At 74.6% G+C, this 57,671-nt stretch carries 44 protein-coding genes (2 of these 44 cut by a window edge); 27 read left to right on the plus strand and 17 right to left on the minus strand.

Features of this window, described 5'->3' with window-relative positions; all coding sequences use genetic code 11:
* The 3 genes in view from AB2U05_RS29990 to AB2U05_RS30000 are tightly spaced (at most 53 nt apart) and all read left to right on the plus strand, a layout consistent with a single transcriptional unit that may run on beyond the window.
* Positions 1-52 carry the final stretch of a type I polyketide synthase gene (locus AB2U05_RS29990; RefSeq protein ID WP_369184802.1) on the plus strand. Its footprint begins 5,639 nt before the window's first position, so only the last 52 of its 5,691 coding nucleotides appear in the window; its start codon lies beyond the left edge, outside the window; it ends in the stop codon at positions 50-52.
* A gap of 53 nt (positions 53-105) precedes the next feature.
* A complete protein-coding gene (locus AB2U05_RS29995; protein WP_045705394.1) occupies positions 106-645 on the plus strand; it encodes a nuclear transport factor 2 family protein in 540 nt (179 codons plus the stop codon).
* The gene (locus AB2U05_RS30000) at positions 642-1,817 is read left to right on the plus strand and encodes a cytochrome P450 (RefSeq protein ID WP_052706923.1); all 1,176 of its coding nucleotides are present in this window, start codon (positions 642-644) and stop codon (positions 1,815-1,817) included. The genes AB2U05_RS29995 and AB2U05_RS30000 overlap by 4 nt, the downstream gene beginning before the upstream one ends.
* 65 nt (positions 1,818-1,882) lie before the next feature.
* On the opposite strand, the gene AB2U05_RS30005 is transcribed toward AB2U05_RS30000, so the two are convergent.
* Entirely contained in the window at positions 1,883-8,671 is a 6,789-nt protein-coding gene (locus tag AB2U05_RS30005; RefSeq protein ID WP_369184803.1) for an RHS repeat-associated core domain-containing protein, read from the minus strand.
* Between the two features lie 546 nt (positions 8,672-9,217).
* Between AB2U05_RS30005 and AB2U05_RS30010 the strand changes: the two genes are divergently transcribed.
* Positions 9,218-11,032, plus strand: a complete 1,815-nt coding sequence (locus AB2U05_RS30010; RefSeq protein ID WP_369184804.1) for an alkaline phosphatase family protein — start codon at positions 9,218-9,220, stop codon at positions 11,030-11,032.
* A gap of 61 nt (positions 11,033-11,093) precedes the next feature.
* Here AB2U05_RS30010 and AB2U05_RS30015 read toward each other — a convergent pair whose 3' ends face one another.
* From AB2U05_RS30015 to AB2U05_RS30025, 3 genes are read right to left on the minus strand one after another with little or no spacing between them, the layout of a single operon-like run.
* Positions 11,094-12,821, minus strand: a complete 1,728-nt coding sequence (locus tag AB2U05_RS30015) for an urease subunit alpha (protein ID WP_369184805.1) — start codon at positions 12,819-12,821, stop codon at positions 11,094-11,096.
* Positions 12,818-13,531: an urease subunit gamma gene (locus AB2U05_RS30020; protein ID WP_369184806.1), complete on the minus strand. Its 714-nt coding sequence runs from the start codon at positions 13,529-13,531 to the stop codon at positions 12,818-12,820. The genes AB2U05_RS30015 and AB2U05_RS30020 overlap by 4 nt, the downstream gene beginning before the upstream one ends.
* A gap of 59 nt (positions 13,532-13,590) precedes the next feature.
* Entirely contained in the window at positions 13,591-14,772 is a 1,182-nt protein-coding gene (locus tag AB2U05_RS30025) for an agmatine/peptidylarginine deiminase (RefSeq protein ID WP_369184807.1), read from the minus strand.
* Between the two features lie 130 nt (positions 14,773-14,902).
* On the opposite strand from AB2U05_RS30025, the gene tatA reads away from it, so the two are divergent.
* Positions 14,903-15,124, plus strand: coding sequence for a Sec-independent protein translocase subunit TatA (gene tatA, locus AB2U05_RS30030; protein ID WP_045702714.1), 222 nt, complete (start codon positions 14,903-14,905; stop codon positions 15,122-15,124).
* Between the two features lie 67 nt (positions 15,125-15,191).
* Here the strand turns inward: tatA and AB2U05_RS30035 are convergent, their stop codons facing one another.
* A complete protein-coding gene (locus AB2U05_RS30035; RefSeq protein WP_369184808.1) occupies positions 15,192-16,943 on the minus strand; it encodes a protein kinase in 1,752 nt (583 codons plus the stop codon).
* Positions 16,944-17,082: 139 nt separating this feature from the next.
* The gene (locus AB2U05_RS30040; protein WP_045702713.1) at positions 17,083-17,682 is read right to left on the minus strand and encodes a TetR/AcrR family transcriptional regulator; all 600 of its coding nucleotides are present in this window, start codon (positions 17,680-17,682) and stop codon (positions 17,083-17,085) included.
* A gap of 157 nt (positions 17,683-17,839) precedes the next feature.
* On the opposite strand from AB2U05_RS30040, the gene AB2U05_RS30045 reads away from it, so the two are divergent.
* The 9 genes from AB2U05_RS30045 (at position 17,840) to AB2U05_RS30085 (ending at position 27,603) form a co-directional block, all read left to right on the plus strand.
* Positions 17,840-19,015 (plus strand): agmatine deiminase family protein, encoded by a 1,176-nt coding sequence (locus AB2U05_RS30045; protein ID WP_369184809.1) that lies wholly within the window; start codon positions 17,840-17,842, stop codon positions 19,013-19,015.
* A gap of 96 nt (positions 19,016-19,111) precedes the next feature.
* Positions 19,112-20,116, plus strand: coding sequence for an agmatine/peptidylarginine deiminase (locus tag AB2U05_RS30050; RefSeq protein ID WP_369184810.1), 1,005 nt, complete (start codon positions 19,112-19,114; stop codon positions 20,114-20,116).
* A 51-nt stretch (positions 20,117-20,167) separates the two neighbouring features.
* On the plus strand, positions 20,168-21,817 hold the full coding sequence (locus AB2U05_RS30055; protein ID WP_369184811.1) for an ABC transporter substrate-binding protein: 1,650 nt from the start codon (positions 20,168-20,170) through the stop codon (positions 21,815-21,817).
* Complete coding sequence (locus tag AB2U05_RS30060) at positions 21,814-22,773, plus strand: ABC transporter permease (RefSeq protein WP_369184812.1); 960 nt, start codon at positions 21,814-21,816, stop codon at positions 22,771-22,773. The genes AB2U05_RS30055 and AB2U05_RS30060 overlap by 4 nt, the downstream gene beginning before the upstream one ends.
* Complete coding sequence (locus AB2U05_RS30065) at positions 22,770-23,642, plus strand: ABC transporter permease (RefSeq protein WP_045710055.1); 873 nt, start codon at positions 22,770-22,772, stop codon at positions 23,640-23,642. The genes AB2U05_RS30060 and AB2U05_RS30065 overlap by 4 nt, the downstream gene beginning before the upstream one ends.
* Positions 23,639-24,616, plus strand: coding sequence for an ABC transporter ATP-binding protein (locus AB2U05_RS30070; RefSeq protein ID WP_369184813.1), 978 nt, complete (start codon positions 23,639-23,641; stop codon positions 24,614-24,616). Before AB2U05_RS30065 ends, AB2U05_RS30070 begins: the two co-directional genes overlap by 4 nt.
* Positions 24,609-25,436 carry an ABC transporter ATP-binding protein gene (locus tag AB2U05_RS30075; protein WP_045710053.1) on the plus strand — a complete coding sequence of 276 codons (828 nt, stop codon included), beginning with the start codon at positions 24,609-24,611 and terminating at the stop codon, positions 25,434-25,436. Before AB2U05_RS30070 ends, AB2U05_RS30075 begins: the two co-directional genes overlap by 8 nt.
* 101 nt (positions 25,437-25,537) lie before the next feature.
* A complete protein-coding gene (locus AB2U05_RS30080; protein ID WP_369184814.1) occupies positions 25,538-26,728 on the plus strand; it encodes an agmatine deiminase family protein in 1,191 nt (396 codons plus the stop codon).
* A complete protein-coding gene (locus tag AB2U05_RS30085; protein WP_369184815.1) occupies positions 26,725-27,603 on the plus strand; it encodes a DUF4436 family protein in 879 nt (292 codons plus the stop codon). The genes AB2U05_RS30080 and AB2U05_RS30085 overlap by 4 nt, the downstream gene beginning before the upstream one ends.
* A 69-nt stretch (positions 27,604-27,672) precedes the next feature.
* Here AB2U05_RS30085 and AB2U05_RS30090 read toward each other — a convergent pair whose 3' ends face one another.
* The 4 genes from AB2U05_RS30090 to AB2U05_RS30105 all read right to left on the minus strand — a co-directional run bounded on the left by AB2U05_RS30090 (position 27,673) and on the right by AB2U05_RS30105 (position 34,099).
* Positions 27,673-28,839, minus strand: coding sequence for an agmatine/peptidylarginine deiminase (locus AB2U05_RS30090; RefSeq protein WP_369184816.1), 1,167 nt, complete (start codon positions 28,837-28,839; stop codon positions 27,673-27,675).
* A gap of 35 nt (positions 28,840-28,874) precedes the next feature.
* Positions 28,875-29,906 carry an agmatine/peptidylarginine deiminase gene (locus AB2U05_RS30095; protein ID WP_369184817.1) on the minus strand — a complete coding sequence of 344 codons (1,032 nt, stop codon included), beginning with the start codon at positions 29,904-29,906 and terminating at the stop codon, positions 28,875-28,877.
* Positions 29,907-30,039: 133 nt separating this feature from the next.
* On the minus strand, positions 30,040-30,618 hold the full coding sequence (locus AB2U05_RS30100) for a TetR/AcrR family transcriptional regulator (protein WP_244179000.1): 579 nt from the start codon (positions 30,616-30,618) through the stop codon (positions 30,040-30,042).
* 193 nt (positions 30,619-30,811) lie between these two features.
* A complete protein-coding gene (locus tag AB2U05_RS30105; RefSeq protein WP_369184818.1) occupies positions 30,812-34,099 on the minus strand; it encodes an SdrD B-like domain-containing protein in 3,288 nt (1,095 codons plus the stop codon).
* Positions 34,100-34,305: 206 nt separating this feature from the next.
* On the opposite strand from AB2U05_RS30105, the gene AB2U05_RS30110 reads away from it, so the two are divergent.
* Both AB2U05_RS30110 and AB2U05_RS30115 read left to right on the plus strand, forming a co-directional pair.
* Complete coding sequence (locus AB2U05_RS30110; protein ID WP_369184819.1) at positions 34,306-35,514, plus strand: 4-hydroxybenzoate 3-monooxygenase; 1,209 nt, start codon at positions 34,306-34,308, stop codon at positions 35,512-35,514.
* Between the two features lie 58 nt (positions 35,515-35,572).
* On the plus strand, positions 35,573-37,303 hold the full coding sequence (locus AB2U05_RS30115; RefSeq protein ID WP_369184820.1) for a methyltransferase: 1,731 nt from the start codon (positions 35,573-35,575) through the stop codon (positions 37,301-37,303).
* A 28-nt stretch (positions 37,304-37,331) separates the two neighbouring features.
* Here the strand turns inward: AB2U05_RS30115 and AB2U05_RS30120 are convergent, their stop codons facing one another.
* Positions 37,332-38,927 (minus strand): alpha/beta hydrolase, encoded by a 1,596-nt coding sequence (locus tag AB2U05_RS30120; protein WP_369184821.1) that lies wholly within the window; start codon positions 38,925-38,927, stop codon positions 37,332-37,334.
* Between the two features lie 153 nt (positions 38,928-39,080).
* Here AB2U05_RS30120 and AB2U05_RS30125 point away from each other — a divergent pair, with 153 nt between their 5' ends.
* Entirely contained in the window at positions 39,081-39,617 is a 537-nt protein-coding gene (locus AB2U05_RS30125) for a hypothetical protein (protein ID WP_369184822.1), read from the plus strand.
* 40 nt (positions 39,618-39,657) lie between these two features.
* Here the strand turns inward: AB2U05_RS30125 and AB2U05_RS30130 are convergent, their stop codons facing one another.
* A complete protein-coding gene (locus AB2U05_RS30130; RefSeq protein WP_369184823.1) occupies positions 39,658-40,839 on the minus strand; it encodes an agmatine/peptidylarginine deiminase in 1,182 nt (393 codons plus the stop codon).
* Between the two features lie 153 nt (positions 40,840-40,992).
* Between AB2U05_RS30130 and AB2U05_RS30135 the strand changes: the two genes are divergently transcribed.
* The 3 genes from AB2U05_RS30135 (at position 40,993) to AB2U05_RS30145 (ending at position 42,965) form a co-directional block, all read left to right on the plus strand.
* The gene (locus AB2U05_RS30135) at positions 40,993-41,631 is read left to right on the plus strand and encodes a TetR/AcrR family transcriptional regulator (RefSeq protein WP_369184824.1); all 639 of its coding nucleotides are present in this window, start codon (positions 40,993-40,995) and stop codon (positions 41,629-41,631) included.
* A 125-nt stretch (positions 41,632-41,756) separates the two neighbouring features.
* Positions 41,757-42,542, plus strand: coding sequence for a trans-aconitate 2-methyltransferase (locus AB2U05_RS30140; RefSeq protein WP_045702679.1), 786 nt, complete (start codon positions 41,757-41,759; stop codon positions 42,540-42,542).
* Between the two features lie 66 nt (positions 42,543-42,608).
* The gene (locus AB2U05_RS30145) at positions 42,609-42,965 is read left to right on the plus strand and encodes a hypothetical protein (protein ID WP_369184825.1); all 357 of its coding nucleotides are present in this window, start codon (positions 42,609-42,611) and stop codon (positions 42,963-42,965) included.
* A 21-nt stretch (positions 42,966-42,986) separates the two neighbouring features.
* Here AB2U05_RS30145 and AB2U05_RS30150 read toward each other — a convergent pair whose 3' ends face one another.
* The 5 genes from AB2U05_RS30150 to AB2U05_RS30170 form a co-directional block, all read right to left on the minus strand.
* A complete protein-coding gene (locus AB2U05_RS30150) occupies positions 42,987-44,648 on the minus strand; it encodes an ABC transporter ATP-binding protein (RefSeq protein WP_045702676.1) in 1,662 nt (553 codons plus the stop codon).
* Entirely contained in the window at positions 44,645-45,634 is a 990-nt protein-coding gene (locus AB2U05_RS30155; RefSeq protein WP_045702674.1) for an ABC transporter permease, read from the minus strand. Before AB2U05_RS30155 ends, AB2U05_RS30150 begins: the two co-directional genes overlap by 4 nt.
* Entirely contained in the window at positions 45,631-46,635 is a 1,005-nt protein-coding gene (locus AB2U05_RS30160; RefSeq protein WP_369184826.1) for an ABC transporter permease, read from the minus strand. Before AB2U05_RS30160 ends, AB2U05_RS30155 begins: the two co-directional genes overlap by 4 nt.
* 32 nt (positions 46,636-46,667) lie before the next feature.
* Positions 46,668-48,386, minus strand: a complete 1,719-nt coding sequence (locus AB2U05_RS30165) for an ABC transporter substrate-binding protein (RefSeq protein ID WP_369184827.1) — start codon at positions 48,384-48,386, stop codon at positions 46,668-46,670.
* Between the two features lie 153 nt (positions 48,387-48,539).
* Positions 48,540-48,632, minus strand: coding sequence for an Ms4533A family Cys-rich leader peptide (locus tag AB2U05_RS30170; RefSeq protein WP_341846036.1), 93 nt, complete (start codon positions 48,630-48,632; stop codon positions 48,540-48,542).
* An 899-nt stretch (positions 48,633-49,531) separates the two neighbouring features.
* Here AB2U05_RS30170 and AB2U05_RS30175 point away from each other — a divergent pair.
* The 7 genes from AB2U05_RS30175 to AB2U05_RS30205 all read left to right on the plus strand — a co-directional run.
* Complete coding sequence (locus tag AB2U05_RS30175; protein WP_369184828.1) at positions 49,532-50,962, plus strand: LuxR C-terminal-related transcriptional regulator; 1,431 nt, start codon at positions 49,532-49,534, stop codon at positions 50,960-50,962.
* 158 nt (positions 50,963-51,120) lie between these two features.
* On the plus strand, positions 51,121-51,333 hold the full coding sequence (locus AB2U05_RS30180) for an MbtH family protein (RefSeq protein WP_045704960.1): 213 nt from the start codon (positions 51,121-51,123) through the stop codon (positions 51,331-51,333).
* A gap of 25 nt (positions 51,334-51,358) precedes the next feature.
* The gene (gene ddaH / locus AB2U05_RS30185; RefSeq protein ID WP_045704959.1) at positions 51,359-52,201 is read left to right on the plus strand and encodes a dimethylargininase; all 843 of its coding nucleotides are present in this window, start codon (positions 51,359-51,361) and stop codon (positions 52,199-52,201) included.
* Positions 52,198-53,208 (plus strand): TauD/TfdA family dioxygenase, encoded by a 1,011-nt coding sequence (locus tag AB2U05_RS30190; protein ID WP_369184829.1) that lies wholly within the window; start codon positions 52,198-52,200, stop codon positions 53,206-53,208. Before ddaH ends, AB2U05_RS30190 begins: the two co-directional genes overlap by 4 nt.
* Positions 53,201-55,003, plus strand: a complete 1,803-nt coding sequence (locus tag AB2U05_RS30195) for an amino acid adenylation domain-containing protein (RefSeq protein WP_369184830.1) — start codon at positions 53,201-53,203, stop codon at positions 55,001-55,003. The genes AB2U05_RS30190 and AB2U05_RS30195 overlap by 8 nt, the downstream gene beginning before the upstream one ends.
* Entirely contained in the window at positions 55,000-55,815 is an 816-nt protein-coding gene (locus tag AB2U05_RS30200; RefSeq protein ID WP_369184831.1) for a thioesterase II family protein, read from the plus strand. The genes AB2U05_RS30195 and AB2U05_RS30200 overlap by 4 nt, the downstream gene beginning before the upstream one ends.
* A 109-nt stretch (positions 55,816-55,924) precedes the next feature.
* Positions 55,925-57,671 carry the 5' portion of an amino acid adenylation domain-containing protein gene (locus tag AB2U05_RS30205; RefSeq protein WP_369184832.1) on the plus strand. The gene runs 1,481 nt beyond the window's last position, so the window shows 1,747 of its 3,228 coding nt (coding positions 1-1,747); its start codon is at positions 55,925-55,927; its stop codon lies beyond the right edge, outside the window.

Consider the following 57,671-nt stretch of genomic DNA (forward strand, 5'->3'; position numbering starts at 1 on the left):
CGGCGCCGCGGTGCGCGACTGGATCGCCGGGCTGTCCCCGTCCGCCCCCTGACCACGACCCCGCCCCGACCCGCACCGGCCCCCTGACCGTACGAAGGGATCCCCATGACCCAGCCCAGCACCACGACCGCGCCGGCGCTGCCCGTGCCCGGCTCGACCGGCCACCTCGACGCGGCCTTCCTCGCCGACCGGGCCGCCATCCAGGACGTCGTCGCCGCCTACAGCCTGTACTACGACTCCGGCGACTTCGACGCGCTCGGCGAGCTCTTCACCGAGGACGCCACCTTCACCTTCACCCCGGCCCCCGAGGGCTTCCCGCCCTCCGTCGCCACCCGCGAGCGGATCGTCTTCGCGATGGCCGCGCTGTACCGGCACCACACCGAGACCCGCGGCGCCCACCAGCGCCACCTCACCGCCAACACCGTGGTCACCCGCCTGGACGCCACCACCGCCGAGGCCCGCTCGCTGCTCTCCCTCACCTTCGCCCTCGACGACGGCGGCTTCGAGCTCGGCCGCAGCGGCTCGTACGTCGACCGGCTGGAGAAGGACGGCGACCGCTGGCGGATCGCGAGCCGGCACGTGTGGCTGCGCGACCTCCCCCCGGTCGGCGCCGCCGCCCCGGACGGGCAGGAGGGGTCGGCGTGATCCCCGTCCTGGACCTCGTCCAGATCTCCGCCCTGCCGGACGCCGAGCGCGAACTCGGCGAGCTGGCCCGCCGTTACCCGGTCGTCCGCACCCGGCAGGCGGACGGCACCGAGGCGTGGACCGTCCTCGGCGCCGAGGCCGCCCGGCGGCTGCTCGGCGACCCGCGGCTCTCCAACGACCTCCACCGGTACGCGCCGCAGGCCGCGCAGACCCCGGACGGGCCGGTCGTGCTCTTCGAGCAGGACAACCCGGACCACGCCCGCTACCGGCGGCTGGTCAGCGCCGCCTTCGCCTCCCGCACGGTGCGCTCGCTGGAACCCCGACTCGCCGAGCTCGCCCGCGGCCTGCTGGACGCCCTGCCGCCGGCGGGGGAGGCCGACTTCGTGGCCGCCTTCGCCTACCCCTTCCCGCTGGAGGTGATCTGCGAACTGCTCGGCGTGCCGCCCGGGGACCGCGAGGTGTTCCACGCCCGGGTGCAGAACATGGACTCGCCCTCGCTGCCGGTCCGCCAGGCCGCGATGGACGCGTTCGCCGCCTACTGCACCAAGCTGGTCGAGGCCAAGCGCCGGCAGCCGACCGAGGACCTGCTGAGCGAACTCGTCGCCGCGCGGCTGGACGACGGACACGCCCTCAGCCTGGAGGAACTCGTCGGGTTCTGCTCCGTCCTGCTGTTCGCCGGGCACGTCACCACCGGCCACGTCATCGCCAGCGCACTGCTCGAACTCCTCAACCACCCCGAGGAGTTGGCGGCCGTCCGGGCGGACCCGGCACTGGTCGCGGGCGCCACCGAGGAGGCGCTGCGCTACCACGGCTCCGTCCTGTCCACCACCAACCGGGTGGCCGTCGACGACCTCGAGATCGAGGGCGTCCTGGTCCGCAGGGGCGAGCTGGTCCGCTTCCTGCCCTCCGCCGCCAACCGGGACCCGGCCGTCCGTGCCGACCCGCACGCCTTCGACCCGCCGCGCGCGACCGCCGCCCACCTCGCCTTCGGCCACGGCCCGCACTTCTGCCTCGGCCACCAGCTGGCCCGGCAGGAGATCAGGATCGCCCTGACCGAACTCCTGGCCCGCTACCCCGTCCTCGAACTCGCCGTCCCGGCCGCGAAGTTGACCTGGCACCCCTCGGACGTGCTGCGCGGGCTCACCGCGCTGCCGCTGCGCTTCGCGAGCTGACCGGCACCGCCGAACGCGGAGGGGCCCGGAAGGCGCGAACGCCTTCCGGGCCCCTCGTGCGGTCCTTAGCCGCAGACCTTGTCGGACGGGAAGAGGATGGTGCGGTAGCCCCACTCGAAGTGGGCCTTGATGGCCCGCCCCGGGATCCGGTCGTGGTCACCCTCGGGGATGGCCTGCGGGTTCCAGCCGCGGGGCACCAGCTTGGTCGCCGAGTTCCAGTCCCACTGGTCGTCCACCCGGAAGTGGATGTCCACGATGCGGTACCCGTTCTTCGCCTGCTGGACGTTGGTGACCTTGGCGTAGACGTTGAACGAGCCGAGGATCGACTTGGATTCGTAGTTGGTGCCGACGTTGCCGTTGGTCAGCACCCCGGTGACGTCGTCGGCGATCCCGAGCAGGACCCCGACCTTGTTCAGCGGGAACGAGGAGTCCGGGAGCTTTCCGGTGTCCTCGTAACTGTTGCGGACCTCCTCGCCGATCGCCTGCGGCCCCTTCGCCTGGTAGTTGTCGAGGACCTTGGTGATCGTGTCCTTGACCTCCTGCTGCTTGGTGAGGTCCATCAGGAGCGGGTCGCCCGCACCGAAGTTCACCACGTCCTTGTGGTCGAAGGTGTCGGTGAGCCAGGCCCGGAGGATGTCGTGCGCCCGGTCGTCGTTGTGCGGGTAGGTCGTCACGCTGTAGACCCCGCAGCTGACCTCCGCGCAGAACTGGACGGCTTCGCCGAGCTCGTTGGAGAGGTCGCAGATCTTCTTCCCCGCCGGGCACGGATCGCCGCCCGTCTGCGCGGGCGCGGGCCGCGACTTGAAGGAGGGGAGGTCGGTGCTGGAGTTCGTGGCCGGCGGCCGGTAGTAGTTGTGCGGGCGGGACTTGCGGATGGTGTCGGTCCAGACGCCGTGGTCCGAGGTCCAGGTCTCCTGGACGGTCTGGCCCTCCGGGGTCCGGCAGGCGCCGAAGCCGCCGCAGACGCCGTCAGGGCGCAGGCCACTGGGGTCGGAGAGGTTGACGGGGTCGTTGTCGCTGTAGGCGTAGCCGTTCCACTGCTGCGGGTCGGCCTCGTCCATGAGCGGGTCGGGGCTGATGAACCGTCCGGTGGCCGGGTCGTACTGGCGGGCGCCGAGGCTGGTGAGCCCGGTGGCGTCGTCCTTGCTGCCGCCGACGAAGCCCTTCGTCCCGGCCCACTGGCCGGCCGCGGGCTGGGTGCCGCGCGGGTTGCCGAAGGGGTCGGTGGCCCGGCGGGTGACGGTCATCGCCGCGTCGGTGCCGATCTGCAGGCCGTTGGTGCCGTGCGGGTCGGCCGCCTGGATCTGGACGGTGCTGCCGCCGTCGGCGGTGGTGCTGCGGGTGAAGGTCAGCCCGCCGGGGGCGCCGAGGGAGCGGACGTTGCTGACGGTGCCCGTGCTGTCGACGGTGATCTCGTCGGTGGCCAGGGTGAGCGTGGTCTTTCCGGGGTTGCGGCGGATCAGCTGGTTGCCGTCCGCGTCGTAGAGGTAGCTGGTGGCGCCGTTCTGGCCGGGCTTGGTGAGGGTGTCGAGCTTGTCCTCGCCGTTCCAGGTCAGCTTGGTGGTGCCACCGGGGTCGGTGATCGCGGTGGTGTTGCCCTTGGCGTCGTACTGGTAGCTGACGGCCTTGGTGCCGGCCGGGCCGGCGGTGGTGGAGGTCAGCAGTGCGTGAGCGCCGCCGTTGCCCGTGCCGGTGTTGGTGGACTTGGCGGCTCCGAAGGTCTGGGTGACTGTGGTGTCGCCCAGGCTGTTGCCGGTGATGTCGTGCTGGACGAGGCCGGTGCGGTTGCCCGTGGCGTCGTAGCTGTAGGTGTTCCAGTACGGCGCCGGGCCGCCGACCGTGCGCCCGCCGGGGGCGACCGTCGCGGGGCCGGTGGCGTTGGTGCAGCCGCCGGTGCCGGGGACGGTGGTGGAGCTGCCGGTGCCGTGCTTGACGCCGGAGGAGTCCGTCCAGTCGGCGGTGGTGCTGGTGCCGCCGGTGTCCGTCCAGGCGCCGGTGAGACGGTTCAGGTAGTCGTAGGTGAAGCACTGGGTGTCGGTCGCCGCCGCGTCCTGGATGTCGGTGGCGGAGGTGAGTTGGCCGGCCTGGGTGTAGGTGTAGCTGGTCTGGTCGGCGGAGACGGTGCCGTTCTGCCGGTCGACGAAGTTGTTGATCACGCGTCCGGTGGCCCAGTCGTACTGCTGGGTGGCCACGACCTGGGTGCCGTACGGGCCGACGGTCGTGCGGATCGGGCGGGCGAGGGCGTCGTAGGCGACCTGCGCGACGACGGCCTTCTTCAGGCTGCTCTCCGAGGTGAGCAGGCCGGTGACGGTGCGGCCGTAGCTGACCGATTCGGCGGGCAGGCCGCCGGCGGCCGGGATGTCCATGCCCGTGGGGACGCCGAGGACCCCGCTGTACGTGAGGTTGGTGGTGTAGGTGCCGGCCAGCGCGCCCTCGCCTGACGGGATGGTCAGCGAGCTGCCGAGCGGCCGGTAGGCGGTGTCGTAGCCGGTGATGGCCTTGGTGTACGCCGAGCCCTTCACCGCCCCGCCCACGTAGCGGGTGCTGGACGTGAGCAGGCCCTTGGCGAGCGTGTCGTAGGTCCAGGAGACCAGCTGGTTGGCGGGTGCGGCGCTGCCGCTGTACGCGCCGGTCTTCCGGTTCAGCACGTCGTACGTGTAGGAGAGCGTCTGGTTCTTGGCGTCGGTGGTGTGGTCGAGGTGCCCCTGGGTGTCGTAGAACAGCTTGGTGGTGCCGGTGTCCGGGTCGGAGGTGGAGGTCTGGCGGCCGCGCAGGTCGTAGCCGTAGGACCAGGTGTTGCCGCTGCTGTCGGTGCGGGAGGCGGTCAGGCCACCGGGCGTGTAGGCGTAGCCGGTGACGTCGGCGTCGGCCGGGTTGCCGGTCGGCGTGGGCGTCTTGTACCGCCAGGTGGCGGTGGTACGGCCGCGGGCGTCGGTGACCGTCGAGATCGCCGTGCCGCCGTTGGGCGGGGTGGTGTCGACGCGGTCGGCGCCGGGGTAGGCGGTGCTGGTGGCCCACTGGAGGTTGCCGTTGGAGCGGAACTCGGCGCGCAGCAGGCGCCCGTTGCCGTCGTAGGTGTTCCAGGTCTGGCCGGGGACCTGGCCGTCCGCCACGGGGACGAAGATCGCCTCGGTGGGGAAGGAGGTCTGCTCGTAGTAGGGGGAGGAGCTCTTGATCACCCAGCCGTGGGTGTCGTAGACGGTGTCGGTGATCAGGCGGCCGTCGGGTTTGGCGGCGCTGGTGCTCTGGGTCTGGCGGGGGCGGCCGAGGCCGTCGAAGATCTGGATGCTCGCGGAGAAGGTGGTGGCGCCGTCGTTGAGCGTCTCCGTCTTGATGGTGGACGGTGCCGTGGCGCCGTACAGGCCGTAGGTGAAGCGCTTGCTCGGCAGGTCGGTGGTGGGCCGGTCGGGCGCCCAGACGGCGGTGAGGCGGCCGAGCGGGTCGTACTGGGCGGTGGTGACGCGGCCGTTGGGGTCGGTGGTGGTCAGCGGGGAGCCGCGGGCCGGGTCCTGGGTGACGGTCGTGGTCCAGCCCAGGGGGTTGGTGGTGACGAACGACGTCGGCAGCTGGCCGGTGGCCGGGGTCAGCGTGGTGGTGCTGGCGGCCGGGGTGACCGAGGGGGCGCTGAGCTGGGTGCCGCCGCGGTCGTAGGTCGAGCCGTCGGTGGTCGCGCTGGTCTGCGGACGGCCGTAGGCGTCGAAGGTCGTGCTGCCGGTGTGCGCGTAGACGGGGTTGCCGGAGGCGTCGAAGCGGTCGAGGGCCTGGGCGCCGGTCGGGTCGCCTGCGGCGCCGGCCTGCTTGAAGGGCTTGCCGTCGTAGAGCGTGCGGGTGGCCGTGAGGGTGTTGGCGGCGGTGGCCGTGCCGGAGCAGGAGCCCTGGAAGACGGTCTTCTCGGCCGCCAGCTCCAGGCTCATCGGGTTGTCGCCGGCCGCGTAGGCGATGGTGGTGCAGGTCTCGGGGGTGGCGGCGGTGCCGTCACCCGGGTCGTCGACCGACACGACGCGGTTGCCGTTGGCCGGCTCGCTCGTCGTCACCGTCGTCTTGGTGCGCCAACTCTGGTCGGCCAGCTTGGACTTGGCGATCGAGGTGACCTGCGAGTCCGGCCGCCAGGCGTAGACCTTCGGCGCGCCGGCGCTCTGCGCGTGGGTGGCGGAGGTCTGCTGGCCGTTGTAGGTGGCGCCGGAGATGCCGATGACGCTGCCGCCGGCCTGGTCGAAGGTCTCGGTGGCGACGACCCGGCCCGCCAGCTGCGCGCTGTCCGTGACCTTGCCGCCCAGCGGGCTCACCACGTCGGGCACGGTCCTGAGCGTCGTCCCGTCCGCGAGGTAGTCGCCGACCATGCCGCGCAGGTACGTCACGCGCTGCTGGGTCTTCGGCGCCTCGCCGGGGTTGGCGTTGCCGGTGGTCGTGGTGACCGTCTGGTAGCCGCGGAACTGGTCCCAGGTGCGGACCTTGGGGTCGGTGAACTCGGCGTCGTTGCGGTGCCAGGCGGCGCCGCCGCCGTACGTGTACTCGGTGGTGCGGGCGACGGCCGGGGTGCTGACCAGGTCCTGCTCGACCACGGTCTTGACCAGCGGCTTGTCGAACCAGTCGTTCACCGGGTCCTTGCCGGACTGGCCGGGCAGGTACCAGTGGACGGGGATGCAGGCCATCGCGTTGGTGTCCTCGGAGGCCGGCATGCGGTTGTTGACCCGGGAGCACTCGGGGTCGGTGTAGACGACGTCGATGCGCTCGCCGGCCTCGGTGGTGATGCCCTGGATGCGCGGGCGCATGAACTGGGGTGAGGCCGGGACGAGTCCGTCGATCCGGTTGGCCCGCATCTTGTACTGGAACTGCACCGCGGGGAGCGTGGTGAGGTCCGGCTGGCCGTTGCTCGGCACGCGCTGGACGGAGTCGAGCTGCAGCAGGTGCTTGGTCCCGTCACCGGGATCGGCCAGCTCCTGCGTCAGGTTGTACGTGTCGACCGTGCGCGGCCCGTTGTCGACCTGGATCCGGGTGCTGATCGAGGTCAGGCGCTTGGTGGTGAAGAAGGTCGGCGAGCCGTTGGTGCAGCTGCTGTCGGTGCAGATCTGGTCGATCGGGGTGTCCGGCCAGGAGGTGGCGTTGGCGGTGGTGCGCTGGTCCTCCGAGCAGGTGATCGCCCCGCTGGGCAGGCAGCGTTCGGCGGTGGTGAAGAGCACCTGGGCCGCCGGAGTCGCGGCGCCCTTGGCGGCCAGCTGCTCGTCCAGGCGGTGGCCGTAGTCGATCTCCTGGACGTACCCGGCCCGCTGGTAGTCGGTGAGCGTGCCGGCGGGCCCGCCGGGGAGGCGGCCGCGCTGGTACTTGTTGCCCTCGGTCGCGTACGTGTAGGTGGTCAGGTTGCCGTGCGGGTCGACCACGTAGTCGAGCTGCCAGCGCCACGCCATCTGGCACCACGAGCCCTTGCCCTTGGCCGCGTCGTAGCACGGGTCGCCGCTGTTGGGCGAGTACACCGGCACGGTGAGCACGGAGTTCGCGGCCGGGTCCGAACCGTCGCCGCCCGGCAGGTGGTTGAGGCCGAAGTAGTACTGGACGCCCTCCGGCGTGGTGATCCGCCAGTACTCGCGGCCGTTGTAGTCGACGTCGCCCGCGCCCTTCGGCGCCCCGGTCAACTGCTCGACCTTCGTGCCGTCGTCGTTCACCAGGTGCCACACACCGCTGGCGTCGTCGCGCACGATCGGGCCCGAGTGACCGGCGAGCGCGAGCGAGGCGTTCTGGCCGCCCCAGCACTCGTCGCCGGAGCCCGTGATCCCGTCCTTGTCACAGGACTTGTAGGAACGCTCGATGAACCCGGGCTCGTAGTTCCAGCCGTCACCCACCCACGAGGGCTGCGCGTTGGACGCGGAGGTCTTGCCGTCCACGTCCGCCGAGTTGTAGCTCAGCTCGACGGACGGCGCCGCGCCACCCAGGGCCGGAGGCACCGAGATCGGGTAACTGTACGAGAAACTCCCGGCGTTGGAGCCACCCGACCAGGCGGCGGACGGGGACAGCGAAGTCGCCGTGTAGTTCCCCAGCGGGCCGGACGGTGAAGGTGCCGCGGCCAGCACCGTCGAGCCGCCGCCCGAGGTGTCGGTGACCGACGCCGGGCTCGCCGCGCCCGTGAACGACGCCTTCACCGCGCCGCTCCCGCCCTGCGGAGCGGCCGTGGGCTTCGCCGGCAGCGTCACCTGCGCGGTGATCGTGCCCGCGCCGTCGCTCGTCGCCGCCACCGGCGTCTGGGTGCGGCACTCCGGCCGGTCCGGCGTGGTCAGCGCACAACCCGGCAGCGCCACCAGCGCCGCCCGCTCCGACCAGCCGCCCGCCTGCAGCGCCTTGAGGTCCAGCGTCACCCGCGCCCCGCGCCCGGGACCGCCCGCGGCCTGCGCCTCGGCGTCGGTCAGCGCGACCAGCGGCCCGGCGACACCCGCCGCCCGGCCCTTGTCCCGGTCGGTGACCTGCACGGTGACGGCGTGCGCCGCCTCCGTCTGCGCGTTGCCGGGCGCGACCCGGACGGCCAGGTCCCCGGCCTTCGTCCCGTTCTGCCCGCCCGACGCGGGCGAGGCCCCGCCCGTCGCCTTGCGCGCCGCCTCCGCCTCCGCGCCGTCCGCACCCAGCGTCACCGTCGCCGTACCGGTGACCACCGGCGCTACCGCCTCCGGCGTCCACACCGCCTTCGCCGGCGCCGACTTGGCCCCTGGCGGCTTCGCATCGTGCCCCTGCACGGGCGTGGTCGCCGCCCCCAGCGGCGTGTTCGGCGGACTCCAGACCTTCTCCTCCGGCTCGGGGTACGTCCACGCCGCCGCCGGCGGCGCCGCCAGCCCGGACACCGTCAGCGCCAGGATGGTGCCGAACAGCACCGGCCGTGGGCGTGGACCGCCGGAGCCCCCTCCCGCACCTGAGGTCCGATTTCGGACATGCCAAACTCCCACGGCCGTTCCTCCCCGTGAAAAAGTGAAAGTGACCAAACATCAAAGTGGCGCAGCAGCGCTGATGTTGAGCCAGAAGATAGGTGGGGTCGAAGCGCCGCGACAGGCAGTTCCGCCACGCACCGCGCTTGTTTGCGAAGTCTTGACCGATCGGGTGGGAACCATTCCGGACATGTCCCGGTAAGGCGGCTCCGGGCGGTCGAACTCCTTGCGCGGGCCCGGTCGTTCCCCTTCGAACGTCCTGCCGGCCGGGCTCCGGCTCCGGAGGCGGGGGAGTGGGGTGACCTGGGCGGAGCGGGGCGGGCGGGCCGTCCGGGGTCGGCGCTTCGTGCCCGACGCACGCGAAGTTGTCTGGTCAAGTTCGACCGGCGTTCGCCCGGGCGGTCTTCCGCGGGACCGCGCGGACCCGATACCTATGTCCCCGCTCACGGTGCTCGGCCACGGCACCCACCCTCACCAACGGGACGAGGTATTCCCATGCGACTGCGCTGGAGCCCCCTGCGCGGGCTGCTCGCCACCCTTCCGCTCGTCGGCGCGCTGGTCGTCGCCGTGCCCGCCCCCGCCCGGGCGGCGGGGAGCAGCGGCAACCTGATCGTCAACGGCGACGCGGAGGCCGGCGGCTACTGCACCGGCGACTGGAGCGCCGCCACCACCGTCCCCGGCTGGACGGTCCAGGCCGGCGGCGTCAACGCCATGTGCCACTCGGTCGGCTCCTTCGGCCTGCCGAGCGACGGGCGGACGCCCGGCAAGGCCTTCTTCGGGCCGGGCAACTTCGGCGACGGCGCGATGGCGCAGACCGTCGACGTCTCCTCGGCGGCCGCGGCGATCGACGGCGGCGGGGTGCACTACAACCTGGCGGGCTGGCTGGGCGGTTGGACCACCTACGGCGGCTACGTCGCGGTCGGCCTGCACTTCCAGGACGCGAACGGCGGCCCGCTCGGCGCGACCGCGAAGCTGCCGACCGTCTCCGCGACCGACCGGGGCCTGAGCACCGCGTTCCTCTCCCGCAGCGCCACCGGGGCCGTCCCGGCCGGGACGCGGTCGATCCAGGTCGAGGTGCAGTTCCTGTCCACCTCCAACGAGACCGGCTACCTCGACAACCTGTCGCTGACCCTCGACACCCCGGTCGCCGCCCCCGCGCCGCTCGCCCCGCCCGTCTCCCGCGTGCCGGGCTACGACCACGTGTTCACGGTCATGATGGAGAACACCGACTACGCCCAGATCATGAACGACCCGGCGGACACGCCGTACATCCACAGCCTGATGTCGCAGGGCGCCACCCTCACCGACGCCCACGCCGTCTACCACCCCAGCGACGAGAACTACCTCGCCGTCGCCGGCGGCGACACCTACACCAAGGGCGCCACCTACTGGCCCAACATCAACTCCCCCCAGCGCCACCTCGGGGACACGATCGAGGCGGCCGGCAAGAGCTGGAAGGCCTACGAGCAGGGCATGGGCACCCCCTGCAACACCACCAAGACCTACGACAGCTACTACATGCCCGACGACGCGCCGTTCATCAACTACACCGACGTCAGCGGCAATCCGGCCCGCTGCGCGGCGCACCTGTTCGACGCCTCGCAGCTGACCACCGACCTGCAGTCGGCCGCCACCACGCCGAACTTCTCCTGGATCGCCGCCGACGACTACTACGACGGCGAGGCCTCCGGCAACGGCAGCGCCGCCAGCCTCAAGGTGCAGGACGGCTGGCTGAAGCAGACCCTGGCCCCGGTGCTGTCCTCCCCGGCCTGGACGCAGCAGCGCTCGCTGCTGGTCCTGACCTGGGACGAGAGCCAGAACGAGGGCTACGACCACGTCGCGACCGTCGTCGTCGGCTCGCAGGGCACCGTCCCGGCCGGGACGAGCAGCCCGCAGCACTACGACCACTACGGCATCGGCCGCACCATCGAGGCGGCCCTCGGCCTGCCGGGGCTGACCGCCAACGACACCTACGCCACCCCGCTGAACGCCGCCTTCGCGCCGGCCACGGCGGCCGGGCCGACGCTGACCGGCGACCTGAACGCGGTCACGAACGGCGGCAACGTCACCCTCCGGTACGCCGTGCCGAACGCCGCGCAGGCCGGCGCCAAGAACTGGGTCGGGCTCTACCCGGCGGGCGTCACCCCGGGCGCCCAGTCCGCGCTGACCTGGTCCTACACGCCGAACCAGAGCGGCGCGGTCACCTTCTCCACCGGCAAGCTGAACGGCGCGGGCCGGTACGACGCGTACTACCTCGCCAACGACGGCTACACCGTCCTGGCCGGACCGTTCCGGCTGACCGTCGGCTGACGCCGGCGCCCGGGAGAGGTCCGAACGGGCCTCTCCCGGGCCGGGCTCCGAGCGGCCGGGCTCAGAGGAAGTAGAGCCGGTTGAGCGCGACCTCCTCGGCCGGGTCGGAGCGCACGGCCGTGCCGTCGAGGGTGACCAGCCCCCGGCGCGGGTCCACGAGCACCTCGCCGATCCGGGAGTTGCGGACCAGGTCGCGCGGCCCGATGCCGCGGGTGCCGTGGACGCCGACGCGGCGGCGCCGGGTCGTCATGCCGTCGTGCGGGCGGTCGCGGGTGCCGGACTCGGCGGCGGCGCGGCTGGTGAAGGCCACCGAGAGGTCGGCGGGGGTGGCCCCGTGGGCGCCGAACAGCGGCCCGAGGACGAGGGGTTGGCAGGTCTCGGTGGCGGCGTTCGGGTCGCCGGTGACCCCGTAGGCGGGGAAGCCGGCCTTGAGGACGAGCTGCGGCTTGGCGCCGAAGGACGCCGGCCGCCACAGCGCGATGTCGGCGAGCTTGCCGACCTCGATCGAGCCGACCTCGTGGCCGAGCCCGTGCGCGAGGGCCGGGTTGACGGTGAGCTTGGCGATGTAGCGCAGCACCCGCTCGTTGTCGTCGTCCGGTCCGTCGCCCTCCATCGGCCCCCGCTCGGCCTTCATCTTGCCGGCCATGGCGAAGGTGCGGCGGACGGTCTCGCCGGCGCGGCCCATGCCCTGGGCGTCGGAGGAGGTGATGCCGATGACGCCGAGGTCGTGCAGGACGTCCTCGGCGCCCATGGTGCCGGCCCGGATGCGGTCGCGGGCCATGGCGGCGTCGCCGGGCAGGTCGGTCTTCAGGGCGTGGACGGAGACGATCATGCCGTGGTGCTCGGCGACGGCGTCCCGGCCGAACGGCAGGGTGGGGTTGGTGGAGGAGCCGATGACGTTCGGCACGCCCGCCATCTTGAGGACGTTGGGGACGTGGCCGCCGCCGCAGCCCTCGATGTGGAAGGCGTGGATGGTCCGGCCCTCCAGCACCCTCAACGTGTCCTCGACGGACAGGCACTCGTTCAACCCGTCCGTGTGCAGGGCGACTTGGACGTCATGGGCCTCGGCCACGGACAGCGCGGTGTCCAGCGCCCGGGTGTGCGCGCCCATGTCCTCGTGCACCTTGAACCCGCAGGCGCCGCCCTCGACGAGGGCCTCCACCAGCGGCGCCGGGTGGGAGGACGAACCGCGGCCGAGGAAGCCGATGTTGACGGGCCAGGCGTCGAAGGCGTTGAAGGCGTGCCGCAGTGCCCAGGGGGAGTTGACGCCGACGCCCCAGACCGGGCCGAACTCCTGGCCGATGATGGTGGTGACGCCGGAGGCCAGCGAGGCCTCCATGATGCGGGGCGACATCAGGTGGACGTGGGTGTCGATGGCGCCGGCCGTGGCGATCAGGCCCTCGCCGGAGACGATCGCCGTCCCGGTGCCGACGACCACGTCCACGCCGTCCAGGGTGTCCGGATTCCCCGCCCGGCCGATGGCGGCGATCCGGCCCTCCCGGATCCCGATCGAGGTCTTCCTGATGCCCTGGATCGCGTCGATCACCAGCACGTTGCTGATGACGAGGTCGCAGGTGTCCCGGACGGCGGCGGCCTTGAGGTGCAGGCCGTCCCGGGCGGTCTTGCCGAAGCCGACCAGGAACTCGTCACCGGGGGCCTGGGAGTCGGACTCGACGCGCACGACCAGGCCGCTGTCGCCGAGCCGGACCCGGTCGCCGGCGCGCGGGCCGTGCACGGCCGTGTACTCGGACGCCTCGATCACCTCGACCGACCCGCTGCTGCTGCTCACCGCCGGCCCTCCTCTGCCTCGTCGTCCCTGCTCGCCCCGAGATAGCCCTGTTCGGCCGCCCGGCGCAGCGCCTCCCGCCGGACCAGGGGAGAGTCCAGCGGCCCGTCCACCAGCCCGGCGAAGCCGATCGCGACCCGCTCGCCGCCGATCGGTACCAGGCCGACCTCGACGGCGGCGCCCGGGTCGAAGCGCACCGAGGAGCCGGCCGGCACGGCCAGGTGCATGCCGTAGGCGGCGGCCCGGTCGAAGGCCAGGCGCGGGTTGGCCTCGAAGAAGTGGAAGTGCGAGGTGACCGAGACCGGCACGTCCGCGGTGTTGCGGACGGTCAGCGTGCGGGCCGGCGCGGGCACGGGTTCGGCACCCTTGCCGAGGAGCACGGCACCGGGCGCGGCCTCGCCGAGGTCGCCGCCGCCGAAGGGGTCGGCGACGACGGCGAGCCGGGTGCCGTCCTGGAACACGGCCTCGACCTGGATCTCGGTGACCAGGTCCGGCACGCCGGGCAGCACGTCGTCGGCGGTGAGCACGGAGCGGCCGGCCTCGACGGCCTCGGCGAGGCGCCGGCCGTCACGGGCGGCCTCGCAGACGGTGTCCGCGATCAGCGCGGTCGCCTCGGGGACGTTGAGCCGCAGGCCGCGGGCGCGGCGGGCGCGGGCGAGTTCGGCGGCCGTGAAGATCAGCAGCCGGTCGCGTTCGGTGGGGGTCAGCTGCACGGGGTTCCCTTTCTCCCTCGGTGCGGTGCTATGGCGGGCGAAGGCGGGCGTCGGCGGGCTCAGCCGGCCGGCTGGTCGTGGGTGGAGCAGTGGATGCCCCCGCCGCCGGAGGCGATGGTGTCGATCCGGACGGGGACGATCTCGCGGTCCGGGAACTGGTCCCGGAAGAGCTCCCGGGCGTGGCCGTCGGCCTTGGCGTCGCCGAACAGCGGCAGGTAGACGCCCTTGTTGCCGAGGTAGAAGTTCATGTACGAGGAGACGAAGGCGTCGCCGCGGCCGGTGATCCGGTCCGGGTCGGGCTGGCTGATCTCGACCACCTTGAGCTTGCGGCCGGCCGCGTCGGTGGCCTCGGCGAGGACGGCGCGGGCCTGGTCGGCGGAGCGGGACCAGACGTCCGGCGGGGTGCCGGGGAAGGCCCGGTCCAGGAGGACGACGCCGGGGGCGGCGAAGCGGGCGAGGCAGTCGACGTGGGCGTCGGTGATGTCCTTGCCCTTCACGCCGGCCAGCCAGATCACCTTGGTGACGCCCAGGGCCTTCCTGAGCTCCGCCTCCACCTCGTCGCGGCTGCGCCCGAGGTTGCGGTTGTCGTTGACGACGGAGCTCTCGGTCACCAGCAGGGTGCCCTGGCCGTCGGTCTCGAAGGAGCCGCCCTCGGCGGTGATCGGGGTCTCGATCCGCTCGATCCCGTACTTCTCCAGGACGGCGCGGGCGATCCGGGCGTCGTTGCCGTGCTCCTGCTTCCCGCCCCAGCCGCTGAAGTTGAAGTCGACGCCCTTGACCTTGCCGCGCTCCTCGACGAACACCGGCACGGTGTCGCGGGCCCACAGGTCGTCCACCGGGACGGACAGCAGCTCGACGTCGGACCCGCAGGCGTCGCGGGCCGAGTCCTCCTGGCCGGGCCGGACCAGCAGGACGACGGGCTCGCGCCCGCCGATGGCCCGGGCGATCGAGGCGATGTCCTTGCGGACGGCCCCGAGCTGCTCGCCCCAGACGTTCTCGGAGGCCGGCCAGGCCATGAAGGTCCGCTCGTGCTTCTCCCACTCGGCGCCGAGCCTGCGCCCGCCGGCGGGCTGCTCGGGGGCGCCGGGGCCGGGGGCCGTGGTCGGGGCGGCGGCCGGGGCCGCGGGGTCGGCCGGGTCCTCGCCGGACGCGGCGCAGGCGCTCGCGCCGAGGGCGATCGCACCGGCTCCGGCGAGGGAGCGCAGCACCGTGCGGCGGGCGAGGGGGTACGGGTGGGACACGCTGAACTCCGGTGGGGCTGAGGGTGGATCCGGTCCGGCAGCGGCCGGACCTGCACTGTCGCATTGACTGAAAAATCAGTCAAGCTTTACGGTGGACACTCCCAACGATGAAAGGCCGGGTGAGGCGGCGATGCTGCGCAATGGTCTGGAGCCCTGGCACCTGCTGGTGATGGTGGCCGTCCTGGTGCTGCTGTTCGGCTCCAAGAAGCTGCCCGAGATGGCGCGCGGACTGGGGAAGTCGATGCGGATCCTCAAGTCCGAGACGGCGGCCCTGCGGGAGGACGGCGCGCCCGGCGCGCCGAAGGCCGAGCCGGGAGGCGGCGCCACCGAGCCGGCGAAGCGGCCGCTCTGACCCGAGCGGCCGCGGCCGACGCCTGGAGCCGTCGTTCCTCCACCGCCCGGCGGGGGAACGACGGCTCTCAGCCGTTGCGGCGGTAGCGGTCCAGCGACACCCTGACCGGGCCGTCGGTGCCCGCCGCCGTCGACAGCACCCGGACGATCGCGAGTTCCCGCCCGTCCGCGGACCGCACGCAGAAGGCGCCGTGCGGCCCGACCGCCGCGAACGGGATCCGCCCGGCCGGGCGGCTGGTGAGGCCCTTGAGGCACTCGGCCACGCCCAGGCCCGCGTCCCGGCCGAGGTAGGAGTCGGCGCTCTCCGGCACCACGAACTCGCCGTCGCCGCGGGCGACGTACCAGCTCGCGCTGTCGGCCGGGACGACGGTGCCGGTGGCCAGGTCGAACTCGTAGCCGGAGTCCGGCGAGGTCAGCTCGACCGAGCGGTAGGCCGGGGCGTAGTCGGCGGCGAGCGCGGTCGGCGCCACGGCCGTGGGCACGGCGGTCGGCGCGGCCGGCCCGGTCCGGGCGGGCGACGGCGAACCGCCCGGCGCCGCTGCGGCCGCGGACGGGCCGGGCGCGGCGGAGTCGACGGCCGGGGCGTCGGCGGTGGCGGCCTCCACCGGGTCGGGGTCGTCGAGCAGCAGGACGGCTGCCGCCGCGCCGACCGTGAGGGCGACGGCGGCGGTCAGCGCGGTGCGCCCGAGGGCGCGCCGGCGGCCGCCCCCGCCCCGGGCCGGACGGTCCGCGGACGCGGCGACCGGGGTGGCGCCCGCGGCGGCGGGCGCGGGAACGGGCCGCGGCGCGGTGGCGGACAGCAGCGTCGGCGCGGCCGCCGGCGCGAGCACCGTCCGGGCCGAGTCCCACCCGGCCCCGGCGGCCCCGGCGGCCCCGGCGGCCTCCGCCGGCACCTGCGGCAGCTCGGCGTGCCGGGTGATCTGGCTGGTCAGCGGGTGCGGCAGCCAGTCGTCGCCGAACCGCAGGTGCCCGCCCACCGCCGGGTGGCTGCGGGCGGCGGCGATCACCTCGGCGGTGCTCGGACGGTCCTCGGGCCGCTTGGCGAGGCAGTGCAGCAGCAGCCCGTGCAGGCTCGCCGGGACGCGGCCGAGGTCGGGCTCCTCGTGGACGGTGCGGTAGAGCGCGGCCGGGTCCGGGCCGTCGCCGAAGGGCGGGGCGCCGCCCGCGACGTGGACGGCGAGCGCGCCGAGCGCGTACACGTCGGTGGCGGGGGTGGCGGGCAGGCCCATGGCCTGTTCGGGGGCCATGTAGGCGGGCGAGCCGATCCGCAGCCCGGTGCCGGTCAGCGCGCTGGCGTCGGCCGCGCGGGCGATGCCGAAGTCGATCACCCGGGGGCCGTCCGGGGCGATCAGGACGTTGCCGGGCTTGAGGTCGCGGTGGACCACGCCGCTGGCGTGGATCGCCTGCAGGGCCTCGGCGATGCCGGCCACCAGCAGCAGGACGGTGCGCTCCGGGAGCGGGCCGAAGCGCTGGACCACCTGGTGCAGCGAGGGGCCCGGCACGTAGGTGGTGGCCAGCCACGGGGTGGCGGCGTCGACGCCCGCGTCGACCACCTGCGCGGTGAACAGCCCGTGGATGCGCCGGGCGCTGGCCACCTCCTGGGCGAAGCGGGCCCGGAACTCCGGGTCCTCGGCCAGCTCGGGCCGTACCACCTTCAGCGCCACCGGCCGCCCGCCGGGCGTGTACGAGAGGTAGACCCGGCCCATCCCGCCGGCGCCGAGCCGGGCGTACAGCAGGTGGCCGCCGACCTCGCGCGGGTCGTCCGCGGTCAGGTCCTGGAAGACCGGCTGGTGGGCGAACGGCGATCGGTCGGCGGACATGCGGTGGCCTCTCTCGGCGGACGGGGAGGGGGCGGGGACGGTACGGCGTCCGCGGGCGGCCACGGCGCGGTGCGGCGCAGACGGCATCGCGAAGTTTAGAGCCAGCGTCAGGGTGGTCGTGACCGGCCCCGGGGCCTGCCTACCGGGCGCCGGCGACCGGCGGGGGGCAGGGCCGCAGCTCGGTGTCGACGGCGCTGCGCAGCAGCCGGCGGGCGTGGTCGAGCGGCAGCGACCCGCTCAGCCAGCGCACGCTGAGGCCTTCGACGAGGGTGGTGAGCCGCTCGGCGGAGGCCGCGTGCGCGGGTGCGGTGCCGGCCGGGTCGGCCCGGGCGAGGAGTTCGGCGACGTCGTGCACCCAGGTGTGGGTGGTCCGCGCCAGGTCCTCCCGCAGGCTCGGCTCGAAGACCGCGCTGGCCCGCAGTTCGCCCCAGGCGGTGCTGTTCTCCCGCACCTCGGCGCTGTCCTGGAGTTCCCGGAGCAGCACGCGTTCCAGGTCGGCCCGGGGGTCCGCGGTCCGGGGCGCGGGCTCGTCGTCGTCGGCGGTGTAGTGGTCGGCGCGGTCGCTGATGAACCCCAGCGTCTCGCGCAGGATCCCGGCCCGGTCGGTGAAGTGGTAGTAGATCAGCGAGGTGGACACCCCGGCCTCGGCGGCCAGTTCGCCCACGCGCAGCCCGCGTACGCCGCGGCGGGCGATCACCCGGGTCGCGGCCTTGAGTATTTCCGTCCGGCGGTCCGACATGGTCGCCCACTCTACCGGGCTCCCCGGCGGGTCAGGAGGTTTCCTGATGATCTTTTCAGGGAGTTGCCCCCGGCTCCGCCCGAAGCCTTGACTGAATTTTCAGTACGGTGGAGGATGCGGGGCAACCCCACACCTCCCACCTCAGCCAGGGAGCGCCATGAACACCCCCACCCCCTCCCGCCGCGGCCTGCTCCGCCTCGGCGCCGCCGCCGTCCCGCTGGTCGCGCTCGGCGCCGCCCTGCCGGCGCGAGCCGCCGCGGCCGACTCCGGCCCGGCCGTGACGGGCGCCACCGCGGCGCTGCGGATGCCCGCCGAGACCGACCGGCACGACCGCACCTTCATGGCCTGGCCGGCCCTGTCCTCGATCTGGGGCAGCCAGCTGGCGGCCGTCCGGGACGACATCGCCCGGGTCGCGTACGCGATCTCCCGCTACGAGCCGGTCGTCGTGGTCGCCCGCCCCGGCCAGGCCGCCGACGCCCGCTATTACTGCGGCCGCGGCGCCTCCTACGGCATCACCGTCGTCGAGATCCCCAACGACGACCTGTGGATCCGCGACTTCGGCCCGACCTTCGTGGTCGCCCCCGGCGCCATCGCCGGCGTCGACACCAACTTCAACGGCTGGGGCAAGAGCGGCACCCCGTACTACCAGCGCTCCACCGAGGACGCCGCCGTCGCCGCCGCCCTGCTCGCCGGCTACGGCGTCGACCGCGTCCGGGCCCCCTTCGTCGGCGAGGGCGGCGCCCTGGAGACGGACGGCCAGGGCACGCTGCTGGCCACCGTCAGCTCGCTGGTCAACCCCAACCGCAACCCCGGGATGTCCCAGGCCGAGGTCGAGCAGGCCCTCAGGGCGACGCTCGGGATGGACAAGGTGATCTGGCTGGCCGGGCTGGCGGGCCAGGACATCACCGACGACCACGTCGACTGCCTGGCCCGCTTCACCGCGCCCGGCCGGGTCGTCCTCGACCGGCCCGGCCCCGGCACCGACCGGATCTGGATCGACGTCTACGAGCAGGCCAAGCAGGTCCTGCGGACCGCCACCGACGCCCAGGGCCGCCCGCTGACCGTGGTGGAGCTCCCCGGCCCCGACCGGGCCCGGATCCGCGGCCGCGGCAAGGACTTCCTGTCCAGCTACACCAACTTCTACGTCGCCAACGGCGCCGTGTTCGTCCCGCAGTTCGGCGACTCGTACGCCGACGCGATGGCGTACACGATCCTGCAGGCCGAGTTCCCCGGCCGCGACGTCGTCCAGCTGAACATCGACACCATCGCCTCCGGGGGCGGCGGCATCCACTGCGCCACCCAGTCCCAGCCGGCCGTCCCGCCGGCGCTCTGAGCCCCCCCCGCAGGCCCCCACCCCCTCCCGCTCCGGCCGGCCCGGCGCACCCCCGAGCGCCGGGCCGGCCGGGCCCGAAACAAGAAGAGGTTTCCCGTGACGTACCGCATGCCCGCGGAGTGGACCGAGCACGAGGGCTGCCTGATGGCCTGGCCCGTCCGCCCGGACCTGTGGGGCGACACCCTCGACGAGGTGCAGCACGAGTACGCGGCGGTCGCCCGCGCCATCGCCGGGTTCGAGCCGGTCACCATGGTGGCGCCGCCCGGCCACGGCGGGGCCGCGCGCGCCCGGTGCGGCGAGGGCGTCACCGTCGTGGAACTGCCCACCGACGACTCCTGGTTCCGCGACTCCGCGCCGATCTTCGTACTCGACCCGGACGGCCGCCGGGCCGGCGTGGACTTCCGTTTCAACGCCTGGGGCCGCAAGCACCACCCCTGGGACGCCGACGACCGGATCGGCGCCCTCCTGCTGGAGCACCTCGGCACCCCCGCGATCCGCTCCGAGATGATCCTCGAAGGCGGCGCGATCACCGTCGACGGCGAGGGCACGCTGATCACCACCGAGCAGTGCCTGCTGCACCCCAACCGCAACCCGGACCTGACCCGGGAGGACATCGAGGCCGAGCTGAAGGCACGCCTCGGCGTCACCAAGGTGATCTGGCTGCCGTACGGCGGCGCGCTGGACACCGAGACCGACGGCCACGTCGACGGCGTCTGCGCCTTCGTCGCCCCCGGCAAGGTGGTGGTGCAGCTCCCCGCCGACCCCGCGCACCCGGACCACGCGCGGATGCGGGCCAACCGCGCCGTCCTGGAGCACTCCACCGACGCCCACGGGCGGCCGTTCGAGATCGTCGACCTGCCGCAGTCCGCCTTCGTCGAGGTCGACGGCCGCGAGGTCGAGGTCGGCTACCTGAACTTCTACCTGGCCAACGGTGGGGTCGTCGTGCCGGTCGCCGACCACCCCGAGGACGCGGGGGCGCTGGCCGTCCTGGCCGCGGCCTGCCCCGGCCGCAAGGTCGTCGGCGTGCGCGCCCGGGTCATCGCCTACGGCGGCGGTGGCATCCACTGCATCACCCAGCAGATCCCGGCCGCCCGCGCCTGAACCCCGGCTCCAGCCCCCACCGCCCCGCCAGCGAACGGAGAACACCCCCTCATGCCTCCCACCGCACCCACCAGACGCACCGCCGGCCGCGGCCGGCTGGTCCTCGGCACCGCCGTGCTCTCGGCCGCGGCCCTGGTCGCCGCCTGCTCCGGCCCGCCGCGCACCGGCTCCGACGCGTCGACCGTCCAGCTCTCCGCCGACACCCCGCCGGCCAAGGGCGAGCTCGACTCCTTCACCTGGGCCACCTACGCCGAGCCGCCCACCCTCGACTACACCCAGGCCTTCGACTACCCGCAGAACACCGTCCTCGCCAACGTGTGCGAGAGCCTGATGCGCTGGACCCCGCAGCTCACCCTGGCCCCCGGCCTGGCCGAGAAGGCCACCAACCCGGACCCGACCACCTGGGTCTACGACCTGCGCTCCGGCGTGCACTTCCACGACGGCAGCACGATGACCGCCGACGACGTCGTCTTCAGCCTCGGCCGCCAGACGGACCCGGCCAACGCCGCCGCCTGGGCCCAGGTGTTCCAGAACGTCGACACGATCACCAGCACCGGCCCGCTCCAGGTCACCGTCAAGCTCAAGCAGCCCGACTCCCAGTTCCCCCAGTACATGGCGACCGCCGCCGGCGTGGTCGCCGCCAGGGCCGGCGTCGAGGCGGCCGGCAAGGACTACGGCACCACCGGCAGCCTGGACTGCACCGGCCCCTTCAAGCTGGGCAGTTGGGCCAAGGGCCAGTCGATCGAGCTCGACCGCTTCGACGACTACTGGGGGGCGAAGGCCAAGTCGAAGAAGGCCGTCTTCCGCTTCCTCACCGACCCCTCCGCCCGCACCAACGCGATGCTCACCGGCGAGGTCGACGGCGGCTACCTGATCCCCACCGAGAGCTACGACCGGCTGCGCGGCAGCGGCGCCGGCACGCTCTACTTCGGCGAGGGCCTGAGCACTGTCAACCTCAACGTCACCAGCATGCGGGGCCCGCTCGGCGACCTGAGGGTCCGGCAGGCCCTGTCCCTGGCCCTGGACCGCTCCGGCTTCGTGAAGACCGGCCTCGCCGGAGCCGGCAGCGTCACCGGCTCGCTCACCACCCGGGCCGCCTGGGCCGGCGCCCCCGAGGACGCCCGCAAGGCCGCCTTCGCCCACCTCACCCCGACCGCCCCCGACCTCGACCGGGCCAAGGCCCTGGTCAAGGAGGCCGGCGCCGAGGGGAAGACGATCACCGTCGCCACCAGCACCATCGGCCAGGACGTCTCGCTGCTCGCCACCGCCGTCCAGGCCGCCGGCGCGAAGATCGGCCTGGACGTCCGGCTGCGGACCATCGCCCCGAACGCCTTCACCGCCCTGTTCACCGACCCCAAGGCGCGCGAAGGCCTCGACATGTTCCCCGAGACCTACTACGACTCGGTCACCGACCCGCTCGACCTGCTCGTCAACTTCCGCACCGGCGCCTACCAGAACTTCGCCGGCTACAGCGACAAGGCCTACGACGAGCTCGTCGACCGGGCCACCGCCGAGTACGACCCGGCCAAGCGCGCCTCGATCGAGGCCGAGCTCCAGCGGACCGCCTCCGAGCAGCTGCTGTGGCTCCCGGTCGCCGAGTGGCCCACCGCCGTCTTCCTCAACAAGCGCGTCACCGGCGCCCCCACCACCATCTCGTACCTGTACCAGCCGTGGGCCGCCGCCGTGGGGGCCGCCCGGTGAACTTCCTGAGATTCGCCGTCCGGCGGCTGGCCGAGATGGCCGCCACCCTGCTCGGCGCGTCCTTCGTGGTCTTCGGCGCGATGTACCTCGCGCCGGGGAGCCCGGCGAGCTTCCTGCTGTCCGGCCGGTCGGCCTCGCCGACCGCCCTGCAGGCGATCAACGACCAGTACCACCTCGACGACCCCTTCCTGGTCCGGTACCTCCGCTGGCTCGGCCAGGTGCTCCAGGGCGACTTCGGACGCTCCATCACCTACCGCACCGACGTGTCCACGCTGCTCGCCGACCGGCTGCCCGCCACCCTGACGCTGGTGGCCATGGCCCTGCTCGTGGTCGTCGTCCTCGGCCTGGCCCTCGGCTGGATCGGCGCCGTGCGCGGCGGCGCGACCGACACCGCGATCCTGCTCTCCACCACGCTCGCGGTCGGCACTCCCTCCTTCGTCGCGGCCGTCCTGCTGCAGGGCCTGTTCGCGGTCGGCCTGGGCTGGTTCCCGACCAGCGGCACCGGCGACGGCCTCCTCGACCTGCTGTGGCACCTCACCCTGCCTGCGATCGCCCTCGCGCTGTACCTGATCGGGATGCTCGCCCGGGTCACCCGCTCGGCGATGCTGGAGGCCCTGGACGGCGAGCACGTCGCCGTCGCCCGCAGCCGCGGCGTGCCCGAGCGCGAGGTGATCCGCCGCCACGTGTTCCGCAACTCGCTGGGCACCGTGCTGACCACCGGCGGCCTGATCGTCTCCACCCTGCTGGTCTGCACGATCCTGGTCGAGTCCGCCTTCAGCATCGGCGGCATCGGCCAGCTGCTCGAACTGTCCACCACCACCAAGGACTTCCCGACCGTCCAGGCCATCTCCCTGCTCATCGTCGCCCTGTTCATGACCGTGAACCTGGTCGTCGACCTGCTCCACCCACTGGTCGACCCCCGGGTCGCCCTCGGCACCAGGAGGTCCGGCGCATGAGTACCGGTCCCACCCCGCGGTCGGGCCTCACCCGCCGGCCCGGCCTCGGCCGGCTCAGGGCCGCCGGCACCCCGCTCCACCTCGCCTGCCTCGGCTTCGTCGCCCTGGTCGTCCTCGCCGCCCTGCTCGCCCCCTGGGCCGCGCCGGACGACCCGAACGCCGTCGACCTCGGCAACGCCCTCGCCGGCCCCTCGGCGGACCACCCGCTCGGCGTCGACGCGGCCGGCCGCGACACCCTCTCCCGGCTCCTGCTCGGCGCCCGCACCTCGCTGCTCGGCCCGCTCGGTGTGGTCGTCTTCTCCACCGTCGCGGGCGTGCTGGTCGGCCTGGTCGCCGGCTGGCGCGGCGGCTGGCTCGACTCCGTCCTCTCCCGCAGCACCGAACTGGTCTTCGCCTTCCCCGGCATGCTGCTCGCCATCCTGATCGTCTCCGTCCAGGGCGAGGGCCTGCTCGCCCCCGTCCTCGCCCTCGCGATCGCCTACCTGCCGTACGTCTCGCGGCTGACCCGCTCCCTGGTGCTCGCCGAACGCACCCGCCCCTACGTCAGCGCGTACCTGGTCCAGGGCCACTCCGCCGCCCAGATCTGCCTGCGGCACGTGCTGCCCAACATCGCCCCGATCGTCCTCGCCCAGTCCACCATCAACTTCGGATACGCCCTCATGGACCTGGCCGGCCTCTCCTTCCTCGGACTCGGCGTCCCCGCACTCACCCCGGACTGGGGGCGGATGGTCTTCGACGGCCAGACCGCGATCCAGCACGGCTACCCGCTCTCCGCGATCCTGCCCTGCCTCCTCATCGTGCTCACCGTCGTCGCCTTCAACGTCGTCGGCGAACGCTGGGCCGACCGCGTCGCCCGGAGGGCCGCATGAAGACCGCGGACCGCACCGAAGAGCCGGCGAACGCCCTCGACGTCCGGGGCCTGCGGCTCCGGCTGCCCGGCACCGCCCGGCCCGTCCTCGACGGCGTCGACCTCACCGTCGCCCCCCGCGAGACCGTCGCCCTGGTCGGCGAGTCCGGCTCCGGCAAGACCCTCACCTCCCGCACCGCCCTCGGCCTGCTGCCGCCCGGCGCCACCGCCGAGGGCCGCGTCCTGGTCGACGGCGAGGACGTCCTGACCATGGGCCCCGACCGGCTGCGCGCCCTGCGCACCGGCCGGGCCGCGATGGTCTTCCAGGACCCGCGCGCCGCCGTCAACCCGCTGCGCCGCATCGGCGACTTCCTCACCGAGGGCGTGCGCCTCGGCGGCCGCACCGGCGCCGCCGAGGCCGACCGGCGCGCGGTCGAACTCCTCGACGCCGTGGGCCTCGGCCCCGAACTGCTGCGCCGCTACCCCGGGCAGCTCTCCGGCGGCATGCTCCAACGCGTCATGATCGCCGCCGCGTTGATGGGCGACCCGGCCCTGCTGCTCGCCGACGAGCCCACCACCGCGCTCGACGTCACCAGCCAGGCCGAGGTCATCGCCCTGCTCGACCGGCTGCGCGCACGCTTCGGCACCGGGCTGCTGTTCGTCACCCATGACCTCGGGCTCGCCGCCGCCATCAGCGACCGCGTCCACGTGATGTACGCCGGGCGGATCGTCGAGAGCGGCCCCGCCGAGGAGCTGTTCCGGCGGCCCCGCCACCCGTACACCGCCGCCCTGCTCGCCGCCACCCCCCGGCTCGACGCGCCGCCCGGCCGGCTCGCCGCCATCGACGGCCAACCACCGGACCTGCGGCAGGAGTTGACCGGCTGCGCGTTCGCCGCCCGCTGCCGGTACGCGACCGAACTGTGCCGCGAGCAGGCCCCCGCGACGCACCCCGTCGCCTGCCACCACCCGCTCGAAGGGAGCCGCGCCGATGCCTGAGCCCGTCCTCGACGTCAGGAACCTGTGCCGCTCCTTCGGCACCGTACGGGCCGTGGACGACGTGTCGTTCACCCTCCCGGCCGGCGGCTCGCTCGGCATCGTCGGCGAGTCCGGCTCCGGCAAGACCACCACCGCCCGCATCGTCGTCGGCCTCGACCGGGCCGACGCGGGCGAGGTGCTGGTCGGTGGCCGGGCCCGCACCGGCCGGGCCCGGGGGAGGAGCGAACGGCTGGCCCGCGCCCGCGAGGTGCAGATGGTCTTCCAGGACCCGTACCTCTCGCTGGACCCGCGCACCAGCGTCGAGGCCGTCCTGCGGGAGACCCTGCGGCTGCACGTCCCCGGCACCGACCACGCGCGGCGGATCCGCGAACTGCTCGACCAGGTCGGCCTCGGCGGCCGGGCGGCGGAAGCGCTGCCCCGGCAGCTCTCCGGCGGCCAGCGCCAACGCGTCGCCATCGCCCGGGCGCTGGCCGTCCAGCCGGCCGTGCTGGTCCTGGACGAGGCGGTCGCCGCCCTGGACGTCTCCGTCCAGGCGCAGGTCCTCAACCTGCTCGCCGACATCCGCGAACGGACCGGCGTCGGCTACCTGTTCATCACCCACGACCTGGGCGTCGTCCGCTGCGTCACCGACGAGGTCGTCGTGATGCGCCACGGACGGATCGTCGAATCCGGCCCCACCGCCCAGGTCCTCGACGACCCGCAGCACGCCTACACCCGGCTGCTGCTGGAGTCCGTCCCCCGGCCCGGCTGGGATCCCGACCGGATCGCCGCCGCGCGCCGCGCGCTGGAGGAACGGCCCGCCGGTCGGCCCGCCCCGTGACCGGATTCCCCCGAACGGCCGATGCGTGCCGCGCCGGCTCCTGACCCGTCGGTCAGTAGCGTGCGGAGCCGAACCCCGCCACCTACCGGAACGAGGCTCCCATGGCTCACCCCCGGCCGTCCCGCCGCGCGCTCCTGCAGTCCGGGGCCGCGCTCGCCGCCCTGGCCATGGCCGGCTGCTCCTCCTCCGGCTCCTCCGACAGCGGGGCGCAGCAGCAGTCCGGCCCGGGCGGGACGGCCTCGGGCGCGGCCCCGTCCGGCAGCCCGGCCGCCGCCCGGGCGATGCCGGCCGAGTCCGGCCCGCACACCCGCACGTTCATGGCCTGGCCGGCGCTTGAGGAGGTGTGGGGCGACCAACTGCCCGGCGTCCGCCAGGACATCGCGGCGCTGGCCCAGGCCGTCGCCGGCTTCGAACCGGTCGTCCTGCTGGCCCGCCCCGACCAGGCCGAGCAGGCCCGGCAGGCCTGCGGCTCCTCGGTGGCGGTGCTGGAACTGGCCGTCGACGACCTGTGGGCCCGGGACACCGGCCCGACCTTCGTCACCGGCCCGCAGGGCCTCGCCGGGGTCGACTTCAACTTCAACGGCTGGGGCGACAAGCAGACCCACGCCAACGACGGACAGGTCGCCCGCGAGCTCCTGTCGCACGACGGCATCCCCCGCGTCCAGGCGCCGGTCACCGGTGAGGGCGGCGGCGTCGAGGTGGACGGCGAGGGCACCCTGATGGCCTGCGAGAGCTCCTGGGTCAACGACAACCGCAATCCCGGCAAGTCCCGCGACCGGATCGAGGCGGCCTTCAAGGACCTGCTCGGCGTGACGAAGGTGATCTGGCTCAAGGGCGTCGCCGGGCAGGACATCACCGACTGCCACGTCGACGCCCTCGCCCGCTTCGCCGAGCCCGGCACCGTCCTGCTGCACCGCCCGGCCGCCGACACCCCGCCGGACGTCTGGACCACCGCCTCCGCCCAGGCCGTGCAGGCGCTGCAGTCCGCGACCGACGCCAGGGGCCGCAGCCTGAAGGTGGTGGACCTGCCCGAGCCGGACTTCCAGCTGATCGAGGGCTCGGGCAAGAACTTCCTCGCCACCTACCTCAACTACTACGTCTGCAACGGCGGCGTCATCGTCCCGCGCTTCGGTGACCGGGCCGCCGACGACCACGCGGCCGGCGTCATCGGCGACCTCCACCCCGGCCGCAAGGTCACCCAGGTCACCATCAACCACATCGCCGCGGGCGGCGGCGGCATCCACTGCGCCACCCAGCAGCAGCCCGTCGCGCCCGGTGCCGGCCCGTCGTGAGCGGCCCCCGCTGGCGGTCCAACCGCTTCGTCCTCGCCCTGGTGATCCTGGCGGTGCTCTGCTCGGCGGGCATCGCCCTGTACCTCAACGAGCGCAACACCCGCCAGCAGACCCACGAGCTGACGCTGCCCACCGCCGGTGACTGGGTCGAACTCGACGTCACCGCCCAGGACATCGACCCGGGCACCGGTGAACTGACGCTCTACGTCGTCCCCGTTCCGCACGGCACCCTGGCCGAGGGCCCGGACTCCGCCGTCTTCACCCGCCAGGTCGACGTCGCCGTCCGGTCGACGGCGCGCACCGACCTGCGCGCCGCGCCGGGCGAGGTGGCCTCCCCGCAGCCCGTGCCGGCCAACCTCTACGACGGCACGGAGAGCGACTACCCCTTCGACCGGTACCACTTCGCGGTCTCGTTCTCGGCCACGGACGCCGCGGGCGCCGTCCCGGTCGGCGTGGTGTTCGGGGACGTCGACCCGTTCTTCTTCGTCCGTCCGGCGGTCTCCGCGGCCGGGCCGGCGGCCGTCTTCGAGGGCCGGGTCAGCCGGACGCGGAGCACCTTCATCCTGGCCTGGTTCATGATCGCGGCGATGTGGGCGCTGGCGCTGGCGGTGCTGGCCGGCGCCGAGGTGCTCGTGCGCGGCCGGCACGGCATGGTGTGGCCGGCGCTCGGCTGGATGGCCGCGACCCTGTTCGCCCTCGTCGGCATGCGCAACGCCGCGCCGGGGTCGCCGCCGATCGGCTCGCTGATCGACTACGTGGCGTTCTTCTGGGCCGAGGGCATCATCGCGGCGAGCCTGGTCGCCACGGTCGTCTCCGGCAGCCGGGTGGAGCACCGCAAGCGGGCGGCCGCCGCCCCGGCCGGTGCCGCGTCCTGACGCGGGGCGGATGGGCCGGATCCGTTCCGCCGAACGGATCCGGCCCGGTCGTGGCCCGGCCGGTCGGGGTCAGCCGAGGGCGGGGATGTCGTGCGTGGCGCAGTGGATGCCGCCGCCGCCCGCGGCGATCGCGTCGATCTTCACCGGGACGATCTCCCGGCCCGGGAGGTACTGCTTGAGGACCTGCTGGGCCCGGTCGTCGGCCCGGGCGTCGCCGAACTTCGGCAGGTAGACGCCCTTCGAGCCGATGTAGAAGTTCATGTACGAGGAGACGAAGGCGTCGCCGCGCCCGGTGATCCGGTCCGGGTCGGGCTGCTGGAGCTCCACCACCTGCAGCTTCCGGCCGGTGGCGTCGGTGGCGTCCTTCAGGACGGACCGGGCCTGGTCGGCCGAGCGGGACCAGACGTCGGCCGGGCTGCCGGGGAAGGCCTGGTCGAGCAGGACGACGCCGGGGGCGGCGAAGCGGGTCAGGCAGTCGACGTGGGCGTCGGTGATGTCCTTGCCCTTGACCCCGGCCAGCCAGATCACCTTGGTCACGCCGAGGACCTTCTTCAGCTCCGCCTCGACCTGGTCCCGGCTCATGCCCGGGTTGCGGTTGTCGTTGACGACGGAGCTCTCGGTCACCATCAGGGTGCCCTGGCCGTCGGTCTCGAAGGAGCCGCCCTCGGCGACCAGCCGGGTCTCGATCCGCTCGACGCCGTACTTCGCCAGCACCGTGCGGGCGACCTTGGCGTCGTTGCCGCGCTGCTGCTTGCCGCCCCAGCCGTTGAAGTTGAAGTCGACGCCCTTGACCTTGCCGCCCTCCTCGACGAACACCGGCAGGGTGTCCCGGGCCCACAGGTCGTCGACGGCGATCGGTACGACCTCGACGGCGGAGCCGCAGGCCTTCCGCGCGGCCTCCACCTGCTCCGGGCGGGCCATCAGCACGACCGGCTCGCGGGCCGAGATGGCCTGGGCCAGGCCGGCGACGTCCCGGCGGACGTCCGGGAGCTGGTCGCCCCAGACGTTCTCGGAGGCGGGCCAGGACATCACCGTGCGCAGGTGCTTCTCCCACTCGGCGCCGAAGCGGCGCGGGCCGGCGGTGCCGCTCGGCTGCGGCGGCACGGCGCCGTCGACGTCCTCGATGTTGTTGGGGTCGCAGCCGGTGAGGCCGAGGGCGAGCGCGCCGACACCGGCGGCGGCGCCCACCCCGGCGAGGGAGCGGATCAGGGAGCGGCGGGACAGGGCGTTGGTCATGCGGGAACTCCGAACGTCGTGAGGGGGGTGAGGGGTTACGGCAGCGGCTCGTGCATGGTCGAGCAGTGGATGCCGCCGCCCCCGGCCATCAGGCGGTCGACGTCGAGCTGCACGACCTCGCGCCCGGGGAAGGCCGCGGCCAGCGCCTCCCGGGCGGCGGCGTCCTTGTACGCGTCGCCGAACCGGGCGGTGATGACACCGCCGTTGACGAGGTGGAAGTTGAGGTAGGAGTCGACGAACTTCGAGCTGCGGGAGCGGACGGTGTCCGGGCCGTGCACGGGGATCACCTGGAGCCGGCGGCCGCGGGCGTCGGTGGCGGCGGAGAGGATCGCGAACTGCTCGCGGGCGTCGCGCGCCCAGGCGTCGTTCCGGTCCGCGGGCGGCAGCTGCACCATCACCACGCCGGGGCGGACGAACCGGGAGGTGACGTCCACGTGGTCGTCGGTGATGTCCTGGCCCTTGATGCCCGGCAGCCAGATCATGGTGTCCGCGCCGTAGGCCTCCAGGACGGCGTCCTCGATCTCGTCGCGGCTCATGCCGCGGTTGCGGTTCTTGTTGACCAGGCTGCTCTCGGTGGCCATCACCGTGCCGTCGCCGTCGGTCTCGATCGCGCCGCCCTCGCCGACGAAGTCCGCGTAGCCGTACCGCAGCCCCCGGCGGGTGGCGACGAGCTCGGCGACCCGGGCGTCGTCGTGGTGGACCTGCTTGTTGCCCCAGCCGTTGAAGTTGAGGACGACGGCGTCCAGGCCCCCGTAGCCGTCCCGGCGGAAGACCGGCGCGATGTCGCGCATCCACAGGTCGTCGGTGGGGATCTCGGTGGTCACCTCGACGCCGGGGCCGCACTTGGGCCGGGCCTTGTCCGCGCTCCAGTCGTCGGGGACGCACAGGACGACCGGCTCGAACTCGGCGATCGTCCGGGCGATCAGGGCGATGTCCTCCTGGACGCCGCCCAGGCGCAGCCCCCACACGCCCCGGCGGGAGGGCCAGGACATCCAGGTCCGCGCGTGCGGGACGTCGTCCGCCGGCACCCAGGGGTACGGCCGGTGGTCGTCGTGGTAGCGGGTCATGAGGGTCTCCAGACGCGGGTTCGGTCTTCGGCTTCAGGGTGGCACTGACTGAAAAATCAGTCAAACAGGCGGGCGTGTCGCGACGGATCCGGGTCGGAGTCCCTACTGAGCGTGACCCGGCGCCGTGCCCGGATCAGGAGCCGAGCCGGACCACCTCGGCGTCGATCGCGTCGGCCATCAGCGTCCGGGCGTGCGCCAGCGGCAGGCTGCCGCTGAGCCAGCGCGTGCTCAGCCCCTCCAGCAGCGCGGTCAGCCGCTCCGCCGCCCCGGCCAGCGCCACGGCCGAGGACATCGGCCGCACCACGCCCAGCAGCTCGGCGATCTCCTGCACCCAGACCCGGGTGGCCCGGGCCAGGTCCTCGCGCAGCGTCTCGTCGAACACCGCGCTGGCCCGCAGCTCGCCCCAGGCGGTGCTGTTCTCCCGCACCTCGACGGTGTCCTGGAGCTCCAGCAGCAGCGTCTGCTCCAGCTCCTCACGCGCCGTCAGCGGCGGCGCGTCGGCCGCGCGCTCGGTCGTGTAGCGCTCCGCCCGGTCGTTGATGAACTCCAGCGTCTGCCGGAGGATCCCGGTGCGGTCCTTGAAGTGGTAGTAGATCAGCGCGGTGGACACGCCGGCCTCGGCCGCGAGCTCCTCCACCCGGAGTCCGCGCACCCCCCGCCGTGCGATCACCCGCGCGGCTGCTTCCATGATCGACGTTTTTCGACTGGCCACGATCCCCACCCTACCGGGGGTGCCCCCGCCGGTCCCGGGCGGACTGCCTGAAGGATCGGTCAGCGCGGCGCCGTACGGCAGGCCGGCGGCGAGGAGCGCTCCCGGGGGCCGGCAACGCGCCGGTGGCGCCGCTGTGAGGCGGCGCCACCGGGGTTGTCGTGCTGGTCGGTCGGTCCTGCGGGTCGGCTCCGGGTCAGCTGTGCCGGCCCGGCCGGCGGTAGGCGACCAGGAGCAGCGCGCCGCCACCGAGGACGGCGGTGGCCGCGAGGGCCGCGATGAGCGCGTTCGGCGAGGAGCTGCCGGTGTGCGGCAGGGTGCCGCCGCTCGCCGAGGAGGTCGGGCTGTGGCTGTGGCTGTGGGTCGGGCTGACCGGCGGGGTCCCGGTGCCGGAGGTCGAGGTGGTCGGGGAAGGGGACGTCGGGGTCGGCGTCGGGCTGGGCGAGTGCGTCGGGCTCGGCGACGGCGACGGCGACGGGCTCGGCGACGGGGACGGGCTCGGCGAGGGCGACGGTGACGGGTGCGCCAGGATCACGCCCATGTCGAGGTCCAGGTCCCGCTGGCCGCCCTTGAGCGAGACCACCTGGGTGAGCCCGGTGGCCGGGTCGGCGTCCGAGTCCTTGGCCGGGTCGGTGCCGGCGCCGCGCTTGGTGACGGTGGCGCCCGCGGGCAGCGTGCTCAGGTCGAACCGGACCTGGTAGCTGCCGTCCGGCAGGTTGTCGAACAGGTAGTGCCCGGTGGCGTCGGTCACCGTGGTGACGGGATTGCCGTTCCTGTCTCGGACGGGCTGGCCGTTGCCGTCCAGCAGGTTCACCGTGACCCCGGCGATCCCGGGCTCGCCGGGCTGCTGGATGCCGGAGCCGTCCAGGTCCTGCCAGACGTAGTCGCCCAGCGCGTTGTTCGTCGGGTTGGTCCGCTTGACGGCGACACCGACCTTGGCGGGCTCGGCGGGCAGCAGTTGGCGGCCTTCGTTGTCGGTGGCGGTGAAGGCGAAGCTGTTCCAGGCGTAGTCGCCCTCGGGCGCGTCGTAGGAGGCGACCATCGGCCAGGTGAGGGTGAAGGCCGCGCCGGAGGCCAGGGAGCCGGGCCGGTGGACGCGGAACCAGGTCGCCGTCCCCGGCCCCGGGAAGGCGGTGCTCCAGCCCGCCGCGGCGTTGCAGCCGGTCCGGGTGACCAGGGCGGTCTCCACGCAGGGGTTGGGGTCGGTGGTGTACTCGATCACCACGGTCGGGTCGCTGCTGGTGATCGGCTCGCTGAGCGAGGGGGTCCAGGCGCTGCCGCGCGCCGCGTCCTGGGTGAGCACGTAGTTGTCGCCGGGGGTCGGCAGCCGGTCGTAGGCGATGAACTCGGTGACCGGGTCGGGCGAGTCGTTGCGCACGGTCATCCGGTAGGAGATCCGGCCGCCCGGGGTGGCGGTGCCGATGCTGACGTAGTCGCCGTCCAGGTCGCCCTTGACCTCCTTGTACGAGCGCAGCGCCGCCGGCGCGTCCACCTGGATCCTGGACGAGGCGTGGCACAGCAGCTCGGTGGTGTCGCCGTTGCCGTTGAGGTCGAGCACGTCGGGGGTGCTGCCGCTGTCGGAGCCGGAGAACATGCACGAGACGGGGGCGTCGGGCCGGTCGACGGTCACGTAGACGTCGTTGGTCAGCTCGCCCGCGCGGACGCTGCCGGCGACCTGGACGTCGAAGAGCATCCGGTAGGCCAGCGCGTCGTGCAGGTACGTCATGTCCGGTGCGCCGGCCGGCCACTCCATCCGGAGGACCTGGCGGCCGTCCGGGCCGGGGGTGACGGTGACGGAGCTCGGGGCCTTGGCATCCGGGTAGTTGGGGTCGGGCCGGGCCGAGCCGTCGACGTAGAGGACGCCGGCCGGGAGCACGTCGTAGAGGACGAGCGGGCGGTCGAGGTCGCGGGCGCTGCGGTTGTACGGGATGACCTGGAAGGTGGCCCGGCCGCCCGGGGCGGAGAGCTCGCCGGCGACGGTGGTCTTGGCGGCGCCGAGGTTGGTGGCCTGGGTGATGGTGGTGGAGGCGCAGGCGTTGGCGGAGGCGTTGTTGGTGCCGTCCGTCGCCGTGGTGTCCACGCAGTTGGTCAGCGGGGTGGGGGCGGTGCGGCCGTCATGGCCGGGGGTGGCGACCTGGGTGACCACCTGGACGGCGTTGCCGGGGCTCCAGCCGGTGGGGATGGGGCCGTTCCAGGTGAACCTCAGCCCGTCCAGCCAGCGGCCGGCCGGGATGCCCAGTTCGTCGTTGGCCGGGTTCCCGGCGCCGGGGACGAAGGTGATCCGCCGGTTGGCGGAGCCGTTGAACGCGCTCCCGGGGGTGAAGGTCTGCCAGGTCGGGTCGCCGTTCAGCCGGTACTGCAGGGTCAGCCGGATGCTGGTCGGGTTCCACGGCTCCAGCTGGATCGACTGCGGGTAGAGCCAGTTGTAGACGCTGTCCGTGCTGCCCGCGCCCGGGTCGGTGATCGTCAGGCTGGTGGCAGGCCCGGAGGTGTTGGTGGCGGAGAGGCTGAGCGAGTTGAGGTCGCCGTTGGTGGTGGTGTCGCGCCAGGTCTTGCTGGCGGTCACCATCACCCCGGTCGCGGGCGGCTTGAACTGGCCGGTGGTGGTGGAGGCGTCGTCCAGCTTCCGCTCGGCCTCGGTCAGCGGGGCGCCGAGCAGGTCCACGGTGTTGTCGGAGGTGGTGCCGTCCGGGAACGACGCCTCGGGGTAGTTGACGACCAGCACGCCCGGCAGGCGGCAGCCGCCGCGCCCGTTGCCGGAGGTGAACGCGCCGATGTCGTAGCCCCAGGTGTTGGGCCCGGGGGCGACCTGCGCCCAGCCCGGCGAGCGGCCGGTGTCGACCACCGCGCCGGGCGGCAGGGTGTCCAGCAGGCGGCTGGTGTCCAGGTCGACGTTGGGCACGTTGTCGGTGGCGCAGGCGCTGAACTGGTAGGTGACGGTGCGTCCGTCGCTGCTGGAGGTCTGGATCCCCTTGGTCACCGTGTACTGCGGCTGGACCTGCGCCTTGGTGTTCGCGGTGGAGGTCTGCGGGGTCTCCCCGGTGGCGCTCATGGTCGCGCTGTTGGTGGAGGACGTGCCGTTGGGGGTGGTGAAGTTGGGGTACTTCATCGTCACCGTGATGGTGGCGGTGGTGCCGGGGCTGAGGTTCTTCAGCCTGATGTCCATGCTGCCGCCCGTCGCCCCGGCGGCGGGCACGGTGGAGGCGGCCTCGTCGACCGAGGACGGGTCCGGCGTCCAGCCGACGAACTGCATGTTCGGCGGCAGGGTGTCGAGGATCTGGCCGTTGGTGCACTCGGTGATCGAGCAGGTGTAGCGCAGGGTGTACGTCACGGTCTCCCCGGGGGAGACGGTCGCCTTGTCCACGCTCTTGGTGAAGGAGATCGCGGCCTGGGCCGGTGGCGCGAGCACGCTGCTGCTGAGCAGCGAGCCCGCCACCAGGGCCAGGACCGAGGCGATCCGCCCGGTCCGGATAGGAATGCGCATACCGGGCAGTTCATCCGACCGTCCGGCCCGGTCCCCGGCGGCACGAGGACGGGCGGCGCGGATTCACGCTCCCGGCGGAGTTTCCCGGCCCGGCGACCCCGAACGGGGCCCGGCTCCGGCTCCGGATGGAGTGATGATCGCGATATTCACCAGTACGCGTGATTTTCGTCCGCGGGTGTATCCAGCGGTGATTATGCTCCATGAACATGACGAAAAATCAGACCGCAGGAGTCGCCGAGGAATCCGCGGACGTCGTGGTCCTCGGAGCCGGCGTCGCCGGACTGACCCTCGCGAACATCCTCCAGGCCGCCGGGATCGACTGCGTCGTCCTCGAACGCGCCACCCGCGCCCACGTCGAGACCCGGGCCCGGGCGGGCTTCCTCGTCCCCAACACCGCGCGCGTGCTGGACCGCCACGGCCTGGCCGAGGGCCTGCACCGCGACGGCCGCCCGCACGGCAGCTGCGAGTTCCGTACCGAGACCGGCAGCTTCCGGCTCGACTACAGCACCCTCGGCCCGTGCGAACCGCACACCGCCTACCCGCAGCAGAACCTCGTCACCGACCTGCTCGCGCACTACCTGGCCGCCGGCGGCCGGGTCCACTTCGAGACCGCGGCCGACGCCGTCCACGACATCGACGGCCCCCGGCCCACCGTCGACGCCCGGGACGCAGACGGCCGCCCCCGCCGCTGGCGGGCCCGCTACGTCGCCGGCTGCGACGGCCGGCACGGCGCCGCCCGGCGCTCCCTGCCGCCCGGCACCCGCCGCCACCAGCGCGACCACGGCGTCACCTGGCTCAGCCTGCTCGCCGAAGCCCCACCCAGCCTCGACGCGATCGGCTACGCCCTGCACCGCAACGGCTTCGCCGGACACATGACCCGCACCCCGCAGGTCACCCGCTACTACCTCCAGTACGAGCGCGGCACCCCCGCCGACGCCTGGTCCGAGGACCGCATATGGGACGAGCTCGACCTGCGGCTGGGCGCCGCCGAGCACGGCCCGCTGCGCCGCGGCCCCATCTTCCAGCGCGGCACCATCGACCTGGAGTCCGACGTCGTCGAGACCCTGCGCCACGGCTCGCTGCTGCTCGCCGGAGACGCCGCGAGCCTGCTCCCGCCGGCCGCCGCCAAGGGCGCCAACGTCGCCGTCCTGGAGGCCGAACTCCTCGCCCTGGCCCTCGTCGACGACCTCGCGCACGGCGACCCCAGCGGGCTCGACCAGTACTCCGACCGCTGCCTCGTCCACGTCTGGCGCGCCCAGGAGTTCTCCCGCTGGATGGTCCAGCTGATGCACGCCCCCGCCGGACCGGACGGCGCATCCCACTTCCACGACTCGCTGCGCCGCGCGCGGATCGAGTCGCTGCGCACCTCGCGCAGCCACCAGGACTGGTTCGCCGAGAACTACGTCGGCATCTGACCCGTCCGCACCCCTCCCTTCCCTGCCCCTTCCCCTTCCCCGAACAAGGACGCCCGCCATGATGGCGACACCGCCGGACGACATCACCGAACTGCGCGCGACAGCGGAGTTCGTCCGCACCCAGGACACCGCCGCCCTGCTCCCGCTCCTCCTCCCCGACCTCGACGAGGCCGAGCGGCAGGCCCTCGCCGCGCACTGCGGCCTCGCCCACGCCGCCCTGCTCGTCTTCCCGCCCGACGACGCCGCCCTGCGCGCCGCCCTCGCCGCCTGCGACCTGCCCGCCGACACGCCGTCCTTCCCGAGCGTCGTCGTCCGGCACCGGCTGGCCGCCCGGCACGGGCGCGCCGAGGCCGACCTCGACGTCCGGATCCTCCACCCGCGGGTGACCGGACCGGACGGCGAACCGCGCACCGTCGAGGTGTGCGCGCTCACCGTCCCGCCCGGCTCGGAGCTCGCCGGGCTCGCCGCGCACGAGCGCGCCCACCGGCACGAGGCCCACGTCGCCCTGGAGGTCGAGCAGCCCAACGCGCTGCTCCTGCACGGCCTGCGCGCCCTGCTCACCCGGCACGGCGCGGCCCCGGACGGCGGCGGCTACAACCCGCACGAGAACGGCACGGTGCTCTACTTCACCCTCCCCGCCGCGCAGGCCGGATACCGGCGGGTCGAGCTCCACGCCCACGGCAACTACCCCGGCGTCCTCGCCGACCACCTCGCGGACGGTGGCGCCCACCGCTCGGCCGAAACGCTCCTGCACCTGCTCACCGGCGCCTGGACCACCCAGGCCCTCGCGGTCAGCGCCCGGCTGGGGCTGCCCGACGCCCTCGACACCGCCACCGCCACCGACCCGCGCACCCTCGCCCGGGCACTCGGCGCCCACCAGGAGAGCCTCACCACCCTGCTGCGCTACCTCACGATGCTCGGCGCCGTCACCGAGCACCCGGACGGCTACCGCCTCACCGAGCTCGGCGCCCTGCTGCGCGCCGACACCCCCGGCTCGATGCGGGCGCTCGCGCTGATGTACGGCGGCCCGTTCTACCAGTCCTTCGCCGCCCTGGACCACACCGTCCGCACCGGCGAGGCCGCCTTCGACCACCTCTTCGGCGAGAACCACTTCGACCACTTCGCCCGCGAGCCCGAACTCGCCGCCACCTTCGACCAGTCCATGGCCGCCGGCGCCCGGATGTTCGAACCCGTCCCCGCCCACCCGGTCGTCCTCGCCGCCGCCGGGGCACCGCGCCCGGGCACCGTCGTCGACATCGCCGGCGGCAACGGCGAACTCCTCGGCCGCCTGCTCACCGCCCACCCGGGCCTGCACGGCGTGCTGCTGGAACGCCCCCACGCCGTCGAGGCCGCCCGGCGCCGGCTCGACGCCCTCGGCTGCGGCGACCGCGCCGACTACGTCACCGGGGACTTCGCCGACGTCCCGGCGGGCGCCGACGTCTACGTCCTCTCCCGCGTCCTGCACGACTGGGACGACGCCCGCTGCGCCGAGATCCTGCGCCACTGCGCCCGGGCCATGCCCGCCCACGCCGACCTGCTCATCCTCGAACGCGTCCTGCCCGCGGACGGCTCCACCTCGCTGGCCACCGCCTGGGACCTGCACATGATGTGCAACACCGGCGGCCGCGAGCGCCGCGCCGACCACTACGCCCGGCTGCTCGCCGACGCAGGGCTCCAACTCCTCGACCAGAGCCCGCTCCCGCTCGGCGGCGCCGTCCTGCACGCCCGCAGGGCCGCGGCCGCGGTGCCGCACCCCGCGGCCGCGCCGGAGGCCCGGCTGCCGGCCTGAGGCCGGGACGCCCCGCCGGCCCGGCCGGTCAGCAGGCCGTGCCGGCGGGGACGGGGCGCAGGTCGGTGAGGTAGCCGTCGACGGCGTCGCCGACGCAGGCGTTGCTGCGGCCGTACGCGGTGTGGCCCGGGCCCCGGTAGGTGAGCAGCATGCCGGCCGGGAACTGGCGGGCGAGGCCCTGGGCGTCGGCGTACGGGGTGGCCGGATCGCCGGTGGTGCCGACGACGAGGACGGGAGGAGCGTCCTTGGCGTCGACGGTGTGCGGGGCGCGGGCGGTCACGGGCCAGGTGCGGCAGACCAGTTCGTCGACCACGCCGGGAGGCCCGTAGAGCCCGGCCGCCCGGTCGGCCCGGTCCAGGGCCTCCCAGTAGGCCTGCGGGTCGCTCGGGCGGGAGACCTCCAGGCAGTTGACCGCGGTGAAGGCGTCCTCGGAGTTGTCGTACGCCGGGCCGGCCTCGCGGTGGCGGCCGGGCCGGTGGCGCCGCTGCTCGTCCTGGCCGCCGCCGAGGGCCGCGAGCTTGCTGCCGTCGCCGTCCCGGGCGGCCTTCAACGCCTCGGACAGCTCCGCCCACTGGTCCTCGGGCGTGTACATCGACAGGGTGATCGCGTTGTGCAGGTCGCGCAGGCCGATGCGGTCGTCCGTGCCGGCGACGGGCAGCGGGTCGCGCGCCGTCCGCTCGTAGAGGTCGCCGATGAGCCGGCGGATCTCGTCGGGGCCGGCCGCCGGGCAGGCGTCCCCGGCGATGCCGGCGCACTGCCGGGCGTAGTCGTCCACCGCGGCGCGGAAGGCCGCGGCCTGGTCCACCGCGCGCTGGTACCAGTCCTTGGCCGGGTCGACGGCGCCGTCGAGGACGAGGGCGCGGACGCGGTGCGGGAAGAGCTCGGCGTAGGAGGTGCCGAGGCTGGTCCCGTACGAGAAGCCGACGAAGGTCAGCTTCTCGTCGCCGAGCACCGCCCGCAGGACGTCCATGTCCCGGGCGGCGTCCGGCGTTCCGACGTGGGGCAGGAGGGCGCCGCTGCGGGCCCGGCAGGCCTGGGCGAGGCGGTCGGCGTCGGCGAGCGCGGCCCCGCGCTCCTCGTCGGTGCGGGGGTGGAGGCCGCTGCTGTACGCGCGGTCGCCGGTGCCCGCCCGGTCGCGGGCGTCGGGAGCCGGGTCGCCCTCGCGGCAGTCGACGGCCGGGGTGCTGCCGCCGACGCCGCGCGGGTCGAACCCGACGAGGTCGAACCGGTCCCGGACGCGCCGGCCGAACAGGTCGGCGCCACCGCCCTCCAGCATGGCCACCCCGGACCCGCCCGGGCCGCCCGGGTTGACCAGGAGGGAGCCGATGCGGGCGCCCGGGTCCCCGGCGCGGGCCCGGTTGAGGGGGAGGGTGAAGGTCCGGCCGTCCTCGGGGTGGGCGTAGTCCATCGGCACGGTGACGGTGGCGCACTCCAGGTCGCCGCAGGGGCTCCAGGCCGGCTTCTGCGCGTAGAAGGTGGCGAGCGCGCGGGGCACGGCGGTGCGCTTGGTGCCCGCGAGGGATCCCGTCGGATCGTCAGGGCCGCACTGCACGAGGGCGGCGCCGCCGAGGACGGCGAGGGCCAGCACGACGGCGGTGCGCTTGCGGGCGGGGGTGAACGGCATGGGAAGGCTCCTGGGGTCGGCGGCGCCGCCAGCCTGGCCCGGGCTACCTGAAGTTTCAGTGAGGAGCCCGCTACCCGCCCCGCTGCCCGCCCCGCGGCCCGCCCGTCCGGGCGCCTCATCGAAACCTCAGCTTCGCCCGGGCACGATCGGCCGATGTCGAGATGTCCGATCGAAAACGGCTGTGACCGGTGCCGGGTACGGGCGCGGCGGCGCGGGTGGGGTGCGCTCCCCGGCGTCGGCCTCGTCCGGCTGTCCACCGCCCGAGGAGGAGCCCGCCCGGCCGGTGCCGGTCAGCCGCCCCCGCCGGGCTGGGCGGCCGTCGCCCCGGCCGTCCGCTCGGCGCTCGCCGCCGCGCCGCAGGCCGCCGTCACCGTCCGGGTGCCGCCGGGGCTGCCGCCGGTGCGCGTCGGGCAGGGGGCGTTGGAGCAGGCGCTGGCCGCGGTGGTGCGCGCCGCGTGGCTGCGCACCCCGCCCGGGGCCCGGGTGCTCGTGCGCGCCGGGGTGGAGACCGGTCCGGCGGGCGGCGTGCGGGTGCTGCGGATCCGGGTCGCGGACCGGGGCCCGGACCTGGCCGGGGAGGCCAAGGTCTGGGCGCTCGCCGGGGTGCCGGCCGGCGGCGGGCGGATCACCCTCGCCGACAACCCGGCGGGCGGGCTCGTCCACGTCCTCACGCTCCCGCTCGCCGAGTAGGGCCCCTTCCCGCGCGGGCCGGCGGCCCGGGGCGCCGGCTTCAGGGCGCGGGCTGCTGCTGGGTGACGCAGTGGATGCCGCCGCCGCCGGCGCCGAGGTAGTCGATGTTGAGCTGTTCGACGGTCCGGCCGGGGAAGAGCTGCGCGAGCGCCGTCCGGGCGGCGGCGTCGGCGGCGGTGTCGCCGAACTGGGCGGAGATCACCGCGTTGTTGCAGAGGTAGTAGTTGGCGTAGGAGCCGACGAAGTTGGGGTTGGTCGAGCGGATCAGGTTGTAGTCGGGGCCCTGGAGCCGGCTGACCCGGACCGGGGTCCCCTGGGCGCTCACGGCGGCGGACAGGATCCGGTACTGCTGGCGCTCGTCGTTGGACCAGGCGTCGGTGTCGGTGGCCAGCGGCAGTTGGACGACGGCCGTGCCGGCGCCGAGGAACCGGGACGTGGCGTCGACGTGGTCGTCGGTGATGTCCTGGCCCGTGATGCCGGGGAACCAGATCACCTCGGTGGCGCCGTAGGCGGCGCACAGCGCGGCCTCGACCTGGGCCTGGGACAGGCCCGGGTTGCGGTTCGGGTTGACGATGCTGCTGAGGGTCGCCATCAGGGTGCCCGCGCCGTCGGTCTCGACGGCACCGCCTTCGGTGACCAACCCGGCGGCGGTGAACGGGATGCCGAGCCGGGCGGCGACGCGCCGGGCGACCAGGGCGTCGTTGCCGTGCGGGTTCTGCTTGTTGCCCCAGCCGTTGAAGTTGAGGCCGACCGCGTCGAGGCCGCCGGCGCCGTCGGTGCGGAAGACGGGGCCGGTGTCGCGCATCCAGCAGTCGTCGACCGGGATGTCCCCGATGACGGTGACGCCCGGGCCGCACATCGACTGCGCCCGGCCGACGCTGGCGGGGTTGGCGCACATCGTGACCGGCTCGTACGTGGCGATGGTCCGGGCGATGAGGGCGATGTTGGCCTGGGCGCCGCCGAGCTTGCCCTTCCAGATGGTGCTGTTGTCCGGCCAGGCCATCCACGTCCGGGTGTGCGGGGCGGTGTCCAGCGGCACCCGGAGGCCTGCCGCGGCCGCCCGTGCCGCCGCCGTCGTGCCGTGGCGCCCGGCGGCGGCCGCTCGTCCGCCGCCGGCCGCGGTGAGCGCGGCGGCGGCCGCGCCCAGCCCGGCGGCGGTCAGGAACCCCCGTCTGTCCAGGCCTTCGCCGGCCGGCCGCCGGGATCCGAGGTGGTCGTTCATGCCTGCCTCCCTGTCAATGTCCAAGAGCTGAACCGGAGTTGGCAGGAACGGTAGAACTGGCCAAGCGCTCGGTCAAGAGTTCGCGCAGGCCCCGGCCCGGCAGGCCGGCCGATCGCAACTCCTCAGGCCCGCGCGGTCGTTACAGTGGCGGCCATGGCAACTGAGCTGACAGGCGCGGCCCCGGGACCGTCCGCCGGGCCGGGTGGCGGCACCCGGCCGCGATCGTCCGCCAAGGGCGAGCAGACCCGGGCCCGGCTGATCGCGGCGGCCCGCACCCTGCTGGCCGGCGACGGCGCCGGGCGGTTCACCACGCGCAACGTGGCCGCGCTGTGCGGGGTCTCGCACGGCATGTGCCACTACCACTTCGCGGACCGCACCGAGCTGATCGTCGCGGTGGTCGAGGACATCCGGCCCGAGTGGATCGCGCCCCTCGAGGAGGCGGTCGGCGGGCCCGGCGGCCACGCCGAGCAGGCGGAGCGGGTGCTCGCGCTGCTGACCCGGCCGGAGAGCCCCGACCTGGCCCGGCTGCACGCGGCGCTGCACTGGCTCGCGCTCAACGACGAACGGGTCCGGGAGAGCCTGGAGGCGGAGTACGGGCGGTGGCGGTCCTGCTTCGTGCGCCTGTTCCGGGCGCTGGTGGAGGAGCGCGGCGCCGACGTCGACCCCGTCCCGCTCGGCGAGGCCTTCGCGGCCGCGGTGGACGGACTCGCCGCGATCGGCTCGCTCGACGGCACCGTGGACGCGGAGCGGGTGCTGCGGACCCTGATGGCCGCGCTGTCGGCCACGGTGTGACCGGGCCGCGCCCCCGGGCCCGGCCGCGCGGGGCGCGACACGCGGGCAGGAACGTGCCTGCGGCCCGGCGGCGCCCGGCCCCGCTGGAATGGGCCGACACCGCCCACCGCCAGGGGAGACCACGGATGAACGCGACGACCACGGACGACGACCCGGTCCGGGTGCTCGACGTCTCGGGCGCCGACTACCGCCGCGCCTTCGAGCTCTTCCTCGCGGGCACGGACGAGAAGCCGCGCACCCACGCCCGGCTGAGCGAGCTCGTGGCCGCCCTGCCGCACCGCCGGGTCCTGCTGGACGTCGGCGCCGGCGAGGGCCGCACCACCGCCCACCTCGCCCGGTCCTTCGAGCGCACCATCGCCATCGAGCCCAGCGCGGCCATGCGCGAGAAGCTGCGCACCGCCTGCCCGGGCGCGCTCGTCCTCCCGGAGCCCGTCGACTCGGCCCGGCCGCCGGAGCCGGCCGACCTCGTCCACATCTCCCACGTGCTCTACTACGTCCCCGAACCGCGGTGGCTGCCCACCGTCACCCGGGCCCGCGGGTGGACGGCCCCGGGCGGGACCCTGCTGGTCGTCCTGCAGAGCCCGGAGAGCCCCTGCATGCGGATGGCCGCCCACTTCACCGGCGCCCGCTACGACCTGCGCCCGCTCGCCGACCGCCTGCGCGAGCAGCACCCGGCCGACGAGCTGGCGCTGGAGAGCCTCGACCTGCACTACCGCACGCCGCACCTGGACGAGGCGGTGGACGTCGCCGAGTTCATGGTCAACGTCGCCGACCTGGCCACCCTCGACCCCCGCCCCTCCCGGGCCGCGCTGACCGCGTACGTGCGGCGGAACTTCACCCAGCCGGACGGGAGTTACCTGATCGGCCACACCCAGGACATGCTCATCGTCCGCCGCTCCCCGGCCGGCTGACCGGCCCCTGGCGCGTCGCGGGCCGCCGCGCTACGCTGCCGCGGCACGCGACGACGGGGAGGCGCCATGGCGGGGGAGCAGCCCGAGCCCCGGTACGCGACCGGGCTGAGGGCCGGGCTGGAACTGGTCGGCTGGATCGGCCTGCCGATCGCGCTCTGGCCGCACTCGGTCCCGCTGGCGATCGGCGTGGACGTGCTGCTGATCGGCGTCCCCGCGCTCCTACAGACCCCCGGCGATAAGCCGGGCACGATCATCGCCGTACCCGGCTGGGTCACCGTCCTGATGGTGCTCGCCCAACTGGCCGGCGCCGTCTGCGCCGCCTGGCTGCTGTTCCCGGCCTGGGCGGCGGTGCCGGTCGGACTCCTCGCCCTCGCCTGCTGCGGCACCGAACTGCCGCGCTGGCGGCGCCTGCTGGGGGTCTGAGCCGGCGCCCGGCGGGCCCGGTCAGGCGCCGGCGGCGGCGAGCCGGGCGTGGCGGCGGGCGGTCGCCTCGACCGGGTCCAGGACCGGGACGGCCGCCAGCAGGCCCTTGGTGTACGGGTGTTGGGGGGAGTCGTACACCGTGTCGGCGTCGCCCTGTTCCACGATCCGGCCGGCCCGCATCACCGCGACCCGGTCGCTCACCTGCCGGACCACGGCGAGGTCGTGCGCGACGAAGACCAGGGCGAGGCCGAGGTCGCGCTGCAACTCGCCCAGCAGCGCGACCACGTGGGCCTGGGTGGTGACGTCCAGGGCGGAGACCGGCTCGTCGCAGACGATCAGCCGTGGCCCGGGCGCCAGCGCCCGGGCGATGCCGACCCGCTGCCGCTGGCCGCCGGAGAACTCGTGCGGGTAGCGGTGGTACCAGTCGGCGTCCAGGCCCACCCGTTCGAGGAGTTCGCCGACCCGGGCGCGGATGCGGCGCTCGTCGCGCTCGCCCGCGACGCGCAGCGGGTCGGCGACGGACTCCCCGATCGTGCGGCGCGGGTTGAGCGAGGCCACCGGGTCCTGGAAGACCATCTGCAGTTCCCGGCGCAGCGGGCGCAGCTCCCGCTCGCCGAGCGCTCCGATGTCCCGGCCGCGGTAGTGCAGCCGGCCGCCGGTCGGCTCCAGCAGCCGGACGAGCATCCGCCCGAGGGTGGTCTTGCCGGAGCCGGACTCGCCGACGATGCCGAGCGTCTCGCCGGCCCGCACGGTGAGCGAGACGCCGTCCACGGCGGTGACCGGGGCGGTGCGCCGGGTGAGGCCGCCGCGGGTGGCGAACTCCCGCCGCAGGTCGGTGGCTTCGAGCAGGACCTCGCCGGGCCCGGTCCCCTGGCCCGGGGCCGCCGGGGCGTCGATCCGGGGCACCGCGGACAGCAGCGCCCGGGTGTACGGCTCGCGGGGCGCGCCCAGGACGTCGGCGACCGGGCCGTGCTCCACCGCGCGGCCGTCCTTCATCACCAGCACCCGGTCGACGCTGCCGGCGACCACGCCCAGGTCGTGGGTGACCAGGACCAGCCCGGCCCCGGTCTCGGTGCGCAACTCGTGCAGCAGGTCGAGGATCTGGGCCTGGACGGTGACGTCCAGCGCGGTCGTCGGCTCGTCGGCGACCAGCAGCCGCGGCTCGCAGGCCAGGGCCATCGCGATCAGCACCCGCTGGCGCATGCCGCCGCTGAACTCGTGCGGGCGCGAGCGGGAGCGCCGGGCCGGGTCGGCGATGCCGACCCGGTCGAGCACCTCGACGGCCCGGGCCCGGGCGGCGCGGCGGGAGACCGGCCGGTGGACCCGGACGACCTCGGCGATCTGGTCCCCGACCGCGTGGTACGGGTCCAGCGCGGAGAGCGGGTCCTGGAACACCATGGCCGCCGATCCGCCGCGCAGGCGCCGGAGTTCCTCGCCCTCGGCGGTGACGGCGTCGACGCCGGCGACCAGGACCGAGCCGCCGGTCCGGGCACCGGTGCCGCGGTGCAGGCCGAGCAGGGCGGAGGCGACGGTGCTCTTGCCGGAGCCGGACTCGCCGACGATGCCGAGCGCCTGCCCGGCCTCCAGGGTGAAGCCGACGCCGTCGACGGCGCGCAGGTGGCCGTCGCCGACCGGGAAGTCGACGACCAGGTCCCGTACCTGGACCAGGGGTTCGGGGCTCACGTCAGGACCACCCTTCGGTCGGTCACCGCGTACAGCACGTCCGCGACGACGTTGGCGAGGACCACGCAGAACCCCGTGACCAGGGTGAGGCCGACGACGGTCGGCAGGTCGATCAGGCCGACCGAGGTGACCAGCAGCTTGCCGAGCCCCGGGAGGCCGAACAGCGACTCGGTCAGCACGGCGGAGCCGAACATCGTCCCGAGGTCCAGGGCGGTGAGCGCGATCACCGGGGTGAGCGCGCCGCGCAGCGCGTGCCGCGTCACCAGGCGCCGCTCGCCCACGCCGTACGCCCGGAAGGTCCGGATGTGGTCCTCGGCGAGGGTCTCCAGCACGGCCGAGCGGGTCAGCCGGGCGTACTTGGCGGACTCGATGAGCGCGAGGGAGAACCAGGGCAGCAGCAGGCCCCAGAACCACTGCTGGGGGTCCTCGGTCAGCGGCGTGTAGCTCGGGAACGGCAGCCACCGGAGCTGGGCGCACAGGACGATGAGCAGCACCAGGCCGATGACGAACACCGGGACGGCGGTGCCGGCCAGGGTGAGCGCGGTCAGCAGCCGCTCGCCGAGCCGGCCCCGGCGCAGCGCCGAGAGCAGCCCGGTGCCGACCCCGAGGACCAGCCAGATCACCATCGCGCCGAGGGCCAGCGAGGCCGTCACCGGGAGCCGGGCGGCGATCATGTCGGTGACCTGCTCGCCGCTGCGGTAGGAGACGCCCAGGCAGGGCGCCGGGCAGTGCAGCAGGCCCGTTCCGGCGCTGAAGTCGCGGCCGGCCACGATGCCCTGGAGGAAGTGGGCGTACTGCAGGTGCACCGGCGCGTCGAGGCCGAGCCGTTCGCGCACCTGGAGGACCTGGGCGGGGCTGCACTTCTCGCCGCAGGCCAGTTGGGCGGGGTCGCCGGGGGCGAGGTAGAAGACCGCGTAGACGACCAGGGAGATGGCCAGCAGGACGCCGACCAGGCCGAGGGCCTTGCGGAGCAGGAAGCGGATCACGCGGCGGCCTCCCCGGTGGTGCCCGGCCCGCCGGGCCCGCCCGTGGTGCCGACCCGCAGCCGCGAGGTGGCGCGGGGATCGAGCTCGGTGCGGACGGCGTCGCCGAGCACGGTGAAGGCGAGCACGGTGGCGAACAGCAGCGCGGACGGCAGCAGGACGTACATCGGGTCCGCGCGGAACCAGGTGGTCGCGCCGGAGAGCATCTGGCCCCAGGACGAGGTCGGCGGTTTGACGCCCACGCCGAGGAAGGACAGCCCGGCCTCGGAGACCACGTTGGTCGGCAGCAGCACCGCCGCGTAGGTGAGGACGGGCGCGGCCAGCGCCGGCAGCAGCTCCCGGCGGGCGATCCGCCACCGGGTGGCGCCGGCGAGCCGGGCCGCGGCGACGTGGTCGAGCTGCTTGAGGCTCAGCGTCTGGGCCCGGACCAGCCGGGAGGTGCCGGCCCAGCCCAGCAGCCCGATGACCAGGGTGAGCAGCAGCGGGCGGGAGAAGTCGGTGGGCACGACAGCCATCAGCGAGATGGCGAAGACCAGCGAGGGCAGCGCGAGCATCACCTCGGTGGTGTTGCCGATCAGCTGGTCGAGCAGCCGGCTGCCGAGGCCCGCCGCGAGGCCGAGCAGGACGCCGATGGCGACCTGGACGAGGGTGGCGCCGACCGCGACGAGCAGCGAGATCCGGGCGCCGTGGACGAGCCGGGCGAACACGTCCCGCCCGGTGCCCGGTTCGACGCCGAGCCAGTGCTCGGCGCTGACGCCGCCGAAGGAGCCGGTGGGCACGCCGCCGGCCGCCGAGTCCAGCAGGTCGTTGTGGTAGCTGGTGGGGTCCTGCCCCTCGACCGCGGTGAGCAGCGGTGCCGCCGCCGCGGTCAGGACGAGCAGGACGACGACGAGGCCGGCGGCGCGGACGGTGCGCCGCGCGAGCAGCCGCCGCCACACCTGCCGCCCCCCGGCGGCCGGGGCGGCCGCGCGGGCCTCCCCGGCTCGGGTTTCCCGTGGTGCCATGGTTGTTCGACCGATCCGTCCGATCCCGCCCGCTACTTGACCGCGACCTGGGAGATGTCGAGCACGCCGGTCCAGTCGCTGATGACGATGTTGCGCACGTTCTTGCCGTACAGCCGCTTGTAGACGGGGTGGAACAGCGGGACGGTGAGGGCCTGTTCGCCGATCCGCTGGTCCAGGGCGCCCCAGCGCTTGGCGGCCTCGGCGTGGTCGGTGATCTTGTTGATCCGGTCGATCTCGTCGTTCACCGAAGCGTCGTCCAGCTGCGCGGAGTTGAAGTTGTAGCCGTCGGTGACGATCTGCCGGCCGTCGAAGATCGGCGCGAGGAACGGGCCGCCGGACGGCCAGTCGGCGCCCCAGCCGGAGAGGAAGAAGCCGGGCTCGGTGCCGACGGTGTGGATCGTCTTGGAGTACCGGGTGGAGTCCAGGGCTTCGAGCCGGACGGTGATGCCGGCGGCCTTCAGGCCGTCCTGGACGGCGGTGGCCAGGTTGGGGCCGTAGCCCTTGCCGGTGTCGGTGGAGTGGGTGAGCGTGACGGTCAGGCCGTCCGGGTAACCGGCCTCCTTCAGCGCCTCCTTGGCCTTCTCCGGGTTGCCGGTGGCGCCGGCCGGGAACGGGTCGTACGGCGTGTACCCGAAGGTCTCCTGGGCGGGCAGATAGGTGGTGGCGGCCTCGGCGAGCGAGGAGCCGCCGGCGGCGTTGACGACCGAGGTGCGGTTGAGCGCGTAGGCGATCGCCTGCCGGACCTTGGGGTTGTCGAAGGGCTTCACCTTGGGGTTGAAGGCCAGGTAGTTGACGTAGCCGAAGTGGCCGGTGCCGACGCGTGCGGCGAGGGCCTTGTCGTCCTTCACCTGGGCGAGTTCGGAGGGGCCGAGGTTGGTGTCGGTGGTGACGGCGGCCGCGTCGGCGCCGGTGCCGGCGGAGAGCCGCTGGTTGATCACCGCCGGGTCGAGCCCGGACTGGACGTCGATGGTGTCCGGGTAGGCCTTGCGCTGGTCGTCCGTCGCCGCCGACCAGTTGGGGTTGCGCTTGAGGACGAGGTGCGCGCCGTCGTTCTCGTTCTTCTCGACCTGGTAGGGGCCGGAGGAGACCGGGTGATCCTGGTACTTCGTGCCGGTGTCCTTGGCCTTCGGGACGGGGGCGAACTGGGTCTGGGTGGCCAGGTACGGGAAATCGCCCTCGGGCTTGGCGAGGTGGAAGACGATGGTCTTCGCGTCCGGCGTCTCGATGGAGTCCAGCGTGCGGCCGTCCTTGTACGGCCCCTGGTAGTCGGCGGCGCCGACCAGCCAGTCCCTCAAGTACGGCGCGCCGCCGGAGAGTTCCGGGGCGAAGGAGCGCTCGATGCCGTACTTGATGTCGGCGGTGGTGATCGGCGAGCCGTCCTCGAAGGTGAGGCCGTCCTTGAGGTGGTACGTCCACACCGTCGCGCCCTCGGACGGGGTGCCGGTGTCGGTGGCGAGGTCGGGGACGACCTTGGTGCCGGCCGCGCCGTCGGCCCGGTTGCGGGTGGTGAGGGTGCGGAAGACCAGGGAGGGCACGTTGCCGCCGCCGGAGGTGTACAGCCGGGCGGGGTCGAACTGGTCCTGCGGGTTCTGGTTGAGGACGGTGAGGGTGCCGCCCCGCTGCGGTGCGGCGTCCTTGCCGGTGCCGCCACCGCCGTCCGCCTTCGGTCCGCACGCCGCGGCTCCGACGACCAGGGCGACGGTGGCGCTCGCCGCGGCGAGTCGGCGAGGGGTGGAGGTGGGTCGAGACATCGGAAAAGGGGCCTTTCGCTACCGATGGTGTACGGAGGAAGGCGGGCGGCAGTGCGGCCTGGGCCTGGGGAAGGGAGGAGCGGCACCGCGCCCGCGGGGAAGGGGCGATGCCCCGAGGCGGCGATCACCGCAAACGCGTCGGGGCAGGCGGATTCAGCGACAGAGGTTGTCGGAGACGCAGTGCGTGGCCACGCCGATCAGCGCCAGCTCGATGGCGGCGCACTCGATCGGGTGACGGTCGGACATGGCGAGAAGACTGTATGACTTCAAGCGGAATGTCAAAGGTGCGTTTACCGCCCGTCGATGGCGCGAGCGGGCGTCCGCCGGCGGCGGGGTGTCGGGTTTCGTTGCGTTGTGTTTCGGCGGTGCGGGCGGATCGCCCCGGGTTCGGGCCGATCGTCCCGATCCGCGGCCCCGGGGGCGGCGGAACAGGACGCTCGCCTTCCGTTCCGGGGGCGGTGTTTCGTCGCGGCGATGGCGGAGCGGTCCGCCGGTCGATCGGCCACGACATGTCTCCTGAACGTGCATGGCGCGCAGATGAGACCTGCGGTTCCTCCCGGTCGGCCCGCCCGCCGTGCGAGCCTTCTTCCACCGGCAGCCGCCCCACCGGCGACCGCCCACCTGACGGCACGTCACGAAGCAGATGGGGAAGGGAGATCCCGTGGAACAGAGGTTCGCGCGCCGTAGCGGCCGGGCGCGTCTCTGAGGGCCGGCCGACACCGCACCCGCGTCGGGCCGATCGGCCCGGCGGCGGTTCCTAACCGAAGCGCGTAGACGAACTGTCAACGACTTCGTCAACCGAATGCCCACGGCCCCCGGGCAGAGTCCTCCGTGTACGCCGACGACGCGTCGGCGGGAAGCACCGAGGGGGCGGGCCGTCATGAGCGACCTCGCGCGGACGCGGCACCCGTGGGGCGCGCCGGCGGCCGCCGCCGTGAGCGCCGGCGCGGGCCGGCCGGGCCCTCGCCCGGCCCCCGCCGCCCGGCCGGGCCGTCAACCCGGCTGCCGGACCGCCGAGTCGAGCTCCCGGCCGGTCCGCCTTCCCGCCGCCGCCCGGACGGGCGATGCGCCGCGCCGCCGCGCCGCGTGCGGCGCCACCCGCCCGTCCTGAACCACCCTCCCCGAATCAGAGGTGAGACACCGTGATGCCCTCCAGTCCCCGATCGGCCGCCGTCCACGAGCGCGTGGTGGAGGCCACCGCCGCCTTCCTGGCCTGCCGCGACTCGGCCGGATGGCGCGGTTCGCCCGCCCGCATGCGCGAGCTGGCGGCCACCGCCCCCGCCGCCATCGAGCCGTTCGCCTGCGGGCTGGTCACCGAACACGAGGCCGGGAACGGCACGTTGTCGGCGGCCGACGCCCTCGCGCGGGTACTGCCCCGGCTGACGGCCCCCGTGGACCCCCGGCTGCGCACCGGCTGGCTGGGATCCGCGGCCACCCTGCTGCAGTGGGCCGACCGCCTGGACGCCGCCCGGGCCCTGGCCGAGGGCTTCCTGCCCGCGCCGCCCGTCCTCCCGGACCTGGCCGACGCCGGAGTGCGCCGCCTGCTCGGCGTACGGGCCGAAGCGGCCCTGCGGGGCGGGGAGTTCCACCAGGTCCTCGCCGAGAACGGCCCGCTGCTCGCCGCGTGCGCCGGGCGGGGCGTCCGGCTGCCCCGGCTGGTGGCGGCGGTGGCGCTCGCGCACCACGAGCTCGGCCACCGGGACACCGCCCGGCAGCTGCTGGCCACCGCCGAAGCGGGCGAGGACCGGGCCCAGGACAGTGCCGACGACGCCGGGGCGCGACACGAACTCCTTTACGCCCGTGCGCTGGTGCACGCCGCCGAGGGCCACTGGCAGGCCGCGCTCGACGACCACCTCGCCTGCGGCGCCGGCCAGGACGCCCGCGCCTTCGTCAGCCCCGCGGCCACCCCCTGGCGCTCCGGCGCGGCCCTGGCCCTGGTCAGGCTCGGCCGACCCGCGCAGGCCGCGGGCCTCGCCGAGGAGGAGCTGGGCCACGCCCGGACCTGGGGAACGGCCCGCGCCGTCGGCCGGGCACTGCGGGCCCGCGCCGCGGCCGCGGGCGGCCGCCGGGCGCTGGAGGCCCTGGAGGAGGCCGTGGACGTGCTGCGGACCGCGCCGGCACCCGTGGAACTCGTCGAGGCCCTGATCGACCTCGGCCGCGCCCGGATCGCCGCCGGCAGCGAGCGCCAGGGCCGCGACGACCTGCGCGAGGCCCTGGCCCTGGCGCGGCGGCTGGCGGCCCCGGGCCCCGCCGCCCGGCCGGAGCCCGCGGCCACCGCCGGCCCGGCCCGGGCCACCGGGCGCCTGGTCCGGGCCGCCGAGGAGGCGCTGCGGGCCGGGAGCGGCCGCCGGACCGAGCGGGACCGGGCCGGCAGCGCCAAGCTGACCCGGTCCGAGCAGCGCATCACCGAACTGGCGGTCCGGGGGCGGACGAACGCCGAGATCGGCGCCGAACTCTGCCTGGCCCGGCGCACCGTGGAGACCCACCTCACCAACGCCTACCGCAAGCTCGGCGTGACCCGCCGCACCCAACTCGCCACCCACCTGGGCTGGGTGGACACCACCGCGGTGCCGTAGGAGGGCGCGGCGGTGCGTCCGCGGAGTTCGTGGTCTTCCACGATGCCGGGCGCCCGCCCGCCCGGCATCGTGGAGACCGCGCCGGACGGCCCCCGCCACGGCCCGCCGCGCCGCCGGCGCACCGCCACCGAACTCCGAGCACCGGAAGAGGACTTCCCATGGCCAACCCCTTCGAGGACGACGACAGCGACTACCTGGTGCTGACGAACGAGGAGAACCAGCACTCGCTCTGGCCCGTGAGCATCGAGGTGCCCGCCGGCTGGACCGTCAGCTTCGGCAAGGACACCCGGGCCGCCTGCCTCGACCACATCGAGCGCACCTGGACCGACATGCGCCCGGCCTCGCTGGCCGCCCTCACCCCGCAGTCCTGACCGGCTCCCGTCCAGAAGGCCCACCATGTCCGCACAGCACCCCGCCCGAACGGCCACCGCCCGGCACTACCTGATGTGCCGTCCGACGTACTTCACCGTCGACTACCGGATCAACCCCTGGATGGACCCCGCCAAGCCCGTCGACACCGCGCTGGCCGTGCTCCAGTGGGAGCGGCTGCGCGAGCTCCACCGGAGCCTCGGCCACACCGTCGAGCTGATCGAGCCGATCCCCGGCCTGCCCGACATGGTCTACGCCGCCAACGGCGCGACCGTCCACGACGGCCGGGTCCTCGGCGCCCGCTTCCGGCACCCGGAGCGGGCCGCGGAGGGCCCCGCGTACGAGCAGTGGTTCCGCGACGCCGGCCACGCCGTGGTGAAGACCGCCGAGTACGTCAACGAGGGCGAGGGCGACTACCTGGTCGTCGGCGACCGGGTGCTGGCCGGCACGGGCTTCCGCACCGAGCCCGCCGCGCACGCCGAGGCCCAGGAGCTCTTCGGCGTCCCCGTCACCGGCCTGACGCTCGTCGACCCGCGCTTCTACCACCTCGACACCGCGCTCGCCGTGCTCGGCGACGAGATCATGTACTTCCCCGGGGCCTTCTCGCCCGCGAGCCGCCGGGTGCTGCGGGAGCTCTACCCCGACGCGATCGTCGCCGACGAGGCGGAGGCGCTGGTCTTCGGCCTCAACGCCGTCTGCGACGGCCGGCACGTCATCCTCCCGCAGGCCGCGACCACCCTGGCCGCCAAGCTGGCCGCGCGCGGCTACGAGCCGATCGGCATCGACCTGTCCGAGCTCCTCAAGGGCGGCGGCAGCGTCAAGTGCTGCACCCTGGAGATCCGCCACGCCTCCGCCGGCGGCCCGCGATGACCGGGTGCTGGACGTTGGAGCCCGGCCGCCCCGCCACGCTCACGGCGCCGCCCGTCACGGACCTCGCGGACGCCCTCGCCTGGCTCGACACCGCGCACGCGGAGCTGCGCGCCGGGCTGCGGGAGCACGGCGCCGTGTACCTGCGCGGCCTGCCCGTGCACGGCGTGGACGACTTCGCCCGCGTCCGCGACCTGCTGCTGCCGCAGCCCACCCCCTACCGGGAGAAGGCCACGCCCCGCAGCGACTTCGGCGCCGGCGTCTACTCCTCCACCGACCTGCCGGCCGCCCAGGCGATCGCCCCGCACAACGAGAACAGCTACACCCTCACGTTCCCCGGGCTGCTGCTCTTCGGCTGCCTGACCGCCCCCGAGGAGGGCGGCGCCACCCCCGTCGCCGACTGCCGCCGCGTCCTGCGGGCCCTGCCCGCGCACCTGGTGGAGCGGATGCGGACCCAGGGCTGGCTGCTCAGGCGCGCCTACTCCGAGCACATCTCCACCGACTGGCGCTCGGCGTTCGCCACCGACAGCCCGGCCGAGGTGGAACGCTACTGCGCCGAGAACCTCATCTCCTGCGCCTGGGACGAGGACGGCAACCTGCGCACCGCCCAGCTGCGCCCCGGCATCGTCCGCCACCCCGCGACCGGCGAGGAGGTGTGGTTCAACCACCTGGCGTTCTGGAGCCGTTGGTCGCTGGACGAGGAGATCCGGGACACCCTCGTCGAGGAGTTCGGCCACGACGGCCTGCCCTTCGACACGGCCTTCGGCGACGGCCCGCCGCTCACCCGGGACGACCTGGACGCCGTCCGCGCCGCGTACGAGGCGGCCACCGTGCGCCGGGCCTGGGAGGCGGGCGGCCTGCTGCTCGTCGACAACGTCCTGGCCGCCCACGGCCGCGACCCCTTCCGCGGCGACCGGCGCATCGTGGTCGCGATGGGCGCCCCCGTGGACATCGCGCACTGCGGCCCCACCGTCGAACCCGCCGCCGGGGCGGTGCGCTCGCATGGCTGACCCGCGTCAACTGCCGCCGCCCGCCGACCCGGTGGCCCGGTTCCGGCTGACCGCCCGGGCCACCCCGGAGCGTCCGGCCGTCATCGGGCCGGACGGCACCCTCGACTTCGCCGAACTGGACGCCCGCACCGCCGACCTCGCCGCCCGGCTGCGCGCCCTGGGCATCGGGCGCGGCGACCGGGTCGGCGTGAGCCTGCGCCGCGGCGTCGACTGGGTGACGGCCCCGCTCGCGGTCTGGCGCGCGGGAGCGGCCTACGTCCCCCTCGACCCCGCCTACCCGCACCAGCGGCTCGGCGAGCTCGCCGCCGACGCGGACCTGCGCGCGCTGGTGAGCGACGACGCGGCGCCCGGCTGGCTCAGCGGCGTGCCGGTCCTCGCCCCCGGAGCCCCCGGCGGCACGGGCGGCACCGGCGGCACGGGCGCGTCGCCCCTGGCCCCGGTCGAACCGACCGCCCTCGACCCGGCGTACGTCATCTTCACCTCCGGCTCGACCGGCCGCCCCAAGGGCGTCGAGGTCGGCCGGGGCGCCGTCGCCGCGCTCGTCGACGGCCTGGAGCGGCGCGGCGTGTACCCGGCCGGCCCCCGGGTCGTCGCCTGGAACGCGAGCATGTCCTTCGACGCCTCCGTCCAGCAGTGGGTCCGGGTGTGCCGCGGCGACACCCTGGTCGTCCTCGACGACGAGGACCGCACCGACCCCCACCGGCTGGCCGCGCTGCTGGCCGAGCACGAGGTCACCGACCTCGACCTCACCCCCTCCCACTGGGACGCCCTGGCCGCCGGGCTGCTGCCGGGGACCGCGCCGCGCCGCGGGCTGCGCCTGCTCATCGGTGGCGAGCCGATCCCGCCGCGGATGTGGCGCACGCTCGCCGAGGCCGGCGCCGAGGGCCGGATCGAGGCGTTCAACCTGTACGGGCCCACCGAGGCCACCGTCGACGCCACGGCCGCCCGCGTCGAGGGCGACGGACCGCACCTCGGCGAACCGCTGCCGCAGGTCCGGGCGTACGTGCTGGACGGCGCGCTGCGCCCGGCCCCGGACGGCACCGCCGGTGAGCTGCACCTCGCCGGGCCGGGCCTGGCCCTCGGCTACGCGGGCCGGCCGGCGCTCACCGCCGAGCGCTTCGTCGCCGACCCGTTCGCCGCGGACGGCTCGCGGATGTACCGCACCGGCGACCTGGTCCGCCGCGGCGCCGGCGGCGCCCTGGAGTTCCTCGGCCGGACCGACCGGCAGGTCAAGGTCCGCGGGTTCCGGGTCGAGCTCGGCGAGATCGAGGCGGCCCTGCGCTCCTGCGCCGGGGTGGCCGCCGCGGTGGTGACGGTGCGCCAGGTGGCGGGGGAGCCCGCCCTCGTCGCGCACTACGTGCCCGCCACGGGTGCGGCGCTGACGGCGGACGGCCTGCGCGAGCACACCGCGGCCGCGCTGCCCGGCCACCTGGTGCCCTCCGCGTTCGTCGCGCTGGACGCGCTGCCGACGACCGTCAACGGCAAGGTCGACCTGCGGGCCCTGCCGGAGCCCGAAGCCGCGACGGACCGTTCCGGCCCGGGCCCCGACGCTCCCGGCGGCGAGATCGAGGAACTGATCGCCGGGGTCTGGTCGGAGGTCCTCGGCCGCGACGGGATCCGCCCCGACGACGACTTCTTCGCCCTCGGCGGCCACTCCCTGGTCGCGCTGCGCGTCGTCGCCCGGCTCCGCAAGCGGCTCGGCATCGTGCTGCCGACGAAGGACATCTACCGGCACCCGCGCCTGCGCGACCTCGCCGAGCACGCCGCCGCGCTGCGCGACGGGAGGACGGCATGAGCGGGCGGAGCGCGCCGGGCGGCGCGCCCGACACCGCGCTGGTCGCCCTGCACCGGGCCGAGGGGGCCCGGCGGGCCCTGGTGTGCCTCGGCTTCTGCGGCGGCGGCACGGCCGCCTACCACGCGTGGGCCGCCGGGCTGCCGCCCGCCACCGACCTCCTCGCCGTCTGCTACCCCGGCCGCGAGGGGCGGTTCGCCGAGGACTTCGCCGACAGCTGGGACGCCCTCGCCGAGGACAGCGCCCGCGCCGTCCGCGCCGTCGCGGCGACCGACGCCCCGTACGTCCTGTTCGGGCACAGCATGGGCGGCTGGATGGCCTTCGACGTGGCCACCCGGCTCGCGGCGGCGGGCGACCGGCTGCCGGAGGCCCTGGTGGTGTCCTCGTGCAACGCCCCGGACCGCGGCCTGACCGAGCGCGACCGCTTCCCGGCCCAGGCCGACCCGGACGACGGCCTGCTCGGCTGGATGAGCACCCACGGGCTGCTGCCCGCGCACGTCCTCGGCGACGAGGACCTGACCGAGATGGCCGTCGAGCTGATGCGCGCCGACCTCAAGGTCCGCGACACCTTCGGCTACTCCGGGGCGCGGACCACCGTCCCCCTGCAGGTCTTCTCCGGCGCGGACGACCCGGTCGTCGGCGACGACGCCGGGGCCCGCTGGGGCACCCTCACGACCGCCGCCCACCGGCACGACGTGCTGCCCGGCGGCCACTTCTACACCCCCGAGGTCTGGCGGGCCCTCCCGGAGCGCATCGCGGCGCTCGGGGCCCCGGCCCCGGCCCCGGCCCCGTCCACGGCCGGCCTGAGCGGCTGACCGGCGGCGCCCGACCGACCCGGGCGCCGCGCCCCGCCGCTCCCCGCTCCCCGCCGCCCGCGCTCCTCGATCCGCCGGCCGACCGGCCCGCTTCCGAAAGTGATGTGACATGCCCATCGACCAGCACGACGACGCCCCCACCGACCGCCCCGTACGGCCCGGGGCCGGCGGCGACCGGGAGGAGGCCCCGACCGGCCTGCGCCTCGTCGAGGCGTTCGAGCGCCAGGCCGCCCGCACCCCGCACGCCACCGCCGTCGTGGCCGGGGACACCCGGCTGACCTACCGGGAGCTCAACACCCGGGCCAACCGGCTGGCCCGGCTGCTCGTCGAGCACGGCGCCGCGCCGGAGCGGTTCGTGGCCGTGGCCGTCCCGCGCTCGGCGGACACCGTGGTGGCCCTGCTGGCCGTCCGGAAGGCCGGCGCGGCCTACCTGCCGGTCGACCCGGAGCACCCGGCCGCCCGGATCGCCCTCACGCTGGCCGACGCCGCCCCGCGGCTGGTGCTGACCACCCGGGCGGCCGCCGGCGCCCTGCCCGCCGCCGAGGACGGCCCCCGCCGGATCGTCCTGGACGGCCCGGAGTGCCGGCAGCTGTCGGCGGACCACCCGGGGGCGGAAGGCCCGGGGGCGGAGGACCTCCGGCTGCCGTGCGACCCCCGGCACCCCGCGTACGTCATCCACACCTCCGGCTCCACCGGCCGGCCCAAGGGCGTCGTCGTCCCCGCCGGCGCGCTGGACGCCTTCCTCACCGACATGACCGCCCGGTTCCCGCTGACGGCCGAGGACCGGCTGGTCGCGGTGACGACGCTGTCCTTCGACATCGCCGCCCTGGAGGTCTTCCTGCCGCTGGTCTCCGGCGCCGCCGTGGTGCTGGCCGACCGGGACGTGGTGCGCGACCCGGCGGCGCTCGCCGCCCTGGTGGCCTCGGCCGGCGGCACCGTCGTGCAAGCCACCCCGTCGCTGTGGCGGCTGCTGCTGACGCACGCCCCGGAGGCGCTGCGCGGGCTCCGGATGCTGGTCGGCGGCGAGGCGCTGCCGGCCGACCTGGCCGCGAGGATGACCGCGACCGGCAGCGAGGTGACCAACCTGTACGGGCCGACCGAGACGACGATCTGGTCCACCGCGGCGCGGCTCGGCGAGCCGGCAGCCGAGCGGGCGGGCGAGCGCCCCGCCGCCCCGCCGATCGGCCGCCCGCTGCGCGGCACCCTGGTCCACGTCCTGGACGAGGCCCTGCGCCCCGCCGCCCCCGGGGCCACCGGCGAGCTCTACGTCGCCGGGGCCGGCCTTGCCCGCGGCTACCTGGGCCGGCCGGGCCTGACGGCCGAGCGCTTCGTCGCCGACCCGTTCGGCGCGCCCGGCAGCCGGATGTACCGCACCGGCGACCTCGCGCGCCGGACGGCGGACGGCGACCTGGAGTACCTGGGCCGCAGCGACCAGCAGGTGAAGGTGCGCGGCCACCGGATCGAGCCCGGCGAGATCGAGGCCGCCCTCGCCGAGCACGACCGGGTCGCCCAGGCCGTCGTGGTGGCCCGCGAGGACACCCCCGGCGAGCCGCGGCTGGTCGCCTACGTGGTGCCCACCGGCCGGGCCGAGCGCGACGAGGCGAGCGAACTCCGGCAGGTCCAGGAGTGGTTGACGGTCTACGAGGACGTCTACCGGGACGAGGCGACCGCGGGCGAGTTCGGCGAGAACTTCGCCGTCTGGACCAGCGTCTACGACGGCACCCCCATCCCGCTGGAGCAGATGAACACCTGGCGGGGCCACATCCTGGACCGCGTCCGCGCGCTCGAACCGCGACGGGTCCTGGAGCTCGGCGTCGGCAACGGCCTCATCCTGGCCCACCTCGCGCCGCACTGCG

The sequence above is a fragment of the Streptomyces sp. Y1 genome, from assembly GCF_041053115.1.
GTDB lineage: Bacteria > Actinomycetota > Actinomycetes > Streptomycetales > Streptomycetaceae > Kitasatospora > Kitasatospora rubellomurina.

Excerpts from the sequence above, each read along its gene's own strand:
- AB2U05_RS29995 (WP_045705394.1), top strand. The coding sequence starts at position 106 with ATGACCCAGCCCAGCACCACGACCGCGCCGGCGCTGCCCGTGCCCGGC.
- AB2U05_RS30010 (WP_369184804.1), top strand. The coding sequence starts at position 9,218 with ATGCGACTGCGCTGGAGCCCCCTGCGCGGGCTGCTCGCCACCCTTCCG.
- tatA (WP_045702714.1), top strand. The coding sequence starts at position 14,903 with ATGCTGCGCAATGGTCTGGAGCCCTGGCACCTGCTGGTGATGGTGGCC.
- AB2U05_RS30035 (WP_369184808.1), bottom strand. The coding sequence starts at position 16,943 with ATGTCCGCCGACCGATCGCCGTTCGCCCACCAGCCGGTCTTCCAGGAC.
- AB2U05_RS30040 (WP_045702713.1), bottom strand. The coding sequence starts at position 17,682 with ATGTCGGACCGCCGGACGGAAATACTCAAGGCCGCGACCCGGGTGATC.
- AB2U05_RS30045 (WP_369184809.1), top strand. The coding sequence starts at position 17,840 with ATGAACACCCCCACCCCCTCCCGCCGCGGCCTGCTCCGCCTCGGCGCC.
- AB2U05_RS30055 (WP_369184811.1), top strand. The coding sequence starts at position 20,168 with ATGCCTCCCACCGCACCCACCAGACGCACCGCCGGCCGCGGCCGGCTG.
- AB2U05_RS30065 (WP_045710055.1), top strand. The coding sequence starts at position 22,770 with ATGAGTACCGGTCCCACCCCGCGGTCGGGCCTCACCCGCCGGCCCGGC.
- AB2U05_RS30070 (WP_369184813.1), top strand. The coding sequence starts at position 23,639 with ATGAAGACCGCGGACCGCACCGAAGAGCCGGCGAACGCCCTCGACGTC.
- AB2U05_RS30075 (WP_045710053.1), top strand. The coding sequence starts at position 24,609 with ATGCCTGAGCCCGTCCTCGACGTCAGGAACCTGTGCCGCTCCTTCGGC.
- AB2U05_RS30080 (WP_369184814.1), top strand. The coding sequence starts at position 25,538 with ATGGCTCACCCCCGGCCGTCCCGCCGCGCGCTCCTGCAGTCCGGGGCC.
- AB2U05_RS30090 (WP_369184816.1), bottom strand. The coding sequence starts at position 28,839 with ATGACCAACGCCCTGTCCCGCCGCTCCCTGATCCGCTCCCTCGCCGGG.
- AB2U05_RS30095 (WP_369184817.1), bottom strand. The coding sequence starts at position 29,906 with ATGACCCGCTACCACGACGACCACCGGCCGTACCCCTGGGTGCCGGCG.
- AB2U05_RS30105 (WP_369184818.1), bottom strand. The coding sequence starts at position 34,099 with ATGCGCATTCCTATCCGGACCGGGCGGATCGCCTCGGTCCTGGCCCTG.
- AB2U05_RS30110 (WP_369184819.1), top strand. The coding sequence starts at position 34,306 with ATGACGAAAAATCAGACCGCAGGAGTCGCCGAGGAATCCGCGGACGTC.
- AB2U05_RS30115 (WP_369184820.1), top strand. The coding sequence starts at position 35,573 with ATGATGGCGACACCGCCGGACGACATCACCGAACTGCGCGCGACAGCG.
- AB2U05_RS30120 (WP_369184821.1), bottom strand. The coding sequence starts at position 38,927 with ATGCCGTTCACCCCCGCCCGCAAGCGCACCGCCGTCGTGCTGGCCCTC.
- AB2U05_RS30125 (WP_369184822.1), top strand. The coding sequence starts at position 39,081 with ATGTCGAGATGTCCGATCGAAAACGGCTGTGACCGGTGCCGGGTACGG.
- AB2U05_RS30130 (WP_369184823.1), bottom strand. The coding sequence starts at position 40,839 with ATGAACGACCACCTCGGATCCCGGCGGCCGGCCGGCGAAGGCCTGGAC.
- AB2U05_RS30135 (WP_369184824.1), top strand. The coding sequence starts at position 40,993 with ATGGCAACTGAGCTGACAGGCGCGGCCCCGGGACCGTCCGCCGGGCCG.
- AB2U05_RS30140 (WP_045702679.1), top strand. The coding sequence starts at position 41,757 with ATGAACGCGACGACCACGGACGACGACCCGGTCCGGGTGCTCGACGTC.
- AB2U05_RS30145 (WP_369184825.1), top strand. The coding sequence starts at position 42,609 with ATGGCGGGGGAGCAGCCCGAGCCCCGGTACGCGACCGGGCTGAGGGCC.
- AB2U05_RS30160 (WP_369184826.1), bottom strand. The coding sequence starts at position 46,635 with ATGGCACCACGGGAAACCCGAGCCGGGGAGGCCCGCGCGGCCGCCCCG.
- AB2U05_RS30165 (WP_369184827.1), bottom strand. The coding sequence starts at position 48,386 with ATGTCTCGACCCACCTCCACCCCTCGCCGACTCGCCGCGGCGAGCGCC.
- AB2U05_RS30170 (WP_341846036.1), bottom strand. The coding sequence starts at position 48,632 with ATGTCCGACCGTCACCCGATCGAGTGCGCCGCCATCGAGCTGGCGCTG.
- AB2U05_RS30175 (WP_369184828.1), top strand. The coding sequence starts at position 49,532 with ATGCCCTCCAGTCCCCGATCGGCCGCCGTCCACGAGCGCGTGGTGGAG.
- AB2U05_RS30180 (WP_045704960.1), top strand. The coding sequence starts at position 51,121 with ATGGCCAACCCCTTCGAGGACGACGACAGCGACTACCTGGTGCTGACG.
- ddaH (WP_045704959.1), top strand. The coding sequence starts at position 51,359 with ATGTCCGCACAGCACCCCGCCCGAACGGCCACCGCCCGGCACTACCTG.
- AB2U05_RS30190 (WP_369184829.1), top strand. The coding sequence starts at position 52,198 with ATGACCGGGTGCTGGACGTTGGAGCCCGGCCGCCCCGCCACGCTCACG.
- AB2U05_RS30195 (WP_369184830.1), top strand. The coding sequence starts at position 53,201 with ATGGCTGACCCGCGTCAACTGCCGCCGCCCGCCGACCCGGTGGCCCGG.
- AB2U05_RS30200 (WP_369184831.1), top strand. The coding sequence starts at position 55,000 with ATGAGCGGGCGGAGCGCGCCGGGCGGCGCGCCCGACACCGCGCTGGTC.